This is a genomic window from Niallia sp. FSL W8-0951 (assembly GCF_038006525.1).
In the GTDB taxonomy this organism is placed as follows: Bacteria; Bacillota; Bacilli; order Bacillales; family Cytobacillaceae; genus Niallia; species Niallia circulans.
Genome location: NZ_JBBOVK010000001.1, coordinates 1,210,975 through 1,268,645, shown reverse-complemented (window position 1 = coordinate 1,268,645; position 57,671 = coordinate 1,210,975). Strand labels below are relative to the sequence as shown.

Below are 57,671 nucleotides of genomic sequence, written 5' to 3'. Positions count from 1 at the left end.
TGTCTACTAAAAATACGCAATCCTTATGTCTTCGTGCGTATTTATGAAAAGCTATATACTCATCATGATAGGCTTGAATCATGGAATGGGCATGCGTTCCAGAAATCGGAATACCGAATAATTTACCTGCTCTGACATTTGAGGTGGAATTAAAGCCACCGATAAAAGCAGCTCTTGTCCCCCATAATGCTGCATCAAGTTCATGTGCACGTCTGCTTCCAAACTCCATTACGATTCCATCACCAATTACATTTTTAATTCTAGAAGCTTTTGTTGCAATTAATGTTTGGTAATTCACAATATTTAAGATAGCTGTTTCAACAATTTGTGCTTGGGCAAGTGGTGCTTCAATTCTCATTAAAGGTTCATTTGCAAAAACCACTTCTCCTTCTGCTGCTGACCTTAGACTTCCAGTAAAACGGAGATCTTTCAAATAAGCTAGGAAATCTTCCTTAAACCCTTCTTGTCTTAAGTATTCAATATCCCCTTCAGAAAATTGCAGATTCTCTAGGTATTGAATCACTCGTTCTAAACCAGCGAAAACAGCGTAGCCATTATTAAAAGGCAATTTTCTAAAATATACTTCAAAAACAGCATTCTTTTCAGCAATGCCATCCTCCCAGTATGTTTCAGCCATATTAATTTGATATAAGTCCGTATGTAACATTAAACTGTCATCTTTAAAATTAAAACTCATTATAGTCCTCCTGCAACCCCTAAACGACTAAAGGATAGTAGCCCCTAGTACATTTTTAAAATGTTCCAATGCCCACTGATGGCCGATTTCATTAAATGAAGCAACGGCATTTTCATATATATGAATATTATAACCAAGATTATAAGCATCTACAGCAGTATGCAGCACACATATATCTGTACAAACGCCAACTAGATAAATATCTTTAATGGATCTCTCTTGCAATTTTATATGTAAATCAGTGCCTGCAAAAGCACTGTATCTAGTTTTATCCATCCAATACACATTGGTTAAATCTTTGTGATCTTCATAAGTTTTTTGAAGTGTTCCATATAAATCTCTTCCTCTTGTGCCAGCAATATTATGAGGTGGAAAAAGCTTTGACTCTGGATGATATGGATCATTTAATGTATGCAAATCAATTGCAAACACGGTTAAATCATCATTATCGATAAAATTCTTCGTAATGTTGACTATTTCATTCTCAATGGCAATGCCTGGTTCACCACATGGTAAATTGCCCTCCACGAAGTCAAAAGTGTAATCAATATTAATTAGAGCTTTCATTAAATCCCCCCTTAATTTCTACAGAACTTATTAAAAACATCCTATAAGAAAACACCTTGATTTATATTTAAACTATCCTTTATTATACCATTCATTTTATTTTTTCCTATTGTAAATACTTAATTCTTCCTGATTTTATTCAAATTGTTTCTCTAGAAGGGAACTATGTTTTATCATTCAACATTTAAAAATGTCATAAAATATCCTTATTATCTGTAATATTGACCTTTATCCCTAGTTGTTAATTGCTTTTCCACACTAGTTTAGATATAATTTTATTTGTTCACTAATAATGAGGTGTATAAATGATTGATTTATTATTAGACTTAACGTTTTTTCCCAGTTATCAAACGGTTTACTATACATTTTTAGTAGGTCTAGTACTGAAATATTTATGGGATTGGAACATTAAGACAACGGTTCAGCAAGAATTCTTTGCAACGGATGAAAAGTTGTCATTAGATGTTTCTATCACAACAATAAATATGAATGTTCAAAAATATAATACTCCTATTTTGCACTGGATTGTTAAAAATATCCGTAAAAGAATAGAGAGTTCCCATGATGATCCTGAGAAACCAATTACCTCCTTTGTTAGCTAGTATTTAATTAACAATTTGGAGGAATTACAATGAAAATATTATCAAAAAATACATTACTAATCATGCTATTAGGTTTATCAACTATTCTACTGAGTGCTTGTTCCTCATCAGCAAGTGGAAATAATGATGGGTTTTTCCATAAAATATTTGTTGAGCCTTTTACGGCAATTATTCACGGAACAGCAGATGTATTTGCTGGAAGCTACGGCCTTGCGATTATTCTGATCACTTTAGTAATTCGACTTGTCTTAATGCCTTTAATGCTGAAGCAATATAAAAAACAACAATTAATGAAATCAAAAATGGATACAATTAAACCTGAAATGGAAGCAATTCAGAAAAAGATTAAGGCCACTAAAGATCAAAAAGAACAGCAAAAACTGCAAATGGAAATGATGGATCTTTACAAAAAAAATAATATTAACCCACTTAATATTGGATGTTTACCAATGCTGATTCAAATGCCGATTTTAATGGGATTCTATTATGCAATACGTGGTTCTCAAGAAATAGCTAGCCACTCCTTTTTATGGTTTAATTTAGGACAGTCAGATTTAATTCTAACCGCGTTAGCAGGTATTGTTTATTATTTACAATTTAGAGTATCGCAAAGTACCATGACACAAGAACAACAAAAGCAAATGAGTAAAATAGGATTGATTTCTCCTATTATGATTGTAATAGTGTCTTTAAATGCTCCAGCAGCTCTACCACTATATTGGACAGTCGGTGGAACTTTCCTTATCTTCCAATCTTTAATCGGCAGAAAGCTATATCCGCCCCAACCTAATAATAAAAAGATAGCGGCAGATAAATAAGAATAAGGACCACCCGTGAGAACGGGTGGTTTTCTCTGCGGCTGAAAGCCTTTATTACTGACCAAACCCTAAAGGGCTACTGAAAGGTTCGCCAATTGTACTACTTCTACTGGCCAGACCTCAAAGGCCTTCTCTCCTAATTTTTTCGTTTCTTTTTCTTCACTTCTTCCCCTGTAAATGGATCAATATATTCCATCATTGTTAATTGTTCTGCGACTATATCATCTTGTATTTGATTACGGATATATTCTTCAATTACCTTTTTGTTTCTTCCTACCGTATCTACATAATATCCTGTACACCAAAATTTTCGATTTCCATACTTATATTTCAATTGTGCATGTCGATCAAATATCATCAAGCTACTTTTCCCTTTTAGATAGCCTACGAATGCTGATACACTTAATTTTGGCGGAATACTCACTAACATATGTACGTGATCCTTACACGCTGTTGCTTCTATTATCTCCACGCCTTTCCTCTCACATAAGGTACGTAAGATTTGCCCAATATCTTTCTTTATTTTCCCGTAAATAATTTGTCTTCTATATTTTGGTCCAAATACTATGTGATACTTACAATTCCAAGTTGTGTGTGCTAAACTATTATTGTCTTTTGACATAAGGACTTCCTCCTGGCTATTTATTTTCGGTTGGCGAACCAAAAAATATTTTAGCACCAAGAGGAAGTTTTTTTAATACCGCGCTGTAAGCTTTTTGGAACCCTAGGCATAGCCCAGGGTTTTCTTTTCTATAAATAAAGGACAAATTTTACGTAAAGAGCACTTGGCTACATGTAAAATTTGTCCTTTTTTAAATAGACATTTTGTTTAGAAATAGAGACCAAATTTCCATCCTGCAAAGCAAAATAAAATCCCGCCTAAAAAGGTCCCCAAAATATAAAAGAAAAAACCTCCTTTTTTCTTTTCTCGACATAATGTTACTGCCTCAACAGCAAAAGTAGAGAATGTTGTAAATGCTCCTAAAAAACCAATTGCTAAAATAAAATAGGCATTGACATTCACACCCATTCCTACAATTAATCCTAGTAGAAACGATCCGATTATATTGACAATCATGGTCGGAATAGGGATAGACGATGCCATTATTTTTTTTAGTTCATTTATAAAAAAATAACGAGAAATAGCGCCAATAAAACCGCCAACTCCAATTAACAAAAGATTACTAACCATTTGATTTACTCCATTTTCTTTCTCCAATTTTCATTCCTAAATACGCAAAACTAATTCCAAATACGGCACTACCAACAACATAACTAATAGCGGGCACAGGACTACCTGCAATTAGCAATTGAACAGTATCCAGACTGAGTGTTGATAAAGTAGTAAAAGAACCAATCATGCCTGTTCCAATGGCTGCAGTATATTCTGATTTTAACTTTTGTTTTTTTATAATGGCGCTGGTAAACCAGCCTAATATAAAGGAACCAGCAATATTAATTCCCAATGTTTGCAGGGGAAAATCATAGTCAAAAGGAATTTGACCTACAATAAATCGCAAAATGCTCCCTATCACCCCGCCAATACCAACAAATATATAACTCATAATTATTCATTCCTTTATTTAATAAAATCAATTCAGGATTATGATACAAAAAAGATGTCTAATGAAAAGAATAGGTATGATTTTCAAAGGAATTCTTTCTATCATTTCATTCCTATAAACCTCATAGCTTTTCTATCATAAAAGACATCTTATCTTTCTTATATTGTTTGAAAATAATCTTTGTAAAAACCGCCAACTTTACCAGAGTTATCTACAACAAAGTAAAATTCCTCTGTCTCATTCTTTACTTCATACTCTTTTCCTACTGTTAACACTCTATTAACAATGTATTTGTTTGCATCTGTATGTATACATTTTACTTTTTTAACAGATGGTTTCTTTTCCCAGTTTTCATGTATCATTTTATTGCTCCTTTCATCTAGTACTATCCTAGTATAAAGGGAAACCGATACATAGTGCAACAGGTTCTGTTATGAAACTAAATTCTGTTGTTCCTTTTCCATCCACTTAATCCTATTTCTTTCAAATGTAAACCATTTTCCTGTGTCTACTTGTAAAAAAGTCATGTAGCATATGCCATTAATCCAATCCATGCGTTTGAAATCCATTGCATAATAGAATGTATGATTATATTTGATGACATAAATGTTTTTATGTTCTTGAATATACATATTATGACCTTCCTTCTATGATGTAGTTAGTATTCTATACCACAGGAAAACTACCTCTTAAACCAAAATAATTATTATATTAATGTAACATTTTATTTAATTTCTATCTTGGTATACTTTCCTTCTTCCTCCTGTGATTTCCTTTTTGAGCCTTATCGATTTATGGAAAATACAGGTAAATACTTCCGAGTTTTTTCTTCTTGATGAACAGTAACGATCTTTCGTTTACATAAATTATTATTACCACTTGGGTAATAGTCTTCAAATTCTTCTAAAATCAGTAAATCTATACGTGGTACACGTATAATTCTCAATACACTTGTTTTTGATCATCAATATTGAAAATCGATAATTGATGTTTCCATCAAATAATTTTTTATGTACCCGAGCATCATCTGTCAGATATTGATAGATTCCTACCATGTAATGATATATTATTCTTTTAGCAAAGACCCGTAGATAAAGGATTTGTACTGTGCTTTGCATCCAGAAAAATTCCTTTGAAATTGGTTCAAATCAACACTTTTTGTACGATTTCAAATACTATTCTATTATAAAAAGATACAGGGAGTTCCCGATAATAGAAACTCCCTGTATCTATATTTAGCGAAGTAATTAAGCCTCAAACAATAGCGACTCAGGATCTTCTAGTAGATCTTTTATTCTTGCTAGGAATGTAACTGCTTCTTTTCCATCAATGATGCGGTGATCATAAGACAGAGCCAAATACATCATTGGTCTATTTTCCATTCTCTCAGCATCGATTGCCACAGGACGCAGCTGTATTTTATGCATTCCAAGTATACCGACCTGTGGTCCGTTAAGAATTGGAGTAGATAACAAAGATCCAAAAACACCGCCGTTTGTAATAGTAAATGTCCCACCCTGTAAATCGCTTAATGATAGTTTATTACTTCTTGCTTTACTTGCAAAGTCTAAAATTTCACTTTCTATTTCAGCGAAGTTTTTCCGGTCAGCGTCTCTTAAGACTGGTACAACAAGCCCTTCATCTGTTGATACAGCAATACCGATATCATAGTATTTTTTTAAGACAATTTGGTCACCTTGGATTTCTGCATTTAATAATGGCGCTTTCTTTAGAGCTGCTACGACAGCTTTAGTAAAGAAAGACATAAAGCCAAGCTTCACATCATTCTCTTTTTGAAATGCATCTTTTCTACGATTTCTTAAGGCCATAATATTAGTCATATCAACTTCATTAAAAGTAGTTAGCATTGCCGTATTTTGTTTAACCTCTAATAATCGATTAGCGATTGTTTGTCTTCTTCTTGTCATTCTCACTCTTTCCACTCGATTATCTGATTCTACAGCAGGTGCTGCCTTTTCAACTTTCGGTGTTTGTACTGATTGTGCTGAAACTGATGCAGCCGCCTTTTGATCATGTGCTGCAACATCTTGCGCTCTTACTCTTCCTAATGGATCATTCGTTTGGACTGCTGTTAAATCGATTCCTCTCTCTCTTGCCAGCTTGCGAGCAGCTGGTGAAGCAATAGGATGTTGTTTATTAACTTGTTCTTCTTTTTGTTCCTTTGGCTCCTCTGTAGTTTGAGCTTCTGTTTCAATCTTTTCAGCTTTTTTTTCTTCTACTGCCTGTGGTTCTTCAGGAGCTCCTTCTGCGCTGACTATAGCAATTGTTTCTCCGACTTGAACCGTATCTCCTTCATTTGCTTTTAATTCTTTAATGATTCCACTTTCCTCAGAAATAATTTCCACATTTACTTTATCTGTTTCCAATTCAACAATATAGTCGCCCTTTTCCACATATTCCCCTGTTTTCTTTAACCATTGGGCTACAGTTCCTTCGGTAATTGATTCAGCTAATTCTGGTACCTTAATCTCTGCCATTTTAATTTTCCCCCTCAATTCATTCCATAGTCAATGCTTCATTTACGATTCTTGCTTGATCTTTTCGATGAACAATTGGATCCCCTTCAGCAGGACTAGATCTTCTTCTTCTACCGACATATTGTAAGGAAATAGAATCGGAAATTAGTTTTCTAATTCTTGGCTCCATAAAGCTCCATGCTCCCATATTCTTTGGCTCCTCTTGAACCCATACTACCTCTTTTAAATTTGGGTAGCGTTGAATAATTTCAGTTAGCCTCTCTTCTGGGAAAGGGTAAATTTCTTCAACTCTTGCAAGGTGGATTGCTTCTGCATTTTCAAGCTTTTTATGTGCTTGATATAAGTCAATGGAAATTTTACCGGTAGAAAGAACTAATCGCGTAACAGCATTGTCATTTTGTCCTGTGTTATCTACTTCTAAAACAGAATGAAACGCACCTTCACTAAATTCTAGTCCGTTAGAAGCAACATCAGCATTACGCAGCAAGCTCTTTGGTGTCATAATAACTAAAGGTCGTACTTCTTCTTTATTTAGAATTGCTGCCTGTCTTCTTAAAATATGAAAGTATTGTGCAGATGATGATAAATTTGCAACCGTCCAGTTATTTTCAGCTGCTAAGATTAAGAATCGCTCCAATCTTGCACTGGAATGTTCTGGTCCCTGACCTTCATATCCATGTGGTAAAAGCATTACTAAACCAGATTTCTGTCCCCATTTAGCTCTGCCAGCTGCAATGAATTGATCAAACATTACTTGTGCTGCATTAGCAAAATCACCAAATTGCGCTTCCCATAATACAAGTGTTTCAGGAGCATGAACATTGTAACCGTACTCAAATCCTAGTACAGAACCTTCCGATAACGGACTGTTATGAACAGCAAATGACGCTTTCGCTTTAGATAAGGTATGCAAAGGTGAATACTGCTTCCCTGTTACATAGTCATGTAAAATAATATTACGATGAGCAAATGTACCACGTTCAGAATCCTGCCCTGAAAGTCTGATTGGTGTACCGTCTTCTAAAATCGTTGCAAAAGCCAATGTTTCCGCTAAAGACCAATCAATTTTCCCTTCCCCTTCTAGAGCATCATTTCTCCGCTTTAAAACTTTTCCTAATTTATCAAAAACTTGAAATTGAGAAGGATAGGAAAGTAACTCACTATTTATTTGTTTTAATTGCTCAATTGGAACAGATGTTTTAACTTTCGGCAATTGACGCTCCACCGAATTAGGTGGGTTGGTAATATCCGGATCTTCATTTTTCTTTGGTACTCTATCATGTGCTTCTTTAAGTTTTCTTGTAACCTCTTCTTTCAACGCTTGAATATCTTCTTCATTTATCACATTTTCGGCAACTAGCTTTTCACCGTACAGCTTTGTAATGGTTGGATGTTCGTGAATTAACTTGTACATTAATGGATTTGTCGTCATTGGTTCATCCATTTCATTGTGACCATATCTTCTATAACCAATTAAATCGATTAAAAAGTCCTTCTTAAACTTCTCTCTATATTCGATAGCTAGTTTTGCAGCTTTTATACAAGCTTCTGGGTCATCTGCATTCACGTGAATAATAGGAATCTCAAATCCCTTTGCAAGATCACTAGCATATCTAGTAGATCTCGAATCACTAGATTCTGTTGTAAATCCAATTGTGTTATTAGCGATAATATGAATTGTTCCACCTGTTCGATAACCCTTTAACCCTGTTAAATTTAAAGTCTCAGAAACAATTCCTTGCCCAGGAAAAGCTGCATCTCCGTGGATTAAAATAGCTAGTGATTTATTAGAATCTTCCGCTGGAAAGCCAGGTTTTGTTCTATCATCCTGTGAAGCTCTTGTAAATCCTTCTACTACTGCACCTACAAACTCCAGATGACTTGGATTGTTTGCAAGAGTGAGCCGGACATTTGAAACATTATTTGATTTAATTTGTCGATCCAAGCCTAAATGGTATTTTACATCCCCAGTCCAGCCAAAGCTAATACCGATTGATCCTTCTGATGGTACTAACTGTTTATTAGGAGCATGCTGAAATTCTGCAAATATCATTTCATAAGGCTTCTCTAATACATGGGCTAACACATTTAATCGACCTCTATGCGCCATTCCTATATTAATATTTTGAGCACCATTTAATACTGATTCAGATATAATCTTATCTATCATTGGTACCATTGTATCGAGACCTTCAATCGAAAATCTCTTTTGACCGACATATGTTCTATGTAAAAAATTTTCGAATTCTTCAACTTCTATTACCCTTTTTAAAAGCTTTCTTTTTAACTCTTTATGACAGGCGGGTTTTAAGCTTCCTGACTCTACTTTAGACTGTAGCCAGTTTTTTTCTTTAATATCATTAACATGATAGTATTCAAATGCAATGGTCTTTGTATAAATCTCTTTTAAATATTGAACCGCTTCATAGCCATTTATTATATGATTAGGAGCATCTGGACAAATTAAACGAGCTGGAATTTTTTCTAAATCTTCTTTCGTTAAATCAAAACGAGCTAAATCAAATAACTCATACTCTCTCTTATGATCCTTTAAAGGATAAATATCAGCCGCTAAATGTCCATATGCTCTTATCTTATTCACTAATGTTACTGCTGCAATAATTTTTTCAACTTGAACTTCGGACTGTAGAGATAAATGATTCGTGCTAGTTTTTGTTTGATTATCAATTGGGGGACCCCATTGATCAAAATGCCTTTTCATTTCTTCATCAACTGAATTTGGATCTTGAACGTATTTCTCATAAAGCTCCATTACGAGCCCTAAGTTCGGCCCATAAAATCTTGGTTGGTATGAGACTGTACCATCAGATGGCTTCTCCATGAAAATTTCCCTCCACCACTTTTATTATCATTTTTTATCTTCCCTTTGTTATTGCGCTTTACACTTTCTAGTGAAAAAACATTTTTTAAAACGTTTACATTTCTATTCTATCATGGTTTAATAACAGCTTCAAAAGTTTTACACATTTTTATGGTAAAAAAATTAAAAATATTTTTTATCGGCCCTATCTTCAGAAAAAAAAACAATCTTAGTAGTAATCATATGCAGCATAAAGTTTTACATGACAAAGCAAAAAAGAGTGAAACATAGTTAACCCGAAAAAAAAGCCAGACAAACATGGTTTCCTCTGTTTGTCTGGCTTTATTAGTTGCTCATAATAGGAATAATTCGAAAGAAATTACAGGATGCTAATATTCTGCTCCCTGCCCTTCTTCCTCTTTTTCTTTGATGATAACTATATTTTAAAGCGAACAATTACTTTTGTTCCTTGACCAACCTTACTTTTAATTTCAATTGTCCCATTATATAAACTAACAATTTGCTTTGCAATGGCTAATCCAAGTCCTGTTCCACCCTGTTCTCTACTCCTAGCTTTATCCACTCGATAAAACCGGTCAAATACTTTTTCAAGATCTTCTTTAGGTATTCCAATTCCATGATCGATAATTTCAAGGATAAAATGGTTGTCTTTTTCATACGTATGCAGAAAAATATTTTTTTCATGTACAGAATATTTGACCGCATTATCAAGTAATATAGTCGTTATTTGCTGCAAATGTTGCTCAGATACCTCATAAAGATGGAGAGAGTCAAGTTTTATCTCGAATGTAAAATCGTCATGGAGCATCACAAAATCACGAATAGTATGCTCAAAAATCCACTTTACCCTCTCAGGAGTTAATTCTGCATCCATTCTATTTTGCTCTAATTTGGATAAGTCTAATAAACTGATAATTAGTTTTTTTAGACGAGCAACTTCTTCAGTTGATGTTTGCAGTGACTCTTCTAATATATCTTCATTATTCTTCCCCCATCTATTTAGCATGGAAAGATGACCCTCTAAGACAGAAACCGGGGTCCTCAATTCATGGGAAGCGTCTTCAATAAATTGTTTTTGCTGCTGAAAGGATTGTTCAATCACATCCATCATCTCATTGAAAATAAGAGATAAATCAGCAATTTCGTCCTTTTGAGGATAGACTGGCATCCTTTCCTTGAATCCACTGTTTTTTATTTTTTTCATTGTTTTTGTCATCGAATTAACTGGTCGTAATAATAAATAGGAAATAAAATAACCAATAAGGGCGCTGATAATGAGTGCAGCAATTGCAAACATTGTCATTGCAAACCATAAGTGTTCTCGTACTTTATCTAAGGATTCCAGAGAACGAATAATTTCTACTCTGCCATTAAATGCTTTTGTCTTAATTTCCTTACTATAAACTAGTGAATTCTGATCTCCAATTGAAATATAATGAAACTGTTCATCATTATATATTTGATTGGGCTCAATAATCGGGAAATCTCCATTCATATCTGCAAGGATGGCTTGTCCATTTTCATCTAAAATACGAATTAGTTGGTTATTATTATTAAGTTTTTCTAATAAAGTGACATTTGCGGCGATTTCTTCGTCTGTAGGATTCTTTTCTTGCAAACTCAATTGTTTAACAACTTGGTTCATCGCTTGTTTTACATCTGTTTCTTCCTGATTTAATAACCAAGAAGAAACAGTATGAAATTCAAAAAAGGAAAAAATAGAATAAGTTAAAAAAATACTAAAGGATAACCCAAGTGTTAATTTCCATTTCCAAGGTAAAAGAGATATTTTTTTTATCCATTTCATCTCATCACATATCCTATTCCTCTGACCGTTTCGATATATACTTCTTGTCCAGATGGATCAAGCTTATTCCTTAAATACCTAACATATACATCGATTACGTTTGTTTCTACTTCTGATTCATAACCCCAGATTTTTTCTAATAATATATCTCTTGATAAGACAATATTAATATTGGTCATGAACATATAAAGCAAATCATACTCTCGTTTGGTTAAGGACAGAATCTCATCTCCTTTTTTGGCGATATGTGATTCCACCTCCAGAGTAATATCTTTATAAGTCAACTTTGTCATAATTTGATTGGAAGTATTTGTTTGTGGCTCTACTCGGCGAAATAATGCACGTAATCTAGCAAGCAGTTCTTCAATCGCAAATGGCTTAACCAAATAATCGTCTGCGCCACTATCTAATCCAGAAACTCGATCTAAAACGCTATCCCGTGCAGTTATCATTAATATTGGGGTGTTTTTTGTTTGACGGAGTCTTCTGCATACCTCAATGCCATTTAATTCAGGCAGCATTAAATCTAATAAGATAATATCCCACTCTTCCTCTAATGCTTTATGAAGACCGCTCCTACCATCTGAGCAGACTTCTGTTTTATACCCTTCATATGTTAATTCCAACTCGATAAATCTCGATAAATTTTTTTCGTCTTCTATAATCAAAATTTTTTTCATTATACCACGCTCTCTATTTAACATAGGCAATGTTACAAGCGGCATGTTGAAATTTGATTTATTATGAAAGGAAATTTCAACAAAACTGCTTTAACTTGCCTAAATATATGATTATTTTATCATGTTAGAAGCTTGATATACAAAAAATACCCCGTAATCTTTAATTTTGCTTCGAAAACATTGAATCCATAATAGCATGTGCCATTTCTACAAATTGAAATCCGAATAATGATGCTGCTGTTAAAGAACTAAATACAATCATTGCAATGCGAAGAAATTGCATGTTTCATCTCTCCTTTGAATTAAACTTTCGCTTAAAAGTATCGAGGTCATTCCTCTATTACCCATTAATAACTATATTGAAAGCACATTTCTAGTTAATTTAATAAATTAAAAAACTTTTCTAATGTGCTAATGTGAATAAAACTTATGGTATACCTCTTTTTGTAAAAAAGCATGAAAGAAACATTAAAATTTGATGAGAAGAAAAAATAAAGAATATAATTGATGGAATTAGCCATTATAAAATTAGAAACCTTTCTAATTATTGTAAGTCCTGACAACAGATATGGTTCATTCATACGAAAGGAAGCGTTCATGTAGATAGCCATTTCCATGAACAATGGTTTGTAAGTTTAGGAGGTAGATCGATGAATATTGGGCGTGCGATTGAAATTATGAATGCTGCAGATATTGTGGATGTTAGTTATCAAGGAGAAAAGATTATTATCCAGAATGTAAATGAAAAAACAAAGAAAGCAACTATCTATACAAAAACAAATCCAGAACACGAGTTAGATGTAGATGTATACCAGCTTATTGAAGAAATATGATGATATATTACAATAGAAAGAATATAGTTTCTTTTCAGAAATAACAAAATAATTCTTGCCAATAAGCGAAATATATAGTAAATTAATAGTCAATTACATACGTAATTCTTATCAAGAGAGGTAGAGGGAATGGCCCGACGAAACCTCAGCAACCTTCAGTATCCTATATACTGAAAAGGTGCTAATTCCATCAAGCAAATGCTTGAAAGATAAGAAGAATGACCATTAGTATCCAAAGTCTTCTTCTTATAACGAAGAAGGCTTTTTTCATGTCATTTTTCTTTATCTTTTCTTGGTTTGTTTTAATTACATAAAAAATCCACAATATGAGAATAGGAGAGTTATAGAATGTATAGTTTAGAAACGAAGTTAGCGCAAATTGGTAATAGAAGTGAAACAACTACTGGGTCAGTTAATCCGCCTGTTTATTTTTCAACAGCTTATCGTCATACAGGAATTGGAGAATCAACTGGCTATGATTATACACGAACAGGAAATCCTACTCGTCAAATTTTAGAAAATGCAATTGCTGAATTAGAAGAAGGAGACCGCGGCTTTGCATGTAGTTCCGGAATGGCAGCCATTCAAACAATTCTTTCCCTTTTCCAAAGCGGAGATGAATGGATTATTTCTAAAGATTTATATGGCGGTACATACCGTCTATTAGAACAAGGGTATAAAAAGTGGGGTCTTCGATGTACGTACGTTAATACCTCAGATACTGATGCTGTGCGTGCGGCGATTTCCCCAAAAACAAAAGCAATCTTCCTTGAAACTCCTACGAATCCTTTAATGGAACAGACGGATATTTCTGTGATTGCTTCCATCGCAAAAGAACACAATATTCTGCTTATTGTTGACAATACTTTTTATACTCCTATTATCCAACAGCCGATTCGTTTAGGTGCTGATATCGTTATCCACAGTGCAACAAAATATTTAGGTGGACATAATGACGTTCTCGCTGGTCTTATTGTTGCAAAGGGAGAAGAGCTTTGTAATGAGCTTGCCTTACACCATAATTCAGCTGGAGCTGTTTTAAGTCCCTTTGATTCGTGGCTATTGATGAGAGGAATGAAGACACTGGCGTTAAGAATGGAAAAACATGAAGAGAACGCGAAAATACTCTCTACTTTTCTGCAAGAACATGACGCTGTTGTAGATGTCCTCTATCCTGGTCGTGGCGGAATGATCTCGTTTAGAATCCAAAGCGAATCTTGGGTTAATCCATTTTTGCAAAACTTAACGTTAATCTCATTTGCCGAAAGTCTCGGAGGGGTGGAAAGTTTTATTACATATCCTGCCACTCAAACTCATGCAGATATTCCACTAGAAGTCAGATTAGAAACTGGTGTCGATAATCGCCTATTACGTTTTTCAGTTGGTATTGAAAACGCAAATGATTTAATCAAAGATCTAGATAAAGCCTTTTCTATTGCAAAGGGAATTGCACAGGAGGTAACAATATGAGTACATCATATACATTTGAAACAAAATTACTTCATAATAAACATAAATTCGATCCAGAAACAGGAGCTGTCAGCGTGCCAATTCAGCACGCTTCCACCTTTCACCAAAAAGATATTGATGAATTCGGAAAATACGACTATAGCCGAAGCTTAAATCCAACAAGAGAAGCATTAGAAGAAGTTGTGGCAGAATTAGAAGAAGGAACACACGGCTTTGCCTTCTCTTCAGGAATGGCTGCTATTTCAACAGCATTTCTATTATTATCGCAAGGAGATCATGTCGTTATTTCGGAAGATGTTTATGGTGGAACATATCGTATGGTGACGACCGTATTAAATCGATTTGGAATCGATCATACCTTTGTAGATATGACCAATCTAGAAGAAGTTGCAGCAGCTGTTTTGCCAAACACAAAAGTCTTTTATGTAGAAACTCCTTCCAATCCTTTATTAAAAGTAACCGATATTGAAGCAATTAGCTTACTTGCCAAAAAATACAATGCACTTACATTCGTGGATAATACCTTTTTAACACCAGCCTTACAAAAACCATTAACACTAGGTGCAGATGTTGTGCTTCATAGCGCTACTAAGTTCTTATCTGGCCATAGCGATGTAATTGCTGGAGTAGCAGTAGTTAAAGATGCAGAGCTGGCAAAGCAAATTGGTTATTTACAAAATTCGTTTGGCGCAGTTCTCGGCGTACAGGATTGCTGGCTGCTCCTTAGAGGAATAAAGACATTACATGTTCGGATGAAGCATTCAAGTGAAGGTGCAAGAATGATCGCTGAGCATTTGCAAAACCACCCATTAATAAAAAAAGTGCATTATCCAGGTTTTGAAGATCATCCACAATATGCGATCCAAAGAAAACAAGCGCTAAATCCAGGAGCAGTTTTCTCCTTTGAGTTATATTCAGAAGAGGCAATGCGTACTTTTGTAGAGAATGTCAAACTTCCTGTATTCGCCGTTAGTCTTGGTGCGGTTGAATCGATTCTTTCTTATCCAGCAAAAATGTCTCATGCTGCAATGGATCCTTTAGCTAGATCTGAACGTGGAATTACAGATTCCCTTCTACGCTTATCTGTTGGATTAGAGAATCCATTAGATTTAATCAATGATTTTGATACAGCTCTAAAAAAGACCGCAGAGTTACATTATATTTAACTGGAGGATTACAATGAATTTTCTTGATAGACTAAAAAATGAAATTTTAATTGGTGATGGTGCTATGGGCACCCTCCTCTATTCTTATGGAAAAGATACTTGCTTTGAATCTTTAAATCTTTCTCACCATGAACAGATTGAACAGGTACATCAAGCATATATCCATGCCGGCGCAGATATAATTCAAACTAATACATATGCTGCCAACTATTTAAAATTACAAAGATATGGTTTAGAAGATAACGTAAAGGAAATAAATAGCGCAGCCGTGAAAATTGCCAAAAAAGCTGTGGAAAATAAAAATGTAAATATATTAGGAACGATTGGTGGAAATAGAGGCGTGAAGCCCCAAGCAATTAGTTTAGAAGAACTGAAGCGTAGTTTTCGTGAACAGCTATACTGTTTGTTATTAGAAGATGTCGACGGGATTCTTTTAGAAACATTTTATGATTTGGAAGAACTCGAAACAGTACTGCAAATTACTAAAAAAGAAACAGATATTCCAGTCATTGCCCAGCTTTCCATACACGAAATAGGGATTTTACAAAACCAAATATCCCTTGCTTCTGCTTTCGATAGATTAGAAAATTTAGGTGCTGATGTTATTGGGTTGAATTGCAGATTAGGACCACACCATATGATTGCTTCACTTGAACAAATACCATTACCTAAAAATGCCTACTTATCTGCCTATCCCAATGCTAGTTTGCCGAGTTATATTGACGGAAAATTCGAATATAAAGATAATGCAGAATATTTCCAAAAATCAGCCGAAGAATTTAGAAAGCAAGGCGTTCGTCTTTTAGGCGGCTGCTGTGGAACAACACCTGAACATATCAGAAATTTCGCAAAGGTGTTAAAGGAAGCCTCCCCTATCACAGAAAAAACAGTTGCAACTAATAAGACTGCTGTGGATGCTATATTTCATCATTCCTCTCCCCCTAGGGATTACACCCCTTTGGAGGAGATTGTAAAAACAAGAGCTTCTGTTATTGTAGAATTAGATCCTCCAAGAAAACTAGATACGACTCGATTCTTTGAAGGTGCTAAAAAACTAAAAGAAGAAGGAATTGATGCTTTAACACTTGCGGATAACAGTTTAGCATCTGCCCGTATTTCCAATACAGCAATTGGTACATTAGTAAAGCAAAACATTGGGCTTCGTCCCCTTGTTCATATTGCTTGCCGGGATCGCAATATAATTGGTTTACAGTCTCATTTAATGGGATTACATACATTAGGAATTCATGATGTCCTAGCCATTACAGGAGATCCAGCTCGTGTTGGGGATTTTCCAGGTGCTTCTTCTGTTTATGATATGACTTCCTTTGACTTAATTTCGATGATTAAGCAATTAAATGAAGGTCTCTCCTTCTCTGGCAAAAATCTCGGACAAAAAACGACATTTTCGGTTTCAGCTGCATTTAATCCAAATGTTCGTCAAGTGGAAAAAGCAGTAAAGCGGTTAGAGAAAAAAGTAGCATGCGGTGCTGATTACATTATAACCCAGCCGATTTATTCCGAACAAAAAATAATTGAACTTTATGAAGCAACAAAACACATTGATATTCCTATCTATATCGGTTTAATGCCCTTAACAAGCAGTAACAATGCGGAGTTTTTACACAACGAGGTTCCTGGCATAAAAATAGATGACTCCATACGGCGCACCATGGCACAATTTAAAGACAATCCAGAACAAGCAGCACAGGAAGGTCTCAAAATCACCAAATCTTTAATCGACACTGCAGCTAATTATTTTAACGGTATTTACTTAATAACACCCTTTTTACGTTATGAGCTTTCTGTGGAATTAGCTCGCTATACGAAATTACGAACTGCGGCACTTAGGAGGACAACTGATGCAACAAACTTCATTAGCTGAACAACTTAAACGAAAAATTATCATTATGGATGGTGCAATGGGAACAATGCTCCAGCGAGAGAACTTAACGGCAGCCGATTTTGGTGGAGAAGAATTAGAAGGATGCAATGAAAATCTTAATCTAACAAGACCAGATATTATTACGAAAATTCATGAATCTTACCTCCATGCCGGAGCAGATATTATTGAAACCAATACATTTGGTGCAACTAAAATTGTCCTGGATGAATATCATCTAGGGCATATTGCTTACCAATTAAATGTTAAAGCAGCGAAACTTGCTAGAGAAGCAGCAAACAAATATTCTACAGCTGATTGGCCAAGATTTATTGCAGGTGCAATGGGCCCAACAACGAAAACATTAAGTGTTACTGGCGGCACTACATTTGAAGAACTCATTTCTTCATACGAAGAGCAAGCATTAGGATTAATCGACGGAGGTGTTGATCTCCTCCTTCTGGAAACAAGTCAGGATATGCTGAATGTTAAAGCTGGATTTTTAGGCATTAAACAAGCATTTGCAAAAACAGGAAAAGAACTACCACTAATGATTTCTGGAACGATTGAACCAATGGGGACTACTCTTGCCGGACAGTCGATCGAAGCATTTTACATTTCTATAGAACATATGCGTCCTATTGCCATTGGCCTAAATTGTGCAACAGGTCCTGAGTTTATGCAGGATCATATTCGCTCACTTTCAAGTCTGTCTAAGTTTGCTGTTAGCTGTTATCCAAATGCTGGCTTGCCTGATGAAGAAGGAAACTACCACGAAACAGCCTCCTCTCTTGCCAATAAACTTGGTGGATTCGCAGAAGAGGGCTGGCTTAATATTGTTGGGGGCTGCTGTGGTACTACACCTGAGCATATTCGAGCAATCGCCGAAAAAATGAAAGACATCTCCCCGCGAAATGTTGCAGAAACTAATTTTCACATGGTTTCTGGAATTGAGCCCTTTATTTATGATGATCCTACATTAAGACCAATTATGGTTGGGGAACGAACGAATGTTATTGGTTCAAGGAAATTTAAAAGGCTGATAAAAGAAGGGAAATATGAAGAAGCAGCAGAAATTGCTAGAGCTCAAGTCAAAGGCGGAGCCCATGTTATCGATATTTGCTTAGCAGATCCTGATAGAGATGAATTACAAGACATGGAGCTTTTCATGGAAGAAGTTGTAAAAAAAGTCAAGGTTCCCCTTGTAATTGATTCTACTGATGAACAAGTAATTGAAAAGGCACTCTCCTACTCACAAGGAAAAGCAATCATCAATAGTATTAACCTGGAGGATGGCGAAGAAAGATTTCAAGCTATCGCTCCTCTCATCCATAAGTATGGAGCAGCTGTTGTTGTCGGAACTATTGATGAAGATGGCATGGGAGTTACTGTAGAGAAAAAACTACAAATAGCCAAGCGATCCTATGATCTGTTAACAAAAAAATATAACATTAATGGTCAAGATATAATATTTGATCCCCTTGTCTTTCCTGTAGGAACGGGAGATGAACAGTACATCGGCTCAGCATTAGCGACGGTAGAAGGAATTAAACAAATAAAGCAAGCATGCCCAGACGTCCAAACTATTCTTGGAATAAGCAATGTTTCCTTTGGTCTCCCTCCTGTCGGTCGAGAAATATTAAATAGTGTCTTTCTTTATCACTGCACACAAGCTGGCCTTGACTACGCAATCGTTAATACAGAAAAATTGGAAAGATTTGCGTCCATAAGTAAAGAAGAAATTGAATTGGCTGAAAAACTTTTATTTGAAACAACAGATGAAACGCTGGCTATTTTCACAGACTTCTATCGAGATAAGAAAAAAGAAAAGATCAATTCACTTGAAAATTTAACGTTAGATGAACGGTTAGCTTACTATGTTGTGGAAGGAACAAAAGAAGGATTAATAGCTGATTTAGCTATTGCACTTACTACATATAGTGCCCCACTAGATATTATAAATGGTCCTCTTATGGATGGAATGAAGGAAGTTGGCCGCTTATTTAATGATAATCAGCTAATTGTCGCAGAAGTGCTGCAAAGTGCAGAAGTGATGAAAACGGCCGTTTCTTTTTTAGAAGGATATATGGACAAAAATGTTTCCGCATCTACTAAAGGCAAAGTTATTTTAGCAACTGTTAAAGGAGATGTTCATGATATCGGCAAAAATCTCGTTGATATCATTCTCTCTAATAACGGCTATGAAGTCATCGATCTCGGCATCAAAGTTCCCCCAGCAGATTTAGTTGCTGCTATTAAAAAGGAACAACCAAATATTGTTGGCTTGTCTGGTTTACTTGTAAAATCGGCACAACAGATGGTACTGACAGCTGCAGATATGAAACAAGCTGGCATAGAAGTTCCTATCTTAGTAGGGGGAGCAGCATTATCAAGAAAATTTACCGACACAAAAATTTCGCGTGAATATGATGGATTAGTATTATATGCAAAAGATGCAATGAATGGCCTATCTCTTGCAAATCAGCTGACTAATAAAGACGAATTCGATTTGCTTAAACAGGAACACGAAAAGAAAAAACAATTACTTTCAGCTAGTCCAGTAAAAGAATACACAAAACCTGTTATCACAGGGATTAAAAGAAAAACTGTTAACCTAGATGCTCCCGTCTTTGTGCCGCAGGATACAAAAAGACATTTATTAACGAATTATACGACCGGTCATATTAAACCATATATTAATAAACAAATGCTCCTAGGTCACCATTTAGGAGTTAAAGGAAAAATTGATGTTTTACTAGAAAATAAAGATGATAAAGCCGTCCAATTAAATAATATGATTGAACAATTGTTAATAGAAGCTGAACAAAATAATTGGATTCTGCCAAAAGCGGTTTATCGCTTTTTCCCTGCTCAATCAGATGGCAACAAGATCTATATCTATGATCCAAAAGACAATACGAAAAAAATCGAAACCTTTGATTTTCCAAGACAAGAAAGAGAACCATTTTTATGCCTAGCGGACTATCTAAAACCAGTCGATAGTGGAGTGATGGACTATGTTGCATTTTTTGCTGTGACAGCTGGTACTGGTATACGGGAAGCAGCAGAACAGCTTAAACGAAATGGAAGATTTCTTGAATCCCATGCCCTTCAATCCCTTGCGCTAGAAACAGCTGAGGGGTTAGCAGAATTAATTCATCGACAGATTAGAGATAGATGGGGATTTCCTGACCCGGCAACTTTTACAATGAAGGATCGCTTTACAGCAAAATATCAAGGACAAAGATTTTCATTTGGATATCCAGCTTGCCCGGAATTGGAAGATCAGAAAAAATTGTTCAGCTTATTATCACCAGAAGATATTGGAATTACCTTGTCCGAAGAATGTATGATGGAGCCTGAGGCATCTGTTTCAGCAATGGTATTTGCCCATCCGGATGCACGTTACTTTAACGTCTTATCTAGCAATTCCTTATAATATTATTGTCTAGTGAAGTATTTGCTAGCTACAAAAAAATCCAATCCTGCTGTCAGCAAAGCTGGATTGGATTTTTACTTCGTCTATCTCTTTCACACTGTAAAATACATATAATAATTATCCATTTTTACCCTTTCACATCTATATATATTCTTAATATTATGATAAACTTACAATTAACTATTTTCAGAAAGCAGAAAGAAGGTCATACAATGATTCGAGAACTTACAGAACAAGATCATGCTGAGGTGATGAAATTTTTACTTCAAGACCCTTCGATGAATCTTTTTATTATTGGCGATATTGAAGCGTTTGGGTATCATTCAGAATTTCAAAGACTTTGGGGAGAATTCCAGAGCGGAGAGATAAAAGCAGTGCTTCTCAAATATTATAAAAGCTATATATTTTACTCTGTCGATAAAGATCATTTTGACGTCCAAGCTTTTGCGGCTCTAATGGAAACCAATTCAAATCCAGTAACACTATCAGGAAGAGCGGATTTAGTAGAAAAATTTGAAAACCATCCTTCTTTAAAATTAGGAAGGAAAAGAGTAACTTATTTTGCTCAATGCGGCAAAAAACGAAAAATTGAAAAAACGAAAATGATCAAACAGGCTAGTCTTAATGATATTGATCGCATTGTCGCATTGCGCAATTCTATTGATGAATTTATTACAACAGATGATTCAAGAGATATGCTCAAGAAAGCGATCGAGACTAAAACCGGGCGGACATATTTTCTTGAAAACGATAAAGGAGAAATTATATCAACTGTCTCCACTACAGCAGAAAATTCCCATTCAGCAATGATTGTCGGCGTCTGTACACATAAAGACTACAGAAATAAAGGATTGGCAAGCAAGCTAATGACGGCCCTAGTTAATGATGTATTAGATGAAAAACAGTTTGTCTGCTTATTTTACGATAATCCTGATGCTGGTAAAATTTATAAAAAAATTGGCTTTGAAGATATTGGATTATGGACTATGTATCGCTAAACACTCCCTATATTTTGCACCTAATGGCTCGTATAAAACAATCTAGAAAACAAACCATTTCTAAATATTAAACAAAATAAAGCCAACAATTATACAGAGATGCATATAATTGTTGGCTTTTTTATTCCTATTATAAATGAATGTTTGCGGCTATCCTCTTTAGATAACCGCATTTTTCAAAGGACAATAAACTGCGTTTATTTATCAATCATCCTTCCAAATCGATTTAACTTATTTAAGCAATAATTCTAAATCGGTAAAAAGAGAAATCATTTTCTGCAGCTGTCTCCATTCCTTCGATTGCATATTCACTAAATCAACCGTATAAGTCGTGGTCACAGTAACCAATCGAGCAGTACATTTAACCGTTTCAATTCCTAGCAGCTCTTCTTCCCAATCCCACATTTTTAAGCGATATAATTCCATCCTTAAAGCATCAAACTCTTCCGGCTCAATTTTATTAAAAACCGGTGGGATCACAATCGGAAACTGACTCCATTCTTGAATTAAGTAGTTGCGAAGATCGAAATCAATATGAATACTGAAAGAATGTTCTTGATTTACTTTATATTCAACAATTAATTTTGTAATTTCTTTTGCTGGATGAATCGATACTATATCATCATAAACCTCAAACAAGTCTTTTTTTCGAGAAAGTACAGACTTTATGGAGGACATAGAAATAGGTGTATCTTCCTCTCCTAAATAACTATTTAATTCATTAAAAATAGCGGAAAGGGTTGTCGGGCCTTTTTGTTGCAAAACTTCAATTATTTTTTCGTACAATGTGCTCATCTGTATTTCCTCCACTATTTAAATCTACCTATTAATGACTGCTTGTCCCATTATCTTATCGCAAATTCCAAAAATTTTCCATAGCCAGTGTATATGAAAACTAATTCCACTATTTTCTTGCAAAAAAGACAAGTTACGATAATTGTTCTTGATGACTGCCGGTTAATCGGTTCATCTCCTCAAAAATAAAATAACTCATTTTCTTGTAGCCTTCAGCATTTAAATGAATTCCATCATCACTAATGAAATCAGCAATATTCCCAGCCTTTTTAAGAGCTGAGCGAACATCTATACTTGGAAGATTTAATTGCTCGATTAATTTGTTTAAATGAAAATTATATAAACCATGCCAATGCTCTATCCCGCCACAGCAGCTAATCCAATGACTAATTGCTGTACCATATCTATCTGCAATTGATTTATAATATCTGACTGGATCCAGTGGTGGCAAAGTTAACAATATTGGCGTGATATTAGATTGCTTCATTTTTGTGACCATTTGAGCAATGTTTTCGATATATTGATTAATCGGAACAATCGGCTCATGATTACTATCAGGATCCTCGGCTACTTCTTGCCATTGAAAATTGCAATCATTCCCGCCTACGTTTAATAAAACATAATTCGGCTCCTCAGAAAGCACATCCTTTTCCAATCGCTTTAGTAATAAATCAGAATTATCATTAAATACACCCTTATTTAAGACAATTGTATCTTCTGAATTATTTAAGGCAAATAATTTTCCAAGTAAAGCGGGATAATTGTCTTTAATTATTCTTATCCTACCTTTTACAAATGAGACACCTCTTGTTAAGCTATCTCCAAAACAGATAATTTTCATTTAACATCCCTACTTTTTTCATTCTAATACTATAACTTATTATAACAGAAAAAAGGTTGTGCGAGAAAACTTCTGGTTTTTCCAAAAATAGGGTATGAATTGTATTTTTGTCCTAAAATAAGCAAATAAAAAGCTGTCTCCAATAATTATTGGAGACAGCCTAAAATCACATTTGTATTAAGATTTTTGTCTATTTAAAACGATATCTTCTTCCTTCTTTTCTTCAGGAGCTGCTTGATTAGATGTTCGTAAAGGAATTTCTTTTAAGAAGAAAACTAATAAAAACGCAACAACTAGGACGATGGTTCCAGTTAAGAATACCGTTGATAATGTATCTCCTAATGCATCTCTGATTCCTTGAATCATTTGCGCAAATATTGGTTGTACATCTGCAGGTAAATTTGCTTCTGTCTGTTCGAGTAATGGTTTATTCATCAATGCTTGTGGATTGGCGAAACCAACCATTTGCTCTGTTACTTTCGGATCTAACGTTGCTAAATCTTTTACTACTGGCGAGTTTTGCATCGTATCTTGCAAGTTTGTCTTAAGATTATTTGCCATAACTGTACCCATGACCGCAATACCAATTGTACCACCTAGATTACGGAATAATTGAGTGGAAGCAGTTACTACCCCCAATTCTTTATGGGAAACGGCATTTTGAGTAGCAATTGAAAATACCGGCATACCAATACCTAGTCCCAAACCAAATACAATCATACTTAAAATCGCCATTGGTACACTATTCATAAAAATCATAATGGCCATACCAGCGATCATTGTTGGAACCCCGATTAAGGCAAAACGTTTGTATTTCCCTGTTTTTGAAATTAACTGACCTATAATGGTACTTGAGATAACCATAACAATAGACATTGGCATTGTTACATAACCAGCATAAGTAGGAGATATCCCTAATACACCTTGAACGAAGAAAGATAGATAAATCATGGCACCCATCATTCCAAAGTTCATAATAAAACCAATTATATTAGAAACAGTAACAATATTATTTTTGAATAGATGTAATGGTAAAATTGGATTTTTTGCTTTCTTTTCCACCAATACAAACACAATAGCAAAAACAATACTTGCTGCAATCAATCCGAGAATTTGTACGGATCCCCATGCATACTCTGTTCCTGCCCATGAAAAGGCCAATAATAATGGAACAATTGCGACAGTCATAAATAAGGATCCAATGTAATCAATACTTTGTTTTCCGTTTCCTTCTACTTTAGGGAATAGTGCCATAATCATACCAAATGCAATAATTCCAATTGGTAGGAAAATCCAGAATAACCAGTGCCAATCTAAATGATCAACTAAGTATCCTCCTAATAGAGGGCCAAGTACACTGGAGAAACCAAATACAGCCGTTAATAATCCCATCCATTTTCCACGTTCACGAGGCGGGAATAAGTCACCAACTGCTGTAAAAGCGGAAGATTGAATAATACCAGCACCTATCCCTTGGATACCGCGGTATGCAATAAATTGAAATACGTCATTGGAAGTACCTGTTAAGAAAGCACCAACCATAAATAATAATATCCCAATTAATAAGAACGGCTTACGTCCATACATATCGGATAGCTTTCCAACAAGCACTGTGGCAATTGTGGATGTGAGCATATAAATATTAATGGTCCATGTATAATAGTCCATCCCATCAAGGATCGAAATGATTTTCGGCATTGCAGTACTAACGATTGTTTGGTTAATCGCTGCAAAAAACATCGCTGCCATGATTGCAATCATAATCGACAGCTTTTTCTTTTGTGTTAAATGTTCCATTGCATTCTCTCTTTTCTTTATAAAATATTAGAAATTCTCGTTTAATAATTTAAAGATACGTTTTAAATGTTGAATATCTTCCTCTGTTAGCTTGTGAAAGTGTTCCTTCATTTTATTCTGCTGCTCTTTTTTCATATTATTAACGATAGTTCTTCCTTTATCGGTAATGGTAATATTGACTACCCTTCGATCTGTCTTTGATCGATCTTTTGTAATATAGTCATCCGCCAATAGCTGATCAGTTATGGTTGTTACAGCAGCGTTAGTAATGTGTACGCTTTTGGCGAGATCTGAAACATTAAGGGATCCTACCTTATCTAAATGAAAAAGCAATTTATATTGAGTAATATTTAAATCACTGCTATTTTTATTAAAGTCACTAGTTATATTTTTAATAAAATTGCCAAACATCGCAGCGACTTCAAAAAGCTCTTCGCCATTATGCACCTATCCCCCATCCTTTCTTAAATTACTTTACAAATAAATGTTTAACTTCTTAATTATTAACCATTTAATAATATATAACTTAATTAATTACATGTCAAATATTATTTTTTGTTTTACGTTTTTTTACCCCGTTTTAATGCTAAAAGATTTTTTCCCCCTTTATGCTGCTTCTTTCTATATAAGAAGCTTTTTAAATAAAAGAAATTACAATCTATATGGTAATCGGAAAATAATGTGGAAAGAGGGTTAAAATATACACTTTTCCATAGCATTAGCCAAGATGGAAAAGTCAGCACCATAAATTTCTTTATAGATCCATTCGTAAACAGTTTTTAACCCTCCTGGGAAGTGATTCGTTATATTTTTCCGAAAGTAACTACAACGTTTTTGATTTCTTTTTAACTTTACGTTAACCTAAGTAAATACACTCTTTCTCTAAAGGCTTCAAAAGTGTAATCTCAACCAACGTCTAAATAAAATGATTCAGGGACTTTATAAAAAATTTTGTAATTAGCAACTGTACGGATATTTTTGGCAATGAGGAGAGGATAGAAAAGTAGTCTCTACTAAGAATCTATAATCAGGTTTACTCTCCTTCCAATCAAGAATCTTAAAGTATAGTAGATTGAGCATATTGGTTATTATTTCTTTTCCTTTAACGTATTGGTTATTTTTCAAATAGAATCATTTATGAATTGCTTAAACAAGAAAAGTGGCTGGGAGGCTTGGCACACGCCCCATGGAAAGCGAAGTGTATTCACGCTGCGGATGATTACCACAAACCTTCTTTCTAAAATTAATAAAACCACGAACAATTATACGAATATTTTTTAGTGTGTACGTATAATTGATCGGGGTATATTTGATTGAAATACTTATGTCCCACCCTTCATAGATAAAAACGATATCAGGAAAACAGTTTACAATTGTTTAGTATTTCCTCTGCACTAAGTAAGGTTGCTTCTCTTATCCCCACATTATTAGCTTTCATGAAGGACTGTACTGCTTGGTATCCAACTGCATATCCCGCAAACGGTGATAGCCCAACAGGTTGATATCCCTGTTCTATTGCAATGGTGTCACCAAACATATAACTGCTAACCTCAGCAAAGCCTTTAACATTTACTGCATCTTTTATTATTCCGATTGAGTATTCTAAATCTTCTTTATGAAAAGAAGTAACCCAAGGACCTAAATTGCTTTCTCCGTATAACTCTTTTGCAAATGACTCTGCTAAACCTTCTATAATTAGGTAATCTCCAACTGTAACATTACCATGATCCCAATCAAAATAAGAAAAACGGAGATTATGATGAAATTCATGTGCAATGACAGCAGGGATTTTAGGTATATTATAGGAGTTAGGGAAAATTGCCACTTGAATAAACCCTGGAATTCCCCCAAAGCCACAATAACCTTTTTGTAATTCTAGCTTTTTAGGATCAGCAATATACATTCCAAATTTCAATTCATCATTATTTATTTCTAAGTTCTTCTCTTGTATAAAATCAGTACAGTGATTCAAGGTATCATATGCCGTTTGAAGTGCATGAATCTTCTTTAGATTCTCTAACGCTATCTTTCCGATTTCGGTTTTCGTAACATCAAGATATCCAAGCATTTTTGCAGCCATTATTACGTCATATCCATTAGATTGATTAGCCTTTAAAGGAACATTAATAGTATTCCACATTTTTTCAAAAGGTTTCATCATGGAATACCGAAAGTAGTTTTCTTTTTCATCCTCCATAGAGAACAACTTTTCATATTGCTCGGTTGTATTTTCGATTACTATTTTCATTGTTACCACCTTTTTTATTATCTGAATACTTATCGCTTCAGTCGTAAATTTTGCTAATCCATTACCATATTGATTAATGTTTTTGATAAATCGTTTTAATATGGATTGGACCTATCCATAAAGGGAGCAGGATAGTATTTGGCAAGTTTTTCATTAAAAATGCCATACCATTCATTAATTTTACTTATACTTTTTTAGATTCGGGAGATAGATCACAAAGGCTGCAAGTTTATGGAAAATTATATCCCGCTTTTCAGCTACTCTTTTTACTCTCCTATTCATCTTTTTGTACCTCCTTCAACTGCTACTGTAAAGAATTACGCAACGTAAGTGTCAATAGTTAGAGGATATTTTGTTATGAGATTTTTATAGGAATGGGGAAATTGATTAACTTAAGACAAATTTTGAATGAGGAGTTTTTAATATGGAATTCTAGACTATTATCCGATTATTGGTAGGTGTTTTCTTATTAGCAGGGAATTTCTCCACCATAAGCCGTATATAAAAAATGTCTCACTCGATCTTAAGAGGAGTAATCTATTCACTCCTCAAAGATCAAATAAGACATTCGCTATTTTTATATGTTTTGAAAGGGATTTTTCCATTCCATTAATACTGCATAATTTAAAGAATCTTCATCGTCCAAGTAGTTAGACAATATCGTTACTGGCGTTCTTCCGCATCGCAGTAAAAACGTTAGAACAGGGTCTTGCAATTTGCCTGCCATCACATAGTCTAAATATTTTGCGGGAGAAAGTTTGTCGGCCACTTTTCTGTAACCTGGCATTCTTCCACCGCCCAGCAATCGCTCTATGCCTAAGTGTATAACTAAATAATAGGCACTTTGTATTAGCACTTTACCTAAACCGAGCTTACGATATTTTGGCCGGATACTAATATCGACTACATATAATGCATTTCCATTCTCATCATGTGTGGTAATATAGCCATTATCGGTTATTTTCCCCCATGTGTGCTGGGAATGTTCAGGATCATAAATTGTACGGAAACTTGTTAATGATCCAGCAAGTTCTCCCTCCACTTCCACACAGATTGCCCCTTGTGGGAAATAAGCAAGATGACTTGCTAATTGTTCATCGTTCCACCAGAGATCTTCTGGAAACGGGGCAGGAAAACATTCTGCTTGAATAGCAATTAGTTCGTTAAAATCTCTTTCTTGATAATTTCGGACCGTACATCGAATCGGTTTTTCCTCATCATAAAGAAAAAACTCACTAAAGATCATGCAGTAATCATCCTTCCACAGTCGAATTCCAGTCTGGATAAAGATCTGTTCTTCTATCTCTCCATGTTGTGACAGAACCTTTTTCTCTTACTTCATATAATAAGGAAAGATCTAAATCTGCTGTTACAATCATATCATTATTTAATTCCCCTTCAACGAGAATTCCTTGTGGGGGGAATGGGATATCATTAGGAGTAATGACTGCTGCCTGCCCAAAGTTGGCTCGCATAAAGTCCACATTCGTTAAGCTTCCAACTGTTCCTGTTACAACTACATATACTTGATTTTCAATGGCCCTTGCATGACAAGTATAGCGAACACGATGAAAACCATGACGATCATCTGTACAAGATGGACAAAAAATCACATCTGCTCCTGCTGCTTTTGCCATACGGACAATTTCTGGAAATTCAATATCATAACAAGTTAGAATGGCAATTTTTCCTTTATCTGTATCAAAAATACGGAAGGAGTCCCCTTTTTCCATATTCCATTCATATTCTTCTGTAGGTGTGATATGAAGTTTTGCTTGTTCTTCTATTCTTCCATCTGGATAAAACAAATGAGCTACATTAAATAATTTATCTTCTCTGCGAATAACATGAGTTCCACCGATAATATGCATTCCCGTTTCCACAGCAAATGATCTGAATAATTCCTGATATTGCTCCGTAAATCCAGGGAGCTCATTGATTGTTAAGGCGTTATTTTCATCTCCCATAGATAACAGCTGTGTTGTAAAAAATTCAGGAAATAAAACAAATTCTGCACCAAATTCAAGCGCTGTTCGAACATAATGCTCACATTGTTTAGCAAATTCTTCAAATGACTTAATGTTTTCTAATTTGTATTGTACGGCAGAAACTCTTATTTTCATCTTCCATCTCCCTTTATATGTTTATTTTATATCTTATATAGATAAAACACTTTTTACATAAATGTGTTTAATGTTCATAAAAATGATTATTCAAGATTTGATTATGCGTTATTCTTCTATATTTTTCAATCGTTTTGCACTATTTTTTTATTGGAATTTACTATTTATATTTATGTTCTTAAAAATATAGATGTTCATATTATTTTATGATAGTCCATTGTTTTGATTTTCGGAAAAAAAGGAATTGAAATAGAAGTTATAAACCTGCTGAAGGAGGGATTTTTATTGAGTATTTTCATTTATGCTTTTCTTGGTTTAATTTTGATAGAGGAATTGGCAGTGATTGGATTAAAAAGATACATAAATGGTTCATTTAAAATAGAAAATCATTTTCTACGCCATTATCGGACAAATAAAATAAAAGTTGATAGGGAAAAAGTTAGCTAAACATCTGTTTATGGCGGCTGGACATTAGTATTCCAGCCGTCATTTATAACCAGTTAATTATCCGTCGTTTTCAATTAAAATTCTGTATAATTGTTCGGGATTTTTATTCTTTCCACAAAGAAATTGGCGGTAATTATTCGCACACTGAACAACCTTAAAAAATAGCGACATGCAGAGAAGGACGCTCGACTTTTGCGATAGATAGGTTTTTTCCCAGATTTCTTTGAAATATTATTTAATATTCATTTATCGACTTTCGTGCCAGCTGCTCAATCGTCATATCATCCATTGGTGGGTTATGTAAGCCTGCGCGTACATCTCGGTAGTAGCGCTGAAGCGGACTTTTTGCAGAAAGGCTGCGTGCGCCGACGATACGCATTGCTATATCTACCACTTCAATGGCAGTATTCGTGACCACTAATTTAACAGCACTTAATTCTGGCAGCATATGGGATTGCTGCTCTTTATCTGCTTCATCCCATTTTTTACTTACGGAATATAGAAAGTGTTTAGCCGTTTGCATTTTTAACTCTATTTCCCCTATTTTGGATCTTACGCTCGGAATATCGCTGATTGTTCCTTTAATACTATTTGGAGAATAGTTTTTCGCAAAAGTAACTGCTTCTTTTTGTGCAGCACCAGCGATTCCTATATAACATGCCGGAATATGCAGAAGCCAGGGATTAATTTTTTTTCGACTATCTAATTTTTCGACAAAATAACGAGCTGGAATTTCCACATTTTCAAAATAAACATCGTTACTTCCTGTTCCTCTTAAAGCAATGCTATCCCATGTGTTTTCTATACGAATGCCTCTACACTCTTTAGGAATTAAGAAATTCCCTACATCGTCTGTATCATTTATGGATGCCGTTACAAGAAAATAATCTAAAACAGGAGACATCGTTGTAAAGGATTTATGTCCATTTATAACCCAACTCTGGCCCTTTTTTTCTGCGGTAGTTTGTGGTTTTCCACCTCTAGTGGGACTGCCAGTTTGCGGTTCTGTCGCAGCTCCATTAATTAAGGAACCAGATAATAGGTTCTCATATACCTCTGTTAATGTATCTTTATTCCAATTTGCTTCTTGGATATTTCTTACGATTCCCATATGCCAACCGATGGATAAAGCAGTAGATCCATCGCCTTGGGCAATCACTTCTTGTAATCTTACCAATTCATATAATGAGATTTCTTGTCCGCCAAACTCCTTTGGTATGGTTAAACTTGTGTAACCTGATTCCTGTAATTCTTTTACATTATCAAAGGGAAATGATGCAGTTTCATCTATTTCCTTTGCTCTTTCTGAAAATCTCCTGCTCATTTCCATAAGTTTATTTATTTTTTGTGCTAAATCTTTTTCCAAACTGAAAAATCCAGTCACTATAGTGCCATCTCCCTTTAACAAGATCATCTATATGGTAATCATAGCACTATTTCTATATACTGATAAGTAAAATGCAATTCCCTTTAAATAGGAATGAATTATTTTCTGTTTATTAAATTTTGACGATTCTCCATTGCTGGCGGCTCTTCTGTGTATCCTTTTTTTGCCATTAACTCTGCACCTTGTACTCCATAATCATAAATCTTTGCAATAAGTGGAATAAAGGTTGCTGACAAGTCTTTGCGTAAGCTGAAGGTCGTACCAATAGCATTGCTGCCAAGTCCAAAACTACAAAATAAACTTATACAATATAGCATTAATTTATCGGAAAATGGGGCAGTCGTGGAAAGTGTTGGACTACCAACCCACCCTAAGGGAACTTGTATATCATCATCCGTTAATTTCTTGGAAAGTTTCGCAATGATTTTTTTGGATAGTTCTTTTCCTTCCGTAAAAAATTTTTTTAACTCAGGATCTTTTGTTACTTGAGCAAAACCAGTTATTAATTGTTGACCAATACTATTGCTTTCAATCGATTGATAGAGAAAAGAAACCTCTACCGTATTTAAAACCCTTTTATCTCCTAATATCTTTGTGCCTTTCAAATACTCCGTACTAACAACCACTTCTACTTGCTCAGGCATTGCGACTTGAGGTGGGCGGCTTAATGCTCCTTTTTCTATTAGCAGTTCTGTACATTCTTCATAACAATGCTGGGTTGTAACTGATAATTCTTGGTATAAACGAATTATATCCTTTCGATAGGATCTTGCTAAATGTAAAGCATGTAGTCCCATGCCTATTTCTGCGAGCATTCTTACGATTTGCAAGGCAAAGGTTGGTTGAAATAAAGGTGGAGCTTGTTTATTTACATCTTGGTCAGAAAATCCATGTGGAATAACTGCACCTTCCGCTATCAATATCGCTTCTATTTTCTTTATTTCTTTTGCTAACTTGGTTAAATGACTTTCATAGAAGTTTTTCTCTTTCTTCTCTTCATTAACAGCATGGAAATATTCAACGACTCGAAGAAACATTGTTTTTTCTTGATATGTCATCCATAATGTTGCAAGCTCTGATGAAGTTAAAATTTCTTTTTTATTCATTATCTTTCCCTCCATTTCCGTAATATTATTATTTGAAAAGGGTCAGAAATTATTAATTAAATTAATAAGTCGTAAAACCTAGTATCCTTTGCAAACGATAAATAATATAGCGAAACATGGGGAAGTTTTTTTGCTTATCTACCCCTTTTGTAAAAAGAGCCTGTTCATTTCCCCATAATTTTTGGAAATAGGTCTTTGTTTCTCTCATAATTTTTTCTTTATGGTTGGCAATTATTTTTATATCTGTTTCCAAATTAAAATCATAAAGATTTCTTTGCGTAAGATTGGCTGAACCGCTTATAATGATACTTTCTCTATCTTTCAATCTTTCTATATATAAGAGTTTCGGATGAAATTGCTCTTTTCCTGTGTTATACCATTTAATGTGAATGTTTTTTGCGGCTTTTGCTTTTCTTAGGTCAGCAACAACTGGGATATTGGGTAAGCCAATTTTTTTATTGCCAAATGCATTTTGATTTGGGTCTAATATTATATATATCCTTACATCTCTTTTAGCAGCTGCCTTTATTTCCTTGATTACTTTTTGATCTGCTAAATAGAGCATGCCTATCCAAATCGTTTCGCTTTTTTTGGTATTTTTAATTTCCTGTAGTATATGCTTACCAATTTTCCCTTCAGTTAATAATTGAATTTTCACATTAGCACTTTTCGATTCAGCTTGTTCTTTTATTCTCGGCAAATCAATCGGTTCACTTAATCTTGCTGCACTCTCCTCACTTTTTAGCAATTCGTTAAGGATATTCCCATGCACTTTAAAGGCAGCATTAGAGTGATAACCGCTTGCATTATGAATATTACCACTCGAGATAATCGCTGTTGTTTCGGTAATCATGACTTTCCGATGATTTGCTTTTATGTTAAGTAATTCTAAATAGGATATAGCTGTTACTTTTGGAGCGCTTTTTGCAAGCAAATTAGGTAGATGACCATCTCCTCTTGTTTTTAGCCACTGTCCAAACATACGCCAAAAGCCAGAATAAAGTGGATTAGAATCTCGCAAGTCATTCAGCTCTGTTTCTATCACTTTCACTCCGTTTTCTTTTAATTGCTTAAATTCTTCTGACGGATAAGAATCGTACACAGTATTAATTTTATCCGTTATAAAAATAATATTTATCATTGGTTTTTCTTGCTTTTTCTTAATTAACACTTCTGTAAACTTTTCTACTAACTTTGGATATTGCTGGTCTTCATTTGTATCTTTATTAAATAAAAACATATCAATTATGATAAATTCATTTGCTTTCTCTACTTCCTTTATCATGGAATTAATTATTTCATGCTGAACCATTCTTTTCTTTTGGTTATTTTTGTAGGTTAAATCTGTTAATAGTTCAACATCCTTCACCTGATGAATAACGCCTTCCATTGACAATCCCCTTGGCAGTGGTTTTTTCAAATGGTGATAAATGGTACTACTATAAAAAATGATAAAAATAATGAATAGAAAAAAGAATAATTGTTTCATCTTTTCTCCCCTCTTCTCAACAAAATCCAACTTATTTCCCTTTAGTTTTTACCATTAGTGGCAAGATATATAGATAATTTTTTTTGAAAAAATGATGAGTTTTCGCAATTACATGGTACAATATAAAGGCAAATAGTATACATACGTGAAGGAGAATACGAAATTGATTATTGGACTTTTAATTATACTCGCTTATTTAATTGGATCTATTCCTTCTGGACTAATAATAGGCAAATCCTTTTACAATATAGATATACGAGAACATGGCAGTGGCAACTTAGGTGGTACAAATACATTTCGAGTTCTTGGAAAAAAAGCAGGCTTTGCTGTTACAATCTCCGATATACTGAAAGGAACAATTGCAACAGTTCTCCCACTGTTAGTCACACTTATTTGGGATGTGGAAATAGATATTAATCCGCTTATAATCGGAGTATTTGCTGTTATTGGCCATATGTATCCCATTTTTGCAGGTTTCAAGGGAGGAAAAGCAGTTGCTACTTCAGCAGGAATTCTTCTTGGACACGAACCTATCTTATTCTTGATTATTGTTGCGGTCTTTTTTATTTCGCTCTATTTATCAAAATATGTGTCGCTGTCCTCAATGATTGCTGGTTTGGCGGGATTAATATATTCCTTTATACTATGGGAAGATAAATTACTCATTATCATCCTGGCGATTCTTACAATTTTTGTTGTCTATAGACATCGAGCGAATATTAAACGAATTATTAATAAAACAGAGCCAAAAGTAAACTGGTTATAAGAAAAAAAGACCGATTATGGTCTTTTTTTCTTGGTCGAATATTTATTTGACATAAAATGATTTATTTCGTCATACCTTTTACTATAATTGTTAAAGGAGCGAATACAAAATGAACTTACCCGCTACATCTTTTCATGTATCTGACGCAACTTTTAAATGTTTTATCAATAAATGGAAGCATGTGGAGGAAAAGCTGCAAGAACAATCAGCAACCATGGAAGCACTAACAGATAGTTTGCAATCACTCTCTCTTTCCACCACTTACAGTGAAAATATTGCCAAAATGGTTACAAGTATTACACATGAAGTGCGTAATCCATTAACTTCTGTAAGTGGCTTCCTTCAATTAATCAAACAAACAAATAATGTCGAACTTATTCATCAGTACACCGATATCGCTCTTGGAGAATTAACACGTGCAAATGAGTTAATCACAGACTTTTTAACGCTTTCCAAACAACAAGCAGACGATATCACTCCATTATCTATAAACGAATTACTCCTAAATTTAATACCTATTTTTAAAAGTGAGGCTCATTTAAAAGACATAAATCTAATAACAAAATTTTCCACTGACGAACTTTTATGCAAGGGCCATAAACAACATTTAACACAGGTGTTAGTTAATATAGTAAAAAATGCTTTCGAAGCAACAGAAGCAAATCTTTCATCTATTCCAAAAGAAGTAACAATAGCCACAAGAAAACAAAGAAATCAATTAGTTATTGAGATTAAAGACAATGGATGCGGAATACCGGAAGCACAATTAAAAAACTTATTTATACCACTGCAAACAACTAAAAAAAACGGAACAGGCATGGGTCTATATGTGTGTAAACAACTAGTTGAGAAGTATGATGGAAAGATGAATATCATTAGTTCACGAGAGAAAGGTACAACTATGAGTATCTTTTTTCCGTTGTATAATTCTTAAAGTATGTACGACACAAAAAAGTTACTGAATGCCTATTTTATGTAAAAATCCCCTATTTTCCTTACAAACTAGTATTTTTTTGGTATGCTATTAAATGTAAAGAAATAAATAAAATTTAGAATTGTAAAGAGGCTAGCTATGCAGAAAAAAACACATCTATTATTCGTTTTCCTCCTTCTTCTTTTTGGTATAATCGGCATAATACTTACATATACAATAGACCATTCATCTTCTGCCTATAAAGAAGTGCGTCCTAATTCAGGAAGCGACAAAGGAAATTTAGCAAAAGAAGAATCCAGCGAAATTACATTAGCTGCAATCGGCGACATTTTAATCCATGATCGTGTCTACAATGATGCACGAGAAGGAAATCGGTTTAATTTTGATAAAATGCTAGATAATATAACAAGCGAATTAAAGAAACCTGATTTGCTAATAGCAAATCAAGAAACAATTGTTGCCGGAGAATCGATTGGTTTATCCGGATATCCTGCTTTCAATAGTCCACATGAAATTGCTGATAGTTTAAAAAAAGCAGGCATCGATATTGTCACAACGGCTAATAATCATGCCCTAGATCGTGGAGTTGATGCACAAAAGCTCTCCCTTGATTATTTAAATCAAATTGGTCTCCCTCATGTTGGAACTTACTTGTCTCAGGATGATCAAGATAAAGTCGTTGTCTTGAAGAAAAAGGGCATCAAAGTTGCTTATCTAGCCTATACTTATGGCTTAAATGGAATCCCTATTCCCGAAGGAAAAGAATATATTGTAAATATATTGGATAAAAAAAGAATGAGCAGTGAAATCCAAAAAGCAAAAAAAGAAGCAGATGTTGTCGTGATGATGATTCATTGGGGAAATGAATACCAACGGTTCCCATCTAATGAGCAAAAAGAATTGGCACAATTTCTAGTAGATGAAGGTGTGCATATTATATTCGGCAGTCATCCACATGTTTTGCAGCCAATCGAGTGGGTAAAAGGTAAAAATGGACATAAAGGATTAGTAGTCTATTCATTAGGAAACTTTTTATCTGGTCAGGACGAAGAGTATCGGGATATTGGTGGAATGGTAACTGTTACAGTCAAGAAAAAGCAATTAGGAAAGCAGACATCTATTACAATGGACGCACCTTCTTTCTATCCCACTTTTGTTTCTAGTAAGGATGAAAAAGATTATAAGATGTATCCATTACAAGTTTCAGAGCATGCAATTAATAAATATAGTCCTTCTATTTATAAAGAAATCATGGAGCATATGCAAAAAGAGGGACAAGCAGAGTAAAGTAAAATTTACAGCTCTTTAGGAATGTTTTTGAAATTATCTTAAATTCAAATATTCGATAATTCTCATCCATTCCTTTATAATGAACTTATAATTAGGAATAGAATTAAAATGCTTCAAGTAGTCGAAGCAAAATTCATAAGAGGTGTTAATATGAAAATTGTAATTAGTGACAAAGCAGCTGAGTGGTATAAAGATGAAATGATGTTAAAAGACGGTGACTATGTACGCTTCTTTGCACGTTATGGTGGATGCAGTACTGTTCAGCAAGGATTTTCATTAGGAATTTCTAATGAGCAGCCAGTTAACATTGGGGTAGAAACAGAAAAAGACGGTATCCATTACTATATCGAAGAAAAAGATTTGTGGTATTTTGATGATCATGATCTATTTGCAGATTTCAATGAAGTTGCAAATGAACCAGAATATCGTCATGCTCAATAAGTTCAATTGTTGTTTAGGGGCAAAATTTAAAAAAACAGTGAGATACATCAAGTGTCTCACTGTTTTTTTTAACAACATATTTTTTCCAGCCTTATCTTAATCAAGTGTAAAAAAACTATTTCTCTATTGTAAAGGATGGTCAATTCCTTCTTCTTTTAAAATCTTCTTTTGTGTGTCGCCTAATAGGTCAAAATGAGAATAGCCGTCATGCCGATAATGTATCCATTCCTCTTTTAAGCCATATTTCTTTCCCCAGTTTTTTAATTTCTCCAGATCCGCACAGCCAACTTTCGTAACAGTCTTACAGCCTGGAAAACGATCATCCAACCAATAATGAGTTAAAAAAGCAATTTCTCCATTATCGATTTTTCTTTTCCATTCTATCAGTTCCTTTTTCTTCAAACCAAAGGCCATAATCGCAACCCCCTTTTGCTATTCTTACTTGTCAGATGGTTGCTTTTTAATTTCTTCATATTTATTAAACCATTCTGGAAACATCTTTTTAAACGATTTAGGTCTAAATGTTTCTTTTGAGACTATAATATGCGTAGTAGTACCCTCTACACAAACTTCATCGTCCTGATTAATAATCTGATATCCGTATACAGTTTTTATGCCATCATTTGTTTCTACCCAGGTTTTCACCTTTGCCTGATCTCCATAGCGTAATGGCTTTTTATATTGAGCATACACATCATATACAGGGGCGAAATACCCCTTATTCTCCATTTCTAAATAACTATACCCAAGATCTTCAATTAAACCTGTTCTTCCTCGTTCAAAAAATTTAAGATAATTCGCATGATAAATAACACCCATCATATCGGTATCAGCATAATATAATTCAATATTCCTAGAACTCACATATACCACGGTTTCTAGCACTTCCTTTACTCAACTTTTTATAAAATAATCACCATTTTTATCACTCTGTGATAACGTTAAATTTCGCAACTGCATCAGATATGCCAATTGATGTAATATATGACCATAGGTTCTTAAAAAGATTTTTATTGTCCAGCAATTATATATAAGCTGTTTTATTAAATAACTCTTTCACCTAGTCTCATAAATTCATCAACTAAATTACTTATAATAGCGACTTACACTTTCTCTTTTTTATTTATTCAACAAATTCTTTTAATACAGTCATAATATTACTCATTTTATGTATGTAAATGGTATCAACTAGAATTTAATTTTTCATTAGAAAGCATTTTAAGTAGTCCGATTCCTTGGTTTTTACTGCTTCAAAACAAAGAAAGGAGTACCACCGAATATTATCCATAATACTACATCTTTTAAATAAATCCAATTCAATAAAAGGTCAGGGCTATTATCACCCTAACCTTTATAAAGGAAATTGTCATATCTAATTCATTCACACAGATTGTAGTTTGAAGGAAGATATAACATAGCCTTAATTATACAATCGGGGAATTTGCTCATCTAATTCAGGAAGATGGATATAGAAGGAAGACGAGCAATAGCCCAATTTTAACTTATAAATATTGTGACACAATTACATCCTGGTCAAAAGGAGTAACACCTTGATTTATAGAAAATACAATATCTGCCTCTTCTATATTATCACATTTTTCCCCTCTTGCCTTAATATTCAATTCTATTAACTCATAAAGATTAGGTTTAATTAAAGTAGTCATTGCTTTACCCATTAATACCATACCTATTTTATTACCTTCCACATTATTGTAATAATCAGGATTGTTTCTAAGTGCTATATCTGTCCATATCACTTTGTTTTCATGAAGATCGATTATCATAGGTATACTTACTCTAGCTTCAGAAGTTACATCCATTCTGTTCTCGACTGTCTTAGGTTCGTAAATTTCTCCAGAATTAGGATTTTCCCTATCCATCCATCCCATAAAACATTCGGGTAACTCACTAAAAGTTTGACCAGTAAAGGATTGAATTGAAAGTACTATATATCTTCCTCCAAATTTTCTAACAGAATCAATTTCTAAATCGATAAATTCACTTGCTCCATGAGGAGCTGAAGTAATATCCCCACTATGAAAAGCTTTATACTTTGATGATCTCAGATTTGTATAGGACACATGCTCTAAATAATTCCAATTATCATCATACATTACTGCAGACAAATCTATATCTGCCCTATCCAAATTATTTTCTTTCCAATAAATAAAGGAGCGAATAGTACTGGTTGAATCGCTTATATCTAATTTTGAACCTCTTACTACTGATTTAAGTGATTTACTTGCTGACCGTTGCGAAAAAGGCACAAGATAATTTTTTAATGATTCATCTAGATAAACCTTACCAAGATAGTCCCTTTTCTTATACTCATTTACTAAACTATTTTCGCAGATTTGTACTATGCTATTGCATATATTCTCCTCAATCTCAGGAAGGTTATTATCTATGACAAATAATTTAGCAACATTACCTTTAGGGAAAAATGTTCTTTTCTCTTTTTGATTATTTCTATTTTTAAAGTGCTCTCTAACTTGCAATAGCACTGTAGTTTCAACACTATCCGCCACATTTTTAAATTCATTTAGTATTACATTTGGGTTAGTATGCAACCTTATTAAATGATCTAATTTACGTGCGAATTCCCCTGGTCTTTTCACTAATAAAGATAATGCTTGATCCATTCTATTATTTTCTAACGCATCAGTTAACACACCATTAAATGTTTGAATTGGTTGATTATTTCTCAGCTTAGTAAAAGCCTCTTTTACTTTTTCATATCTTTTGAATTCTGTAGGATGTAATCTTTCACCTAATCTAATCCATCTATTCTTATATCGTTTCATATCCTCTTCAATATTAGAACAATTTTCTAATAAGGACATTAATAAACGTCTTTCCTTACGTTTGAAACTTTTAAACTTTGTATTAGTTGCTAAACTAATATCTCCTTCTGACATAGCAACTGCAATTCTTAATACATCAGTAGCTATCTTTACATAATCAAATAATACAGAAGTATTTATGTTATTATGCAGTAACAATTTAGATAACAAAGCTACATTTTCTTTTGAAGGTATTTCTTTAGGTAAGATATTGTTAACTTTGTCAGGATATTCATTAAAAAACCATCTTAAATCCTCTTTATCAGTTTCAGAAATAGAAGTTTTAGAAGATAATAGATTTATAAAAATACTTTCAAATTCTTCCTCGGTACCTATCTCTATTACTTTCTTGGTTGTTATATCATATAATGGTAATCTCTCTTCTTTTTTATAATTAGGAAGTAATGATCCAAATGACCAGTAATGAAAAATAGCATTAATGAATAACTCGGAGTTATCTGCATCCATTACTTGGTGAGGAAAGTTAGGATACATTGGATTGTATTGTTTGTTAGCTCCTACTAACTCTTTTAAATTTTTAATTAAAGCAATGTAGAAACTGTTTAATTGACTTGTGGAATATGTATATAGGATTTCAATAATATTTTTCGATAATGTAAATCCCAAATTATCAATGTTTAATAATATTGTCGCAATGTAGTTTTTCTGTGGAGTTTTTTCATTACCTATATTCAATAGTAATTTGTTTTTTCTTCTTAGGTAAATATCATTTATAACCATTTAATCACTCCAATTGTAAAATAACTCTAACACTTCCATCCACACACCATACTTATTTTAATTTTACATTTCATCTTCACTTTTCACCCTGTTTCTATCTGACTTTCTCCATAATATTCTTGCAGGCTCTTTAGATTTGTATTTATTTTACTTTTTGTTGTCTAAATTTTTAATACTAAGACGTACCAAGAGCAAATATATACCTTCAAACGCATCAAGATCGATTTAAAATCTGTTTCTTTTAAGTCTGTGGCTAAGGAGTTCTACGAGTGAGTATTTCATTTGCCCAATAATGAAAGTGTACCTAATATAAGTTATTTATTTTTTCTCTTTCAGCCTCAGTTTTTTCTTATACATATAGGCCACAAATTCTTCCTCACGATTTCCATTTCTTAATATTACGTTTATTTTTCTCCATTCACTCTCAGAAAACAAAGAAATGCCACCCTTCTAAGCTCTCCCCACACCTACAACTATGTCCCTTCTAGCGACTAACATTGAATAGATAAACAAATCGACGCATATTTTTTACTACTTGTTGTCACCGTGATTATCATGGATGGTCCTTAATCACAGCAATTTGTTAATTATTTGAATAATTCAGGATAAGTTAGGAAAAAACAGTAAGGTAAAAACCACATAAGAAACGCCTTTAAATCCATATATATCAAGGTTTATGCTTTAATTGTTTGACACTTATCCTTTTATATCATTGGTTAACGAGATCCCGATCATATCGATATCAGCATAATACAATTCTATATCCCTTCTGGAGATAAAGTAATTAATTGTCCATCCATATTCGTCCCCAGCCTATTCATCGATTTTCTTTTTCTCTTTTAGCACACTTTCGACATCCTCAGCAGTTATTGTAGAAACATCTGCATCTATTCCTTGTTCCAATTGTTCAGATAATCGTAAAGCCTGTAATTGAACTGCTTCATCGATTAAATTAGTTGCAAATCGTCCATTTCCGTCTGTAGAAACAGTCGGCAGCATATTTTGCAGTAATTGGATTGCATCAGTTGATAATAAATAATCGTATTTACCCGCATATAACTGCATGATTTCAACTAATTCTGCTGCAGAATAATCTTCAAAATGGATAAACTTTTTAAACCTTGACGTTAATCCTGGATTGCTTTGTAATAGAGTTTTTGTTTCATTCGGATATCCTGCGAGAATAACAACTAAATTCTCATTGTGCTTTGTCATTTCCATGACTAATGTATCAACGACCTCTTTACCAAAATCCTGACCGCCATTTCCTACTAAGGAATATGCTTCATCGATAAATAGCACCCCGCCAAGCGCTTCTCTTATTTTTTTTCTTGTCTTGATAGCTGATTGACCAACATAGCCGGCAACAAAGTCAGCTCTACTTGTAACAACTAAGTGACCTCTTTTTAATATTCCGCAATCCTTAAGAAACTGGGCGTATAATTTAGCAACAGTAGTTTTACCGGTACCTGGATTTCCCGTGAAGACAGCGTGCAATTGAATAGGCAGATTCTTTTTGGCTTTAGCCTGTCTTAATTGCTGCACTTTAACAAGCGCAATAATTTTTTTTATTTCCTCTTTTACTTTTGACAAACCAATCAATTCATTAAGCTCTTTTGCAGGATCAATTTGTTTGTCCTCTTCTTCACAAACAAAATCAGCTTCTTGCAATAGAGTATATTTAAATATTTCTTGTTCGTTTGCTTTGCGAGAGCCTTTGCTGAATATTGCATCCAGCACAATATTACGAACAGCTCGAGCATTTCCAAAGCTCTCATCAACTTGTTCTCTCTCAAGCCTTTTTAGCAATGCCTTTTTTCCGTCCTCTGTCATGACATAGTCATTCGCAGAAGCAATTCTTTCTCCAATCACCAATAATTCCGATGGTGTATAATCAGGCAAATGAATCATATTAGAAGCAGGAAACCGACTTCTTAAACCATGATTCCCGTCCAAAAATTGGCGCATTTCTTCAGGATATCCCGCTAAAATGACAGCAAATTTACCACCAAATTCTGAACCTGTCATTAAAGATACAAGAGTATCTATTGCTGTTTGGCCATAATCATTTCCAGAATGACCCTCTCTTTTTAGACTATAGGCTTCATCGATAAATAAGACACCGCCAACCGCTTGTTTTACAACAGAACGGACATTTTCCTCTGTTTGGCCCATAAAGCCGCCGATTAATTGAGAACGGTCAGTTTCCACTACTTCAGCGCTTGGCAGTACGCCTAATTCATGATAAATTTTTGCCATCAACCTTGCCAAAATAGTTTTCCCAGTACCTGGATTTCCAGTAAAGATCATATTCAAGCTTAATTCATCTTGAATATTATAACCTAGCTTTTTCCGAGATTTTTGATAATGCAAAAATTGATAAAAATCATGAACTCTTTTTTTTACAGCATCTAACCCAATCATTTGCTGCAGTTCTTCTAAAGAGGAAAGAGTCTTGTTGTCTTCCTCATCCTCTTCTACAAATAGACTTGTCCATTCATCTTTTAATTCAGTCAGTTCTTCAATTAATTTTTTTACACTCTCATAATAAATCGATGTGTGAAAAACACCACTAATAGACTCTTCATACTCTTCAGCTGATTTTAATAACTGAGAAGTTTTCTCCATTACCTTTTGTAATAACTCTTCAATTGCTTCATATTTTGCAACAGCTTCCACATTTTCATATAAGGAGGCATTTTTTTTCTGATTTTGCAGATGGGCAGCTTCCTCATCCATCTGTTCTAAAAACGAGCGGCAATTATTAATATATTGCTCAGCGATTTTTCGTTTGGCAGTCCGATTATCCGTTTCGCGAATATTAGGAAAGACCAGTGAATCCAGTAAGCCGCTGAAATTTTTCCAATCGAATTGGGAAAGGTATTTTTGAGCTGTTTTATTCTCTTCATCCAGCTCAATCGCTTTATTTAGCCAGGCAACCGCGATCGTATCTTCTTGATTGATGTGCATTCTTGATAAGGCAGCAATCGTTAATAACTGAGAGATTTCTTTTCCATTCTCAGCCTCAGTTAATTTTTGTATTTCATTTAAAATTTTCTTTTCATCCTGTACAAATCCATGTTCTTCAAATTCCTTTTCTATCAGGAAAATTTCTGGATATTTTCTATTTGTAATTATTTTCTCGTTATTCAATACATTCACATCTCTTATTAAATTTAATTCCTTATTAATACTAACATATTCCTTCTTTTTCGTTAATGATTATGTACTTTTCACACTGTGTTAATCTAATAACCATTAATATATGCAGGATGCAATATACTATCCCTGAAAATGTGTAACTCAATTATAGAAAACAAAAAAGCAATAGCCTCAATTAAAAAAGAAGCCATTGCTTTTTATTCTTCTTCCTTTATTCCATTGGAAGGATTTATTCGCCCTTTGTTTGTATTACTTGAGCATGTTGTCCTGATTTATCCTGCATTTGCTTTCCTTTGTTCCCGCCGAAGCTTCTAGATTTAGTTCCAATATGACTCGGTACAAAGTGTTTGCTGTCTTTTTTAGGATTACTCATCATATCATCTCCTTCTACCATAGTTTGTTCAAAAGAACAAGTAGAATTGATGGTAATTTCTACATTAACGAGCTTTTTTCAAATGCTTTCTTTCTAACCGTTCCTCAATTTTTTCAATCGCTTCTCTATCCTTTAGTAATTGCATTTTATTTTCTAATACAAGTTCCTGAAATGAACGTTTACGAGGTTTTCTCATCTTTATTCTCCTTTAATAAGTATTTTTTATTTCCATATTTCCCAAAAAATTAGATAATTATTACAATAAAAAGAAATAATCTTTAAATCTATTTGAAAAGTTTATTTTTTCAGAAAATAAACAAGGCGTGCACTCCTTTGTTACATTTGTAATTATAGTATATGTTATACCCATTGTAAAGCGCTTACAACGTTAATTTTTTGTGAACTTTACTCTGTTAGTCTTTTGTCATTTCCATCATTTGTTGAAGTGTTAACATAGTGAAGCCCTTTTTAATAATAATTCCATCTTCATTAAGAAAAAACGTTGTGGGAATACTTAGAATGTCATATTGATTTGAAACCATATCGTTATTATCTATTAATATTGGGAATGTTAAATTTCTTTCCTTCACAAACTGTCTAACTCCCTTTTCATTTCCACCATCCACATTCACCGCTAGAACAATCCAGTGATCGTGCTTTTTTTTAGAAAAAGTTTCTATATCAAGCATTTCTTTTTTACAAGGTGGACACCAAGTTGCCCAAAAATTTATCATGACGGATTTTCCTCTATAATCAGATAAGCGCACTGTCTTTCCATTTAAATCTTTCAGTTTAAAATCTGGTGCTTCCTCCCCAATATTTAAACCAGTGTTTGCTTCTACATTAGTGGACATAATAAAGAAAAAGCTTGAAAAAACCATGAATATAAAAATAGTTGTTTTTAGTGACACTATGCCCTCCTCCTCTTATTTGATAAAGTATTTTTTCTAAATTCTATTGTAAACTTACTTATAGATTAACCAATTTATTTATATTTATTAGTTTGAGTGCGTAAAATTAGTTGAATTTATAACAGAAAGATGATTTGCACTCTAGTTATAGTGGCAGTTTTTTTCCCTTAGTAGCTGATAGGATACACAAGAAACCCAACCAAATATAAACCCGAACAATCATATGTAGACCAATAAAAAAGACAGATCCATTCACCATGCGAACAGACCTGCCTCTTATCCTCTATTTCAATTGTTTGCTTTCCAAATCAGTACCATGTGTTAAAAAGATTATTTAAACAAGGAATTATAGCGCTTCAAAAGTCTCTGTTAAAACTGGTACGATTTGTTTTTTACGAGATACGACACCTTTTAATAATGCGCTATTATTTTCTAATGATACATTAAATGCCTTCTCTACTGTTTCTGCTTTATTGCCTAAAGCAACACCAACAGAATCGTTATTTAAAATATCCGTTACGACAAGCAAGAATAAATCTAATCCTTTTTTGTCGATGATTGCTTGAATAGACGTTTCTAATTCAGCTTGTTTAGAAATGACATCATTTGTATCAACTGCATTCACTTGTGCAATTTCTACTTTATATGTACCCATTGTAAATTCTTTTGCATCGATGCTTAGTAATTGTTCAACCGTTTTATCACTTAAATCAGCACCCGCTTTCAGCATGTCTAATCCGTACTGTTCTGCATTTACACCAGCAATTTCTGCTAATTCCTTGGCAGCTTGTACATCTTGGTCTGTGCAAGTTGGTGATTTAAATAATAAGGAATCAGAAATAATAGCTGAAAGCATTAATCCAGCAACTTCTTTCTTGATTTCTACATTATTTTCTTTATACATTTTATTTAATATAGTTGCCGTACAGCCCACTGGTTCCGCTCGGTAATATAAAGGATCACTTGTCTCGAAATTAGCGATACGATGGTGATCAATTACCTCTAAAATCGTTACATCTTTAATGTCTTCCACACTTTGCTGGAATTCATTATGGTCTACCAAGATAACTGAATTAGCTTCTGAAGCTGCCTTTTCAATAAAACGAGGAGCTTCTGTTTTAAAATAATCTAATGCAAACTTTGTTTCTCCACTAACGTCACCAAGACGAACAGCTTCTGCTTCTACTCCAAGTGCCTTTTTTAATTCTGCATACGCAATCGCAGAACAAATAGTATCCGTATCCGGATTTTTATGACCAAATATCAATACTTTTTCCATTTAGCAAATCTCCTTATTACAATAATCTGATGACGTATCCATTCTGTTTCATACATCCTTCTTTATTTTATCATAACTTACCGGAATTTAAAGAAAAGAACATAAAAAAGAATAGGCAAATCCCCTATAGACATTATGAATACTACCCTAAATGCTTGAATAAAAAGAAAAACTGCAAATCAACAACCCGAAAAGGTGGTTATTTGCAGTTTATGGAATCGTCTATTTAACTTGTAAATTAGAATTTATATTGATAGTTTTCAATTTCCCAAGTATGGATTGTTGTACGGTAGCTATCCCACTCTTCTTTCTTAGCAGCAACATACTCAGTGAATACATGCTCTCCAAGTGTTTTAAGACCAATTTCTCCTGCTTCGAGTTCAGCAATTGCAGCTTCTAATCCACCAGGTAAACTATCAATTCCAAGTTCTTCACGACGCTCATCTGTCATATGGAAGATATCTTCGTTAATTGGTGCTGGTGCTCTTAAACCTCTTTCCACTCCGTCTAAACCTGCTGCAGCGATAACAGCAAATGTTAAATATGGATTAGATGATGGGTCTGGACAACGAAGCTCCACACGAGTAGCCATTCCACGTTTTGCAGGAATACGGATTAATGCAGAACGATTGGATGCTGACCATGCTAAGTAGCAAGGTGCTTCATATCCTGGTACTAAACGCTTATAAGAGTTTACTAGTGGATTGGTAACAGCTACGAAACTCTTAACATTTTCTAAAACACCTGCAATAAATGAATAAGCTGTTTCAGATAATTCTAAATCATCGTTCGCATCATAGAAGCAATTTTCTCCATCTTTAAAGAATGACATATTAACATGCATTCCTGAACCATTAATTCCGAATACTGGTTTTGGCATAAACGTTGCGTGTAAACCATATTGAGAAGCGATTGTTTTCACAACCCATTTATATGTTGTCGCCAAGTCAGCTGCAGTTAATGCATCTGCATATTTGAAGTTAATCTCATGTTGACCTTCTGCTACTTCATGGTGAAGTGCTTCGATAGTGAAGCCCATTGCTCTTAATGTTTTGAAAATTTCAACACGGACTTTTTCTCCTAAATCCTTTGGTGATGGTTCAAAATAGCCGCCTCTATCCCCTAATTCTGTAGTTGGATATCCATTTTCGTCGGTTGCAAATAGGAAGAATTCTAACTCTGGTCCGACAGAAATACTATATCCATTTTCAGCAGCACGCTCCACTGTTTTCTTCAGAACATTACGAGTATCACCTTCAAATAAAGATCCATCAGGATTTGTTACAGAACAAAGGAACCGCGCTTCTGAATATCCTTCTGTTTCAGTCCAAGGCAAAACTGCGAATGTGTTTAAGTCTGGTAATAAATAAGAATCTGATTTGTTAATAGGAGAAAATCCTTTAATGGATGAACCGTCAATCATGATTTTTCCTTCAACAGCATCATCTAATTGTTGAGCAGTAATTGTAATATTTTTTAAAATTCCTTCAATATCCACAAATTGTAGATGTAATAATTCTACATTTTTTTCTTTTACAATACTTTCAATTTTCTCTAATGTAACTTCACTCATGTTAACTTACCTCACAATTCATGTTCTATTATCTAACTTGATTTCATTATAAGAAAAAAATTCTGTTAAAACAATGTTTTTTTTAAATTTTTTAAAAATTTTATTAGGTAGCGTTTACATTTATTTCTTTGTGAATTTTCCTTTTTTCACATATATCATGTTAGATAGTTGCTGTAATTTTTGTCGAATGATGGTCTAATGTAAGATTATTGACCGAAACAGATATTTGCCAATATGGATAGCGATAAGAGAAACTTATTATAAAAATAACAAAATTCCGAATATTCGTTATTTAACTATGTTTTTATCAATCTATCTCTTGTTTTCTCTTATTTTTAGGCATTTTTAATATTTCCCATCACGAAATAAATAGCTTATATTCATAAATAAAGCTTTTAATTAATTTTTGGACGGTGATATGCATGCAATTATTAAAACCTTTTTCCTATAGTAGAAGATTTCCTAACATCGAGGTAATTGGTTCCGCCTTTGTGGGTAATCAGGATAATCTGATCCCCTTATCATTTGGATTTCCGGCACCTGAATCACTTCCGGTTGATAAAATGACCGCTGCTACAGAAGCTGCCATGCAAACACAAGGAAGATATGCATTAGCTTATAGTGGTGGAGCAGGAGTGAATGATATAATTAACTGGATTAAAGAAAGATCAAAGTTACGCGAGATAAAAGCCAAGGAGAATGAAATACTTGTAACTGCAGGCAGTTCACAGGCAATAGATTTAGTCACAAGAACCTTAACCGACCCTGGTGATGAAATATGGGTAGAAGCACCTACATTCTTCGGCGCACTGAAAACATTTCAGTTGGCAGAAACGAAATTAACTTCTTTCCCTATTGATGAAAATGGCTTAAGAGTCGATTTAGTGGAACAGGAATTAAGCGAAAGAGTTAAAAATAATTTACCACTCCCTAAATTAATGTATGTTATACCGAATTTTCAAAATCCCGGAGGAGTTAATCTATCAGTAGACAGAAGAAAACGCCTTGCCGAATTAGCATACGAGTATAATTTCTTTATTATCGAAGATGATGCCTATGTTGAGCTTTCTTTTGATGGAACATTTTCTCCAGCTATTTATTCGTACGGGCCAGAAAGAGTCGTTTACTTAAGTACTTTTTCCAAAATAATCGCCCCTGGTTTACGACTCGGCTGGGCTATTGGCTTAACGGAAATCATCGAAAAGATGCGGATTTTAAAAATCGATGGGTTAACAAGCGTTTATGTTCAAGAGGTAACAAAAAATTTACTTGATCAAATCGATATGGATGAACATATTAGCTATTTAAATTCCCTTTATTTATCGCGTAAAAATGCTATGGTTTCAGCGATAAAACAATATTTTGGTAATGATGTTACCTTTCATGAAGCAAATGGCGGATTTTTCCTTTGGATTACCTTCCCTTGCCATATTGATACAAGTGAATTTATTGATGCTGCAGCATCAGCCGGAGTTTCCTATATCGCTGGTAAGCATTTCTTCTTAAAAGATGAAGGATATAATCATATGCGATTAAGCTTTACATTCTGTCAGGAGGACATCATTGAAGAAGCCATTAAACGACTCGCAAACATTTATTATGAGTATGTAAATAGCAAACAAATAATTGAGGGAGTAAATTAATGATTAAAAGGAAATTAATTCCGAAAATTTATATCCGGAGAACTATTCCACAAAAGTATTTAGATAAAATAAAATCCACTGGAGGAGAATATATAGTAGATCCATGGCAATATGGGGAGCCCGAACCGCCAATAAGCCAAGATATTAGTGGTTGCAATATTGTCTTGACTTTGGGATTAACAGATTCATTAGCCATCACTAAACAAGCGCCCTATCTTAAATGGGTGCAGTCTTTAAGTGTTGGCTTAGATGCACTTTTAACAGAGGAAATCAAAAAGAATGATATCGTCATTACGAATACAAAGGGATGTACTTCTGTTCCTATAGCAGAGCATACAATTGCAATGATGACTAGTTTAGCGAGGGGAATTTCTTATATGATTCGGAATCAGTTAAATCGAAGGTGGACATCTACCCCTATAACTGATCTTTCAGGGGCAACCGTTGCGATTATTGGTTATGGGGAGATTGGCAAGCAAATCGCAAAACGTGCTAAAGCACTTGATATGTTTGTGATCGGCTGCAAAAAAAGACCGTCCATACATGCAACTGACGATCCTGCCGATAAAATTGTTGGGCTTGATCAGCTAGAATCAGTGATGGCAGAAGCTGATTTTTTAATTCTAGCTTTACCTTCAACGCCAGAAACGTACCATCTTATTAATAAAGAAAAATTAGAAAGCATGAAAAAAACTAGTTTTTTAATTAATATCGGAAGAGGAAATACAATTGTGGAAGAAGAGCTCATTAATCACTTAAAAGAAAAGAAAATTGCAGGTGCAGCTCTTGATGTCTTCGAAACAGAACCTTTACCACCGCAACATCCTATTTGGCAACTGGAGAATCTGATTATATCACCACATAATGCATATTTTTCTCCCAATACTCTTGAGCGCTACATGGATTTATTCTTGGAAAATATCGAGCGCTTCAAAGAAGGCAAAGAACTTTTGAACGTCGTCGATAAAGAATTAGGTTATTAAAAAATAAGGAAATACAATTACTGCCGATAAACATTTGTTTACCGGCAGATTTAACCAAATATCTTATATTATACTGTTTCAAAGCCCTCTTTTTTCCAAGCGGTAGTTCCACCCTCAATGAAGACTACATCTGTGAAGCCCATTTGCTTTAATAGGTAGGCACCAAGTGACGCTTGTCCTCCAAGACCACATGTAACAATAACTGGACGGTTGCGATCCGCTAATTCTGGATCTCTCAATTCTTCTGGTAATTCCAAATCTGCGCGAATTGGCAGCATTCCTAAAGAGATGTTAACGGAACTAGGAATTAAACCACAAGCACCGGCATCTGCAGCATCTTGAACATCAATTATGTAAGTATTAGGATTTTCTTCGATTTTCTTTTTCGCCTCAACGGAAGAAATACCTTGAACATTTTTTCTAGCCTCTTCTACCATTTTTCCAAAAGTTAATGCCATATCTTCATCACTCCTTTATTATCTAACATATACATAGTAACAAAGTTTATTCTAAATTACTAATGAATCGTTTTCCATACCTTTAGGAGAAAAATCGAGACATTATAATGGTAGAATAATATTCTCCGTTAGTTAATCGTTTATCTTTTTTTAAGACTCCTTCTATTTCAAAGCCAAATCGTTTATATAGTTTAATCGCTTTTTCATTTAATTCTATAACCGATAATGTCATTTTTGTAATATCATTTTCCGCTCCCCAATTTATGGAAGCTTCTAATAAATGGCTACCTATTTGATATCCCCAATATTCCTTTAAGACAGCAATACCGAATTCCACTTTATGCTTAAGACGCCGCAAGTTAGAACCCTCACAGCGAGAAAAGCCAATAATTTGCCCATCTTCTCTCTCTGCAATTAAAAACAAATGATTTGGCTCTTCGCAATCTGAGCGGATTAAGTGTATAAATTCTTTTTCAGTAAGTACTCCCTCTCCAGGTTCGCGATCTAGAAAAGTTGTTTCTCCATCTATCTGTAACCTAACACTAGCAAGCTGTTCTGCATCACTTTCCTCCGCACTTCTTATTATATAAGGAAGCTTATTCACATCATAGCGTACAGGAATTATTTTCATAAAATAGCTTTCTCCTTAAGTTATAGTTTTTGATTAAGTAAAATGGACTATTAGATAGAATGACAAAAACTCTCTCTATAAAGAGACTTTTTTACTAACTTGTGAGCAAAGAAATTTACCCAAAGATTAGAAAAATAATGTCAACATTAAATAGAGAGAGTTTTTCTCTTAATCTATTAGTTTTTTAATTTATCACGTAATACCATTGGTAAAATACCACCATGGCGATAATAATCAATCTCTACTTCTGAATCGAAACGTACTAATGCTTCAAATGTGATTTTCTTACCATCTTCCGTAGTAGCTGTAACTTCTAGGAAATCACGTGGTTTAACTGTTTCATCTACATAAACATTGAATGTTTCTTTTCCAGTTAATCCTAAGCTTTCCGCATTCTCGCCTTCTTTAAACTGTAATGGAAGTACTCCCATTAACACTAAGTTAGAACGATGAATTCTTTCGAAGCTTTCTGCGATAACCGTCTTAATGCCTAACAGATTTGTTCCTTTTGCAGCCCAGTCACGAGATGATCCCATTCCGTAATCTTTTCCTGCAATAACCATTAAGCCAGTTCCTTCGTCTTTATACTTCATACATGCATCATAAATGGAGGTAACTTCCCCAGTTGGCCAGTGCGTAGTGAAACCACCCTCTGTACCTGGAGCAATTTGGTTACGAATACGGATATTCGCAAATGTCCCTCTCATCATTACTTCGTGGTTACCACGACGAGAGCCATATGAGTTGAAATCACGTGGCTGTACACCATTATCTTTTAGGTACTTACCTGCAGGAGTATTTACACCAATGGCACCAGCTGGAGAAATATGGTCAGTCGTTACAGAATCACCGAATTTCCCTACAACTCTTAAGCCTTTTAATGGTAATACTTGCTCTGGATCAGGTTTTAAGCCCTCGAAGAATGGCGGGTTTTGAATATAAGTAGAAGTATCATCAAAGCTATATAAAGAATCGCTGCTTGTTTGAATTTCATTCCAGCGTTCGTTATCATCAAATACTCTTTCATATTCTTTATTAAATAGTTCAGGTGTAACTGTACGATGAACTACTTCATTTACTTCTTCTGTAGATGGCCAAATATCCTTGAAGAATACATCATTACCATCCTTATCTTTTCCAATTGGTTCTTTTTGCAAGTCAATATCAACAGTACCAGCAAGAGCATATGCAACAACTAATGGCGGTGAAGCTAAATAGTTTGCTTTTACTAGTGGGTGGATACGTCCTTCAAAGTTACGATTACCAGATAGCACACTTGTTACAAGTAAATCAGAATCCGCAATAGCCTTCTCGATTTCCTCGCGAAGCGGACCAGAGTTACCAATACATGTAGTACATCCATATCCTACAAGGTTGAAACCAATTTGTTCTAAATAAGGAAGAAGACCAGAATCTCTTAAATAGCCAGTAACTACCTTTGAACCTGGTGCTAGAGATGTTTTCACAAACTTCGGTACTTCCATTCCTTTTTCGACTGCTTTTTTCGCAACTAAGCCTGCACCAACTAATACATATGGATTCGATGTATTTGTACAGCTTGTAATTGCGGCGATAGCAACAGAACCTGTTTTCATTGTAGTAGAATCCCCATTTGCAAAGTTCACTACTACTTCTTTATCAAATTCGTCTGCTTTTAAGCCAAACCCTTGGTTTCCTTCTGGAGCTGTTACAGACGCATTGAATACCTCTTTCAATTTAGAAAGTGGAATTAAATCTTGAGGACGCTTTGGACCAGAAAGATTTGGCTCAATTTCTGCTAAGTCAATTTCTACAACATCCGTATAAACCGGTTCTAAGTTTGGATCAAAGAATAAACCGTTTTCCTTACAGTAAGCTTCAACCACATTAATTTGCTCTTCAGAACGCCCAGTTAGTCTCATATAAGCTAAAGATTCATTATCAACTGGGAAGAAACCGCATGTTGCTCCATATTCTGGTGCCATATTCGCAATAGTTGCCCGATCAGCAAGTGGTAATTGCGGCACACCAGGTCCGTAGAATTCAACAAACTTTCCAACTACTCCTTTTGCACGAAGTACTTGCGTTACCTTTAAGGCTAAGTCTGTTGCAGTAGAGCCATTTGGCATTTCGCCAACAAGTTTTACCCCTACAACTTCTGGAACTGGAAAATAAGAAGGTTGTCCTAACATACCTGCTTCCGCTTCGATACCACCAACACCCCAGCCAAGAACACCGATACCATTAATCATCGTTGTATGAGAATCAGTACCTACTAATGTATCAGGGAATGTTTCATACTCGCCTTCAGCTGTTTCATTTACATGTACTACATTTGCTAAATATTCTAAATTCACTTGGTGAACAATACCAGTTGCAGGCGGAACAGCACGATAGTTATCAAATGCCTTTTGCGCCCAGCTTAAAAATTGATATCTTTCTGCATTTCTTTCAAATTCTAATTCCATATTTGCTTTTAATGCATCCGGAGTTCCATATTTATCAACCTGAACACTATGGTCGATAACTAAATCAACTGGTTTCTCTGGATTAATCTTACTAGGATCTCCCCCTAGGTCAGCCATTGCTTTACGTAAAGATGCAAGGTCAACCACCGCTGGAACTCCTGTGAAATCCTGGAGGATTACCCTCGAAGGTTTGAATGGAACATCAATTTCCTTTACCTCATCTGTTCCCCATTTTGCGAGGTTTTCTACATGCTCTTGTTTAATAACAAAATCATCCATTTGTCGCAAAACTGATTCTAGTAATACCTTGATAGAGTACGGTAATTTCGATACTTTACCGATCCCAGCTTTTTCTAATGCTGCTAATTGATAGTAGTGATAACGCTTCCCACCCACTTCAAACGTTTGGCGGGCATTATAAAAATCTTTTGCCATATGTATTACCCCCTCATTGTAATCATATACCAAAAATAGAAAAATAGTCGAACAATTTGATCTCTATTATCTATTTACCATTTATAATTTTAATACAAGGATTGTCATAAGTAAATAATAAGAAAGTTATCAAATACGATAAGTTTATCTTATGGTATTTTTTTCATAGCAAAAAAGTAGACCATCGAAAAAGCTGCAAACTTTCTGATGGTCTACCTTTTTAAATTTCATTTACTTCATCCACAATGCTTTTTAAGTCTCTTTGAAAGCTTTCTAATTGCTGTCTTTGATGCTCAGATGCTACTTCTAGAGCATTCTCTATTTGTTGATAGGTCTCATTAATTTCTTGTTTTAGATGCTTTAGCTGATGTCCATAGTTTGCAGAATCTTTTACGATATCTTGATAAAGATTTTGTGTTTCAAGTAAATTCCGTTGAGCATCTTGAAAAGCTTCTTGTTTATTACTATGATAAGGCATATTCCTATCCTCCTGCTAGTTATATTCGTGGTGCTTACCAATAAGTTGTGCAGTGAATCGTGAAAATATGCGGTATAAATATGTGTATAAAAAAACATCCTATAAAGGATAGTGATGCATTACCTCTTCATGATAATAGAAAGGAGAGAAAAAAAGTGAACAAAAATGACAGCAAAGATATGCACAGAAATGCTCCTAAAGGAAATCAATCTGGTCAGCCAGAGCCACTTAGCGGGAGCAAAAAGGTGAAGAACCGTAACCATTCTAGACAAAAACATAATAATCATCACGATATGTAAGAAAAGTACACTAATTCACTCTACAACATTCTAGTTAACAAAGTAGGTTATTTTAAAAGGTTTTTCAAGTATTTACCCTAATTGATGTATATGTGTGGTCAAATGTGTGGTCAATATGCGGCCACTCATTTGGCCTTTTTAATTAAATAGCCTAACCAACATCAGTCAATAAGGATAAAAATAATGGTAATAAATTTACAAGAACTATCCTAAACTACAATACATCATTAGTCTCTAACCTATTTCTTTTTGGTCGATCATAATCATTAATGTATACTGTTCTTTCAGCAGAAGCAATATTTCAAAGTCCGTTTTTTATCCCTCCTTTTTTTTATTTAAGCAGATATTCCTGATAGTTCATGAAATAGACAAAAAACATCCAAAAAAAATAAAACCCTGCCATTGGCAAGATTTTATTTATATTAGTTATTTAAAGATTGTACATCATACGAATTTTTTCTATTTGCTTAAGTTCATAGTCATACTTTACAAGGTTTAATTCATAAACTAAGATATTAAAAAATTCTTCAGCTCTTTTTAAGACCTCTTGAATAAAAGTTTTATAACCAACAATAAAACCTTTATTTTCAATTTTAAAATCTAACTTGCTTTTATCATTCTTGTAAATGTCCAAGGTGACGTTGATAGGTTGGCTAGGAAAATAAAATTCAGATTTTTCTTCCTCTACTAACTCTTCTATAGAGTTTAACAAATATGCCCATAAAGTAGGTAAGTCATCCCAGTTACTAACCTCAGAAATTATTCTGTAATTATAAGTAATAATTATGCCGCCATCTAATGTAAGTATTCCATCCTCTACTTTCATTTGACTTTTGATATAATTTATAAAATTTTTCTGATCGTCTAATTTTACAATGTATTTTTCTTCATTACTAACTAAATCTTGAAGGTCCGTAACAACTTTTTTTAAAATAAATGAGATTATTAATAATTTTTCCATGTTTTTTCATCCTTTTATTCTTTTGGGATAAAGTTGTTTGATATGACCTTTTGTAATTCCCTTGGTATATTTTACTCCATTAACTTTACCCTCGACTTGAAACATTGTGTTAGCCCCCTTTTTTCCCATGTAGTTCTATTTTGTTTTGCGATAGTTGGTGCTAAGGGGATTTTCTTTATAAGCCTTCCTAAAAGCACAATAAGTGGGCGAATTAAAAATAATAGAATAATGCAAAACTGCCAGTTATGCCAACTAGAGTAGTCATACCAATAAGAACTTATTTAAGAAGATACTTTCGCACTTGCATGATTTATTTCCCTCCAATATTCCTGAACTGCACATCCTTCCTCTCCATCTATTTAAATTGACTGATTTTCAGTAATTAATCCATGAAATAGTTTTATACTAGTAATAAGAATACATATACAAATTTACAATCCTTTTATGTATGATGAATGAGCATCTTAAGAAAAAAGAGACCGAATCCTTGAGGAAACGATCACTCTATATTTGAGAGTACTATTTAGCTAACCCAACACTAGTTTCCGTTGTAAAATTCGGCAGCCAGTCACCATGCGCTTCTATTAACTCGTCACATAAGGAGATGATATCGTCCATCGATAACTCAGAAGCTGTATGTGGATCAAGCATTGCCGCCTGGTAAATATATTCCTTTTTCAATGTCATTGCTGCTTCAATTGTCAGCAATTGTGTGTTAATATTTGTCCTGTTTAAAGCTGCAAGCTGTTCAGGGAGATCTCCTACATAGGTTGGAGTAATCCCGCTTCGATCAGCAATACAAGGAACCTCTACACATGCTTTTTCCGGCAGATTGCTGATCAATCTTCCTGTATTAAGCACATTGCCACCAAATTTAAAGGGGATATCTGTTTCAATTGCTTCTATAATACGTGATCCATATTCCC

53 protein-coding genes and 1 riboswitch (2 of these 54 only partly in view) are annotated in these 57,671 nt (G+C 34.3%); of the genes, 16 read left to right on the top strand and 37 right to left on the bottom strand.

Going from position 1 to position 57,671, the window contains the following annotated elements:
* Together NSS71_RS05965 and NSS71_RS05960 are read right to left on the bottom strand one after the other, a co-directional pair.
* On the bottom strand, positions 1 to 697 hold the 5' end (the start) of the coding sequence (locus NSS71_RS05965) for a nicotinate phosphoribosyltransferase (protein ID WP_144547203.1). The gene continues 764 nt to the left of window position 1, outside the view; only the first 697 of its 1,461 coding nucleotides appear in the window; it begins with the start codon at positions 695 to 697; the stop codon falls past the left edge of the window.
* 27 nt (positions 698 to 724) lie between these two features.
* Positions 725 to 1,264, bottom strand: coding sequence for a cysteine hydrolase family protein (locus NSS71_RS05960; protein ID WP_047943402.1), 540 nt, complete (start codon positions 1,262 to 1,264; stop codon positions 725 to 727).
* A gap of 305 nt (positions 1,265 to 1,569) precedes the next feature.
* Here NSS71_RS05960 and NSS71_RS05955 point away from each other — a divergent pair, with 305 nt between their 5' ends.
* On the top strand, positions 1,570 to 1,866 hold the full coding sequence (locus tag NSS71_RS05955; RefSeq protein WP_061798868.1) for a hypothetical protein: 297 nt from the start codon (positions 1,570 to 1,572) through the stop codon (positions 1,864 to 1,866).
* A 29-nt stretch (positions 1,867 to 1,895) separates the two neighbouring features.
* Complete coding sequence (yidC, locus tag NSS71_RS05950) at positions 1,896 to 2,684, top strand: membrane protein insertase YidC (protein ID WP_061798870.1); 789 nt, start codon at positions 1,896 to 1,898, stop codon at positions 2,682 to 2,684.
* Positions 2,685 to 2,820: 136 nt separating this feature from the next.
* Here yidC and tnpA read toward each other — a convergent pair whose 3' ends face one another.
* The 10 genes from tnpA to NSS71_RS05900 all read right to left on the bottom strand — a co-directional run bounded on the left by tnpA (position 2,821) and on the right by NSS71_RS05900 (position 12,359).
* A complete protein-coding gene (gene tnpA / locus NSS71_RS05945) occupies positions 2,821 to 3,306 on the bottom strand; it encodes an IS200/IS605 family transposase (RefSeq protein ID WP_341117765.1) in 486 nt (161 codons plus the stop codon).
* A 207-nt stretch (positions 3,307 to 3,513) separates the two neighbouring features.
* On the bottom strand, positions 3,514 to 3,876 hold the full coding sequence (locus tag NSS71_RS05940) for a fluoride efflux transporter FluC (protein ID WP_095257323.1): 363 nt from the start codon (positions 3,874 to 3,876) through the stop codon (positions 3,514 to 3,516).
* The gene (locus NSS71_RS05935) at positions 3,869 to 4,249 is read right to left on the bottom strand and encodes a fluoride efflux transporter FluC (RefSeq protein WP_061798874.1); all 381 of its coding nucleotides are present in this window, start codon (positions 4,247 to 4,249) and stop codon (positions 3,869 to 3,871) included. The genes NSS71_RS05940 and NSS71_RS05935 overlap by 8 nt, the downstream gene beginning before the upstream one ends.
* 158 nt (positions 4,250 to 4,407) lie before the next feature.
* Positions 4,408 to 4,611, bottom strand: coding sequence for a DUF6501 family protein (locus NSS71_RS05930; protein WP_047943398.1), 204 nt, complete (start codon positions 4,609 to 4,611; stop codon positions 4,408 to 4,410).
* A 69-nt stretch (positions 4,612 to 4,680) separates the two neighbouring features.
* The gene (locus tag NSS71_RS05925; RefSeq protein WP_047943397.1) at positions 4,681 to 4,881 is read right to left on the bottom strand and encodes a hypothetical protein; all 201 of its coding nucleotides are present in this window, start codon (positions 4,879 to 4,881) and stop codon (positions 4,681 to 4,683) included.
* A 615-nt stretch (positions 4,882 to 5,496) separates the two neighbouring features.
* The gene (odhB, locus tag NSS71_RS05920) at positions 5,497 to 6,747 is read right to left on the bottom strand and encodes a 2-oxoglutarate dehydrogenase complex dihydrolipoyllysine-residue succinyltransferase (protein ID WP_061798876.1); all 1,251 of its coding nucleotides are present in this window, start codon (positions 6,745 to 6,747) and stop codon (positions 5,497 to 5,499) included.
* 19 nt (positions 6,748 to 6,766) lie between these two features.
* Positions 6,767 to 9,589 carry a 2-oxoglutarate dehydrogenase E1 component gene (locus NSS71_RS05915; RefSeq protein WP_251687248.1) on the bottom strand — a complete coding sequence of 941 codons (2,823 nt, stop codon included), beginning with the start codon at positions 9,587 to 9,589 and terminating at the stop codon, positions 6,767 to 6,769.
* Between the two features lie 415 nt (positions 9,590 to 10,004).
* Positions 10,005 to 11,396 (bottom strand): HAMP domain-containing sensor histidine kinase, encoded by a 1,392-nt coding sequence (locus tag NSS71_RS05910; protein ID WP_095257327.1) that lies wholly within the window; start codon positions 11,394 to 11,396, stop codon positions 10,005 to 10,007.
* Positions 11,393 to 12,076 (bottom strand): response regulator transcription factor, encoded by a 684-nt coding sequence (locus NSS71_RS05905; protein WP_061798882.1) that lies wholly within the window; start codon positions 12,074 to 12,076, stop codon positions 11,393 to 11,395. Before NSS71_RS05905 ends, NSS71_RS05910 begins: the two co-directional genes overlap by 4 nt.
* A 160-nt stretch (positions 12,077 to 12,236) precedes the next feature.
* Entirely contained in the window at positions 12,237 to 12,359 is a 123-nt protein-coding gene (locus NSS71_RS05900) for a hypothetical protein (RefSeq protein WP_268874830.1), read from the bottom strand.
* A gap of 367 nt (positions 12,360 to 12,726) precedes the next feature.
* Between NSS71_RS05900 and NSS71_RS05895 the strand changes: the two genes are divergently transcribed.
* From NSS71_RS05895 to NSS71_RS05870, 6 genes are all read left to right on the top strand, one after another.
* Positions 12,727 to 12,909 (top strand): H-type small acid-soluble spore protein, encoded by a 183-nt coding sequence (locus NSS71_RS05895; protein WP_061798884.1) that lies wholly within the window; start codon positions 12,727 to 12,729, stop codon positions 12,907 to 12,909.
* 105 nt (positions 12,910 to 13,014) lie between these two features.
* Positions 13,015 to 13,125: riboswitch (SAM riboswitch) on the top strand.
* A 132-nt stretch (positions 13,126 to 13,257) separates the two neighbouring features.
* Positions 13,258 to 14,379: a methionine biosynthesis PLP-dependent protein gene (locus tag NSS71_RS05890; RefSeq protein WP_061798886.1), complete on the top strand. Its 1,122-nt coding sequence runs from the start codon at positions 13,258 to 13,260 to the stop codon at positions 14,377 to 14,379.
* Positions 14,376 to 15,545, top strand: coding sequence for a cystathionine beta-lyase (gene metC / locus NSS71_RS05885; RefSeq protein ID WP_095321499.1), 1,170 nt, complete (start codon positions 14,376 to 14,378; stop codon positions 15,543 to 15,545). The genes NSS71_RS05890 and metC overlap by 4 nt, the downstream gene beginning before the upstream one ends.
* A 13-nt stretch (positions 15,546 to 15,558) precedes the next feature.
* A complete protein-coding gene (locus NSS71_RS05880; protein ID WP_047943531.1) occupies positions 15,559 to 17,430 on the top strand; it encodes a bifunctional homocysteine S-methyltransferase/methylenetetrahydrofolate reductase in 1,872 nt (623 codons plus the stop codon).
* Positions 17,408 to 20,866 carry a methionine synthase gene (gene metH, locus NSS71_RS05875; RefSeq protein ID WP_061798890.1) on the top strand — a complete coding sequence of 1,153 codons (3,459 nt, stop codon included), beginning with the start codon at positions 17,408 to 17,410 and terminating at the stop codon, positions 20,864 to 20,866. The genes NSS71_RS05880 and metH overlap by 23 nt, the downstream gene beginning before the upstream one ends.
* 212 nt (positions 20,867 to 21,078) lie before the next feature.
* Positions 21,079 to 21,864: a GNAT family N-acetyltransferase gene (locus NSS71_RS05870; protein ID WP_061798892.1), complete on the top strand. Its 786-nt coding sequence runs from the start codon at positions 21,079 to 21,081 to the stop codon at positions 21,862 to 21,864.
* A 231-nt stretch (positions 21,865 to 22,095) separates the two neighbouring features.
* Here the strand turns inward: NSS71_RS05870 and NSS71_RS05865 are convergent, their stop codons facing one another.
* From NSS71_RS05865 to NSS71_RS05835, 7 genes are all read right to left on the bottom strand, one after another.
* A complete protein-coding gene (locus tag NSS71_RS05865) occupies positions 22,096 to 22,659 on the bottom strand; it encodes a hypothetical protein (RefSeq protein ID WP_047943528.1) in 564 nt (187 codons plus the stop codon).
* A 133-nt stretch (positions 22,660 to 22,792) separates the two neighbouring features.
* Complete coding sequence (locus tag NSS71_RS05860) at positions 22,793 to 23,500, bottom strand: SGNH/GDSL hydrolase family protein (protein ID WP_061798894.1); 708 nt, start codon at positions 23,498 to 23,500, stop codon at positions 22,793 to 22,795.
* 177 nt (positions 23,501 to 23,677) lie between these two features.
* Positions 23,678 to 25,297, bottom strand: coding sequence for an MDR family MFS transporter (locus NSS71_RS05855; protein ID WP_047943526.1), 1,620 nt, complete (start codon positions 25,295 to 25,297; stop codon positions 23,678 to 23,680).
* A gap of 27 nt (positions 25,298 to 25,324) precedes the next feature.
* Positions 25,325 to 25,744, bottom strand: a complete 420-nt coding sequence (locus tag NSS71_RS05850) for a MarR family winged helix-turn-helix transcriptional regulator (protein WP_053215745.1) — start codon at positions 25,742 to 25,744, stop codon at positions 25,325 to 25,327.
* Between the two features lie 907 nt (positions 25,745 to 26,651).
* The gene (locus NSS71_RS05845; protein ID WP_061798898.1) at positions 26,652 to 27,545 is read right to left on the bottom strand and encodes a DUF2268 domain-containing protein; all 894 of its coding nucleotides are present in this window, start codon (positions 27,543 to 27,545) and stop codon (positions 26,652 to 26,654) included.
* 577 nt (positions 27,546 to 28,122) lie between these two features.
* Positions 28,123 to 28,791 (bottom strand): GNAT family N-acetyltransferase, encoded by a 669-nt coding sequence (locus NSS71_RS05840; RefSeq protein WP_095320074.1) that lies wholly within the window; start codon positions 28,789 to 28,791, stop codon positions 28,123 to 28,125.
* Between the two features lie 7 nt (positions 28,792 to 28,798).
* Positions 28,799 to 29,668 (bottom strand): carbon-nitrogen hydrolase family protein, encoded by an 870-nt coding sequence (locus tag NSS71_RS05835; protein WP_047943523.1) that lies wholly within the window; start codon positions 29,666 to 29,668, stop codon positions 28,799 to 28,801.
* Positions 29,669 to 29,953: 285 nt separating this feature from the next.
* Here NSS71_RS05835 and NSS71_RS05830 point away from each other — a divergent pair, with 285 nt between their 5' ends.
* Positions 29,954 to 30,115: a hypothetical protein gene (locus tag NSS71_RS05830; protein WP_156485421.1), complete on the top strand. Its 162-nt coding sequence runs from the start codon at positions 29,954 to 29,956 to the stop codon at positions 30,113 to 30,115.
* Between the two features lie 235 nt (positions 30,116 to 30,350).
* On the opposite strand, the gene NSS71_RS05825 is transcribed toward NSS71_RS05830, so the two are convergent.
* The 3 genes from NSS71_RS05825 to NSS71_RS05815 all read right to left on the bottom strand — a co-directional run bounded on the left by NSS71_RS05825 (position 30,351) and on the right by NSS71_RS05815 (position 34,097).
* Positions 30,351 to 31,445, bottom strand: coding sequence for an acyl-CoA dehydrogenase family protein (locus NSS71_RS05825; RefSeq protein ID WP_061798997.1), 1,095 nt, complete (start codon positions 31,443 to 31,445; stop codon positions 30,351 to 30,353).
* A gap of 155 nt (positions 31,446 to 31,600) precedes the next feature.
* Positions 31,601 to 32,608 (bottom strand): DUF3231 family protein, encoded by a 1,008-nt coding sequence (locus NSS71_RS05820; RefSeq protein WP_061798902.1) that lies wholly within the window; start codon positions 32,606 to 32,608, stop codon positions 31,601 to 31,603.
* A 61-nt stretch (positions 32,609 to 32,669) separates the two neighbouring features.
* Positions 32,670 to 34,097 carry a phospholipase D-like domain-containing protein gene (locus NSS71_RS05815; RefSeq protein WP_251687232.1) on the bottom strand — a complete coding sequence of 476 codons (1,428 nt, stop codon included), beginning with the start codon at positions 34,095 to 34,097 and terminating at the stop codon, positions 32,670 to 32,672.
* 163 nt (positions 34,098 to 34,260) lie between these two features.
* Here NSS71_RS05815 and plsY point away from each other — a divergent pair, with 163 nt between their 5' ends.
* The 4 genes from plsY (at position 34,261) to NSS71_RS05795 (ending at position 37,528) form a co-directional block, all read left to right on the top strand.
* Positions 34,261 to 34,863 (top strand): glycerol-3-phosphate 1-O-acyltransferase PlsY, encoded by a 603-nt coding sequence (gene plsY, locus NSS71_RS05810; protein WP_047943520.1) that lies wholly within the window; start codon positions 34,261 to 34,263, stop codon positions 34,861 to 34,863.
* Positions 34,864 to 34,972: 109 nt separating this feature from the next.
* Positions 34,973 to 35,797 (top strand): HAMP domain-containing sensor histidine kinase, encoded by an 825-nt coding sequence (locus NSS71_RS05805; RefSeq protein ID WP_336045120.1) that lies wholly within the window; start codon positions 34,973 to 34,975, stop codon positions 35,795 to 35,797.
* Between the two features lie 138 nt (positions 35,798 to 35,935).
* On the top strand, positions 35,936 to 37,084 hold the full coding sequence (locus NSS71_RS05800) for a CapA family protein (RefSeq protein ID WP_047943518.1): 1,149 nt from the start codon (positions 35,936 to 35,938) through the stop codon (positions 37,082 to 37,084).
* A gap of 153 nt (positions 37,085 to 37,237) precedes the next feature.
* Positions 37,238 to 37,528 (top strand): HesB/YadR/YfhF family protein, encoded by a 291-nt coding sequence (locus NSS71_RS05795; protein WP_047943542.1) that lies wholly within the window; start codon positions 37,238 to 37,240, stop codon positions 37,526 to 37,528.
* Between the two features lie 123 nt (positions 37,529 to 37,651).
* On the opposite strand, the gene NSS71_RS05790 is transcribed toward NSS71_RS05795, so the two are convergent.
* The 9 genes from NSS71_RS05790 to glnA all read right to left on the bottom strand — a co-directional run bounded on the left by NSS71_RS05790 (position 37,652) and on the right by glnA (position 48,410).
* Entirely contained in the window at positions 37,652 to 37,942 is a 291-nt protein-coding gene (locus NSS71_RS05790) for a hypothetical protein (RefSeq protein ID WP_047943517.1), read from the bottom strand.
* A 24-nt stretch (positions 37,943 to 37,966) separates the two neighbouring features.
* On the bottom strand, positions 37,967 to 38,401 hold the full coding sequence (locus tag NSS71_RS05785) for an acyl-CoA thioesterase (protein ID WP_268874837.1): 435 nt from the start codon (positions 38,399 to 38,401) through the stop codon (positions 37,967 to 37,969).
* Positions 38,402 to 39,030: 629 nt separating this feature from the next.
* Positions 39,031 to 41,112 (bottom strand): TerD family protein, encoded by a 2,082-nt coding sequence (locus NSS71_RS05780; protein ID WP_341151363.1) that lies wholly within the window; start codon positions 41,110 to 41,112, stop codon positions 39,031 to 39,033.
* Positions 41,113 to 41,925: 813 nt separating this feature from the next.
* Complete coding sequence (locus tag NSS71_RS05775; RefSeq protein ID WP_445668926.1) at positions 41,926 to 44,265, bottom strand: AAA family ATPase; 2,340 nt, start codon at positions 44,263 to 44,265, stop codon at positions 41,926 to 41,928.
* Between the two features lie 238 nt (positions 44,266 to 44,503).
* Positions 44,504 to 44,647 carry an acid-soluble spore protein N gene (locus NSS71_RS05770; protein ID WP_016205356.1) on the bottom strand — a complete coding sequence of 48 codons (144 nt, stop codon included), beginning with the start codon at positions 44,645 to 44,647 and terminating at the stop codon, positions 44,504 to 44,506.
* 64 nt (positions 44,648 to 44,711) lie between these two features.
* Positions 44,712 to 44,843, bottom strand: a complete 132-nt coding sequence (locus NSS71_RS05765; RefSeq protein ID WP_031540139.1) for an FbpB family small basic protein — start codon at positions 44,841 to 44,843, stop codon at positions 44,712 to 44,714.
* A 217-nt stretch (positions 44,844 to 45,060) separates the two neighbouring features.
* A complete protein-coding gene (locus tag NSS71_RS05760) occupies positions 45,061 to 45,558 on the bottom strand; it encodes a redoxin domain-containing protein (RefSeq protein WP_341151361.1) in 498 nt (165 codons plus the stop codon).
* Positions 45,559 to 45,904: 346 nt separating this feature from the next.
* Positions 45,905 to 46,837, bottom strand: coding sequence for a manganese-dependent inorganic pyrophosphatase (locus NSS71_RS05755; RefSeq protein ID WP_047943514.1), 933 nt, complete (start codon positions 46,835 to 46,837; stop codon positions 45,905 to 45,907).
* Between the two features lie 238 nt (positions 46,838 to 47,075).
* Positions 47,076 to 48,410 (bottom strand): type I glutamate--ammonia ligase, encoded by a 1,335-nt coding sequence (gene glnA, locus NSS71_RS05750; RefSeq protein ID WP_144546005.1) that lies wholly within the window; start codon positions 48,408 to 48,410, stop codon positions 47,076 to 47,078.
* Positions 48,411 to 48,832: 422 nt separating this feature from the next.
* Here glnA and NSS71_RS05745 point away from each other — a divergent pair, with 422 nt between their 5' ends.
* A complete protein-coding gene (locus NSS71_RS05745; protein WP_341151360.1) occupies positions 48,833 to 50,053 on the top strand; it encodes an aminotransferase-like domain-containing protein in 1,221 nt (406 codons plus the stop codon).
* On the top strand, positions 50,053 to 51,036 hold the full coding sequence (locus NSS71_RS05740; RefSeq protein ID WP_341151359.1) for a D-2-hydroxyacid dehydrogenase: 984 nt from the start codon (positions 50,053 to 50,055) through the stop codon (positions 51,034 to 51,036). The genes NSS71_RS05745 and NSS71_RS05740 overlap by 1 nt, the downstream gene beginning before the upstream one ends.
* A gap of 68 nt (positions 51,037 to 51,104) precedes the next feature.
* Here the strand turns inward: NSS71_RS05740 and NSS71_RS05735 are convergent, their stop codons facing one another.
* From NSS71_RS05735 to NSS71_RS05720, 4 genes are all read right to left on the bottom strand, one after another.
* Positions 51,105 to 51,494 carry a rhodanese-like domain-containing protein gene (locus tag NSS71_RS05735; RefSeq protein ID WP_047943510.1) on the bottom strand — a complete coding sequence of 130 codons (390 nt, stop codon included), beginning with the start codon at positions 51,492 to 51,494 and terminating at the stop codon, positions 51,105 to 51,107.
* A gap of 82 nt (positions 51,495 to 51,576) precedes the next feature.
* The gene (locus NSS71_RS05730) at positions 51,577 to 52,125 is read right to left on the bottom strand and encodes a GNAT family N-acetyltransferase (RefSeq protein WP_061798914.1); all 549 of its coding nucleotides are present in this window, start codon (positions 52,123 to 52,125) and stop codon (positions 51,577 to 51,579) included.
* A gap of 176 nt (positions 52,126 to 52,301) precedes the next feature.
* Entirely contained in the window at positions 52,302 to 55,007 is a 2,706-nt protein-coding gene (gene acnA / locus NSS71_RS05725) for an aconitate hydratase AcnA (RefSeq protein ID WP_061798917.1), read from the bottom strand.
* 220 nt (positions 55,008 to 55,227) lie between these two features.
* Entirely contained in the window at positions 55,228 to 55,485 is a 258-nt protein-coding gene (locus NSS71_RS05720; RefSeq protein ID WP_047943508.1) for a hypothetical protein, read from the bottom strand.
* A 155-nt stretch (positions 55,486 to 55,640) separates the two neighbouring features.
* Between NSS71_RS05720 and NSS71_RS05715 the strand changes: the two genes are divergently transcribed.
* The gene (locus NSS71_RS05715) at positions 55,641 to 55,784 is read left to right on the top strand and encodes a small acid-soluble spore protein P (protein ID WP_082138385.1); all 144 of its coding nucleotides are present in this window, start codon (positions 55,641 to 55,643) and stop codon (positions 55,782 to 55,784) included.
* 430 nt (positions 55,785 to 56,214) lie between these two features.
* Here NSS71_RS05715 and NSS71_RS05710 read toward each other — a convergent pair whose 3' ends face one another.
* On the bottom strand, positions 56,215 to 56,745 hold the full coding sequence (locus tag NSS71_RS05710) for a hypothetical protein (protein WP_341151358.1): 531 nt from the start codon (positions 56,743 to 56,745) through the stop codon (positions 56,215 to 56,217).
* Positions 56,746 to 57,264: 519 nt separating this feature from the next.
* Positions 57,265 to 57,671: the 3' portion of an alpha-glucosidase/alpha-galactosidase gene (locus NSS71_RS05705; protein WP_341151357.1), read on the bottom strand. Its footprint extends 922 nt past the window's final position; the window shows 407 of its 1,329 coding nt (coding positions 923-1,329); its start codon lies beyond the right edge, outside the window; the stop codon is at positions 57,265 to 57,267.

Coding starts and splice junctions, on each gene's coding strand:
- NSS71_RS05960 (WP_047943402.1), bottom strand. CDS start 1,264: ATGAAAGCTCTAATTAATATTGATTACACTTTTGACTTCGTGGAGGGC.
- NSS71_RS05745 (WP_341151360.1), top strand. CDS start 48,833: ATGCAATTATTAAAACCTTTTTCCTATAGTAGAAGATTTCCTAACATC.
- NSS71_RS05840 (WP_095320074.1), bottom strand. CDS start 28,791: ATGATCTTTAGTGAGTTTTTTCTTTATGATGAGGAAAAACCGATTCGA.
- NSS71_RS05845 (WP_061798898.1), bottom strand. CDS start 27,545: ATGAAAATAGTAATCGAAAATACAACCGAGCAATATGAAAAGTTGTTC.
- NSS71_RS05905 (WP_061798882.1), bottom strand. CDS start 12,076: ATGAAAAAAATTTTGATTATAGAAGACGAAAAAAATTTATCGAGATTT.
- NSS71_RS05815 (WP_251687232.1), bottom strand. CDS start 34,097: ATGAAACAATTATTCTTTTTTCTATTCATTATTTTTATCATTTTTTAT.
- NSS71_RS05895 (WP_061798884.1), top strand. CDS start 12,727: ATGAATATTGGGCGTGCGATTGAAATTATGAATGCTGCAGATATTGTG.
- NSS71_RS05915 (WP_251687248.1), bottom strand. CDS start 9,589: ATGGAGAAGCCATCTGATGGTACAGTCTCATACCAACCAAGATTTTAT.
- yidC (WP_061798870.1), top strand. CDS start 1,896: ATGAAAATATTATCAAAAAATACATTACTAATCATGCTATTAGGTTTA.
- NSS71_RS05755 (WP_047943514.1), bottom strand. CDS start 46,837: ATGGAAAAAGTATTGATATTTGGTCATAAAAATCCGGATACGGATACT.
- NSS71_RS05765 (WP_031540139.1), bottom strand. CDS start 44,843: ATGAGAAAACCTCGTAAACGTTCATTTCAGGAACTTGTATTAGAAAAT.
- NSS71_RS05825 (WP_061798997.1), bottom strand. CDS start 31,445: ATGGAAATGAGCAGGAGATTTTCAGAAAGAGCAAAGGAAATAGATGAA.
- NSS71_RS05710 (WP_341151358.1), bottom strand. CDS start 56,745: ATGGAAAAATTATTAATAATCTCATTTATTTTAAAAAAAGTTGTTACG.
- NSS71_RS05935 (WP_061798874.1), bottom strand. CDS start 4,249: ATGAGTTATATATTTGTTGGTATTGGCGGGGTGATAGGGAGCATTTTG.
- NSS71_RS05720 (WP_047943508.1), bottom strand. CDS start 55,485: ATGCCTTATCATAGTAATAAACAAGAAGCTTTTCAAGATGCTCAACGG.
- NSS71_RS05805 (WP_336045120.1), top strand. CDS start 34,973: ATGAACTTACCCGCTACATCTTTTCATGTATCTGACGCAACTTTTAAA.
- NSS71_RS05900 (WP_268874830.1), bottom strand. CDS start 12,359: ATGCAATTTCTTCGCATTGCAATGATTGTATTTAGTTCTTTAACAGCA.
- NSS71_RS05735 (WP_047943510.1), bottom strand. CDS start 51,494: ATGGCATTAACTTTTGGAAAAATGGTAGAAGAGGCTAGAAAAAATGTT.
- NSS71_RS05925 (WP_047943397.1), bottom strand. CDS start 4,881: ATGTATATTCAAGAACATAAAAACATTTATGTCATCAAATATAATCAT.
- NSS71_RS05955 (WP_061798868.1), top strand. CDS start 1,570: ATGATTGATTTATTATTAGACTTAACGTTTTTTCCCAGTTATCAAACG.
- NSS71_RS05800 (WP_047943518.1), top strand. CDS start 35,936: ATGCAGAAAAAAACACATCTATTATTCGTTTTCCTCCTTCTTCTTTTT.
- NSS71_RS05865 (WP_047943528.1), bottom strand. CDS start 22,659: ATGAGCACATTGTACGAAAAAATAATTGAAGTTTTGCAACAAAAAGGC.
- acnA (WP_061798917.1), bottom strand. CDS start 55,007: ATGGCAAAAGATTTTTATAATGCCCGCCAAACGTTTGAAGTGGGTGGG.
- NSS71_RS05860 (WP_061798894.1), bottom strand. CDS start 23,500: ATGAAAATTATCTGTTTTGGAGATAGCTTAACAAGAGGTGTCTCATTT.
- metC (WP_095321499.1), top strand. CDS start 14,376: ATGAGTACATCATATACATTTGAAACAAAATTACTTCATAATAAACAT.
- NSS71_RS05910 (WP_095257327.1), bottom strand. CDS start 11,396: ATGAAATGGATAAAAAAAATATCTCTTTTACCTTGGAAATGGAAATTA.
- NSS71_RS05730 (WP_061798914.1), bottom strand. CDS start 52,125: ATGAAAATAATTCCTGTACGCTATGATGTGAATAAGCTTCCTTATATA.
- NSS71_RS05790 (WP_047943517.1), bottom strand. CDS start 37,942: ATGGCCTTTGGTTTGAAGAAAAAGGAACTGATAGAATGGAAAAGAAAA.
- NSS71_RS05940 (WP_095257323.1), bottom strand. CDS start 3,876: ATGGTTAGTAATCTTTTGTTAATTGGAGTTGGCGGTTTTATTGGCGCT.
- odhB (WP_061798876.1), bottom strand. CDS start 6,747: ATGGCAGAGATTAAGGTACCAGAATTAGCTGAATCAATTACCGAAGGA.
- NSS71_RS05795 (WP_047943542.1), top strand. CDS start 37,238: ATGAAAATTGTAATTAGTGACAAAGCAGCTGAGTGGTATAAAGATGAA.
- NSS71_RS05890 (WP_061798886.1), top strand. CDS start 13,258: ATGTATAGTTTAGAAACGAAGTTAGCGCAAATTGGTAATAGAAGTGAA.
- NSS71_RS05770 (WP_016205356.1), bottom strand. CDS start 44,647: ATGAGTAATCCTAAAAAAGACAGCAAACACTTTGTACCGAGTCATATT.
- NSS71_RS05855 (WP_047943526.1), bottom strand. CDS start 25,297: ATGGAACATTTAACACAAAAGAAAAAGCTGTCGATTATGATTGCAATC.
- metH (WP_061798890.1), top strand. CDS start 17,408: ATGCAACAAACTTCATTAGCTGAACAACTTAAACGAAAAATTATCATT.
- NSS71_RS05835 (WP_047943523.1), bottom strand. CDS start 29,668: ATGAAAATAAGAGTTTCTGCCGTACAATACAAATTAGAAAACATTAAG.
- NSS71_RS05870 (WP_061798892.1), top strand. CDS start 21,079: ATGATTCGAGAACTTACAGAACAAGATCATGCTGAGGTGATGAAATTT.
- tnpA (WP_341117765.1), bottom strand. CDS start 3,306: ATGTCAAAAGACAATAATAGTTTAGCACACACAACTTGGAATTGTAAG.
- NSS71_RS05880 (WP_047943531.1), top strand. CDS start 15,559: ATGAATTTTCTTGATAGACTAAAAAATGAAATTTTAATTGGTGATGGT.
- glnA (WP_144546005.1), bottom strand. CDS start 48,410: ATGAGTGAAGTTACATTAGAGAAAATTGAAAGTATTGTAAAAGAAAAA.
- NSS71_RS05930 (WP_047943398.1), bottom strand. CDS start 4,611: ATGATACATGAAAACTGGGAAAAGAAACCATCTGTTAAAAAAGTAAAA.
- NSS71_RS05780 (WP_341151363.1), bottom strand. CDS start 41,112: ATGGTTATAAATGATATTTACCTAAGAAGAAAAAACAAATTACTATTG.
- NSS71_RS05820 (WP_061798902.1), bottom strand. CDS start 32,608: ATGAATAAAAAAGAAATTTTAACTTCATCAGAGCTTGCAACATTATGG.
- NSS71_RS05740 (WP_341151359.1), top strand. CDS start 50,053: ATGATTAAAAGGAAATTAATTCCGAAAATTTATATCCGGAGAACTATT.